Below are 55,525 nucleotides of genomic sequence, written 5' to 3'. Positions count from 1 at the left end.
CAGGGTCTCGGCCTGCCCCGCTTCCATTTTCAGGTCGCGCTCGATGCTGTACTGGCTGGTGGCCACCACACCCACCACGCAGGCGGCAAAGCCCAGGTGCGCAACCACCATACCCCAGTAGCTGGCCGGAGTGCGGCGCAGACCGCGGGCAAGGGTTGGCGCAGCGCGGAGCCGCAGCCACACATCCCGCCCCAGCCCCAGCAGCAGCCAGCCGGCCAGCACCAGCGCCAGCGCCACCCACAGGTTGTACTCCCCGTGCAGCAGCGGCAGCGTGAGGCCACAGGCCAGTGCGGCAATGGCCGGCAGCAACAGTTCCGCCTTCCAGCGCTGGGCGCTGTCACGCTTCCAGCGCGACACCGGGCCCAGCCCCATGAAGGGCACCAGAAGAGCCATTAACGGCACAAACACGGCATTGAAATAAGGAGGCCCCACTGAGTACTTGCCCTGCCCCAGGGCGTCCATCAGCAGCGGGAACAGGGTGCCGAACAGCACGGTGAGGGTGGCCACCAGGAACACAACGTTGTTCACCAGCAGCAGGGTTTCCCGCGACAGCCAGGCAAAGCTCACCCGGCTGTTCACCGCCGGTGCGCGCAGGGCGTAGAGCGTGAGCGAGCCGCCCACAACGATGGCCAGGAATACAAGAATGAACAGACCCCGCGCCGGGTCGGTGGCGAAGGCGTGTACCGAGGTCAGCACCCCGGAGCGCACCAGGAAGGTGCCGAGCAGGCTCAGGGAAAAAGCGAAGATGGCGAGCAGCACGGTCCAGCTCTTGAACAGGCCGCGCTTCTCGGTCACCGCCAGTGAGTGGATCAAAGCCGTACCGGCCAGCCAGGGCATGAAGGAGGCGTTCTCCACCGGGTCCCAGAACCACCAGCCGCCCCAGCCGAGTTCATAGTAGGCCCACCAGCTGCCGAGCATGATACCCAGGGTCAGGAAGGCCCAGGCGATGTTGGTCCAGGGTCGCGACCAGCGCGCCCATGACGCGTCCAGCCGCCCGCCCAGCAGGGCGGCGATGGCAAAGGCGAAGGCCACCGAGAAACCGACGTAGCCCATGTACAGCAGCGGCGGGTGAATGATCAGGCCCGGGTCCTGCAGTAGCGGATTGAGATCCTGGCCGTCCGCCGGAGTGCCGGGAATCAGGCGCGCAAAGGGGTTGGAGGTGAGCAGAGAAAAGGACAGGAAGCCCACCGCCACAAAGCCCATCACCGCCAGTACCCGCGACAGCACCAGCAGGGGCAATTGCCGGCTGAACGTGGCAACGGCCGCCGTCCACACCGCGAGGATCAGTATCCACAGTAGCAGGGAGCCCTCGTGGTTGCCCCACACCGCGGAGAATTTGTAGATGGCGGGCAACAGGCTGTTGGAGTTATTGGCCACCACTTCCACCGAGAAGTCATCCTGCAGGAAGGCCACCGCCAGGCAGGCAAAGCTGATGCCGGAAAACACCAGCAGCCCCATCGCCAGCCCCGGCGCCAGGGCCATGGCGCCGGTATTGCGCCGCCAGGCGCCCCACAGGGGCACGCTGGCCAGCAATACTGCCAGGCACAGGGCGACAATCAGTGCAAAGTGACCAAACTCCGGAATCATTCGCCCTGTCCTTTTGTCATGTTTGCACCCTTCATTTGCGCCTTGGATTTCTCCAGCGCCTCCGCCACTTCCGGCGGCATGTAATTCTCGTCGTGCTTGGCCAGCACTTCGGTGGCCTGCAGCACACCCTGATCATCCAGTACACCGGCGGCCACCGCACCCTGTCCCTCTCCGAAGAGGTCCGGCAGGATGCCCTCGTAGACAATCGGCACCCTGGCCTGATAGTCGGTCACCTCAAAACGAACGTGCAGGCTGTCTTCGCTGCGCTGCACACTGCCCTCCACCACCATGCCGCCGACGCGAATCGGCTGGCCGACGGGCGCCTTGCCCGCGGCCACTTCGGCGGGGGGAAAGAAGAGGTTGATATTGCCGCGCAGGGCGTAGGCCATCAGGCCCACTGCGGCGCTGGAGAACAGCACCACGCAGAGCACGATAATCAGGCGCTGCTTACGTACCGGATGCATGGCGACCCTCCCCTGCGGCGGTTTCGCGGCGGCGGATTTCGCCGGCCAGGTCGCGGCGTAGGCGACGCGAGCGCAGCACAGGCGACAGCAACAAGGTCAGCAGTACCACGGCAGTAATAGCATAGGCAGCCCAGACGAAGGGGCCGTGCCCCTCCATCGCCAGGGCGGCGTGCAGGGAATCGAAGTACATCAGGCTCCCACCAGTTTGCGCACCCAACCGGTGCGGGATTCGCGGCGCAGGATTTCCAGCCGCATATTCATCAACAGTGCACAGGTAAACAGCGCGTAGAAACTGCCGATCATCAGCAATAGCGGGTAGAGCATGCTCGGGTCGATGCTGGACTCACCGGTAAATTTGATCGAGGCCGGCTGGTGCAGGCTGTACCACCAGTCCACCGACTTGTAGATGATGGGAATATTCACCGTCCCCACCAGCGTCAGCACGGCACAGGCCTTGCCCGCCGCTTCTTTATTGTCGAATGCTTCGTACAGGGCGATCACCCCGAGATAGAGAAACAGCAGAATCAACATGGAGGTGATGCGCGCATCCCACACCCACCAGGTACCCCAGGTCGGCTTGCCCCAGATGGCGCCGGTCACCAGGGCGATGAAAGTCAGCGCCGCACCCACCGGGGCGCAGGCCTTCATCGCCACGTCAGCCATTTTCATTTTCCAGATCAGGCTGACGGCGCCGGCGATGGCCATCACATAGTAGCCGGCCAGGGCCACCACCGCGGCGGGCACATGAATATAGATGATGCGGTAGCTGTTGCCCTGGCGAAAATCCGGGGCGGTGTAAAACAGGCCCCATACGGCGCCGGCACACAACGCAATAAGCGTCAGGGGCAGCAACCAGCGCAGGATGCTGCCGGAAATGCGGTACAGCCAGGGCGGCGAGCCTAGTTTATGGAAGAAAGACCACATAACGGCGGCATTATACTCCGTGGCCAAAGGCCAACAACTGGGACCTGTCACTGTTCACAGGCAGGTCCTCTCAAGGGTGTCAGGCATCCACACTGATCCGCAGTGCCGCGCCAATTGCCAGTGGCGCCAGGGCAAGGGCCAGGCAGAGCATGGCGCCGAGGATAGCAAGATGTGGTGCAGCGGGCATACCACTAACCACCGCCTGTACCGCTGCACTGCCAAAAATCAGCACCGGCATGTAAAAGGGCAGGATCAACAGGGCGATCAGCATGCCGCCGCGATTCAGGCCCACAGTGAGGGCTGCGCCGATGCCCCCGACCAGGCTGAGTACGGCCGTGCCCAGCAACAAGCTGGCAATCAACACCGGTATGGCAGCCCCCGCCAGGCCCAGCATCACTGCAAACAGGGGCGATACCAGCGCCAGCAACAGGCCGGTCACCAGCCACTGGGCCAGCACATAGGCCAGCACCGATATGTAGAGCGGTTGCGGCGAGAGCAGCAACTGTTCCAGGCTGCCGTCTTCAAAGTCGCCGCGAAACAGATTGTCGGCTGTCAGCAGGTTGGCCAGCAGGGCGATGATCCACAGGATGCCGGGGGCAAAGCTGGCCAGCGCCGCCGGCACCGGGCCCAGCCCCAGGGGAAACAGGACCACCACCATGGCGAAGAACAGCAGGGGATTACCGATATCCACCGGCCGGCGCAGGGCCAGCACCAGTTGCCGGCGCAGCAGGCGGCCACTGAAGGCCAGCGTGCCCGGCGCGCTCACGGCTGCAACCCCGCGCTCAGGCTGAGCATGGCCACCTGATAGCTCACCGACAGGCTCTGGTGGGAGGTGAGCACCACCGCCCCGCCCTGTTGCGCGTGGCCTACCAGCAGGGCCTCCAGTTCCGCCACGCCGTCGCGGTCAATGGCCGTAAAAGGTTCGTCCAGTAACCACAGTGGCGCTGCGGACAAGTAGAGCCGCGCCAGGTTGACCCGTCGGTGCTGGCCGGCAGACAGAGCGTGGCTGGGCACATCCTCGTAACCGTAGAGCCCGACCCTGGCCAGCGCTTCATCGATCTGCTCGCGGCTGTAACTGCCCGCGCCGGAAATATGCCAGGCCAGGTTCTCGCGCGGGCTCAGCATTGCCTTTACGGCGCTGTGATGGCCCAGGTAGAGCAGTGGTGCGCAGCGCTCTACACTGCCGCTGAAACCGTAGCGAGACAGGCCGGCAAGGATACGCAGCAGGCTGGTTTTTCCGGCGCCATTGGCGCCCTCCACCTGCATCAGGTGGCCGGGTTCAACGGCAAAGGACAGATCGCGAAACAGCTCGCGGCCGCCGCGCTCCAGGCCCAGCCCCTGCGCGTGCAAGAGGGGGCCGGCGGCAAGCACAGCGCCGCTGCCGGAGGCGACCACTAGAGGTTGACGACCCGGATGCCGGGGAGGTGCAGGTCGCTGTCAACTTCGGCGCGCAGACTGGCGAAATCAAACAGCTCTCTGTCGGCCAGCTGCGAAGGCGCCACATTGCGAATGGCGCCAAAGATGGTTTCGGTGCGGCCCGGATACTGGCGCTCCCAGTCGGACAGCATCTGCTTGACCTGCTGCCGCTGCAGGTTCTCCTGGGAGCCGCAGAGATTACAGGGAATGATGGGAAAGGCCTTGTAGTCTGCGTAGGCCGCAAGGTCCTTCTCTTTACAGTAGGCCAGCGGACGGATCACCACGTTTTTGCCATCGTCGCTGAGCAGCTTGGGCGGCATGGCCTTGAGGGAACCCTGGAAGAACATGTTGAGGAACAGGGTCTCGACGATGTCGTCGCGGTGGTGACCGAGGGCGATCTTGTTGGCGCCGATGTCCTGGGCGAAACCGTAGAGGCTGCCGCGGCGCAGGCGCGAGCACAGGCCGCAGGTGGTTTTGCCCTCGGGCACCACCTCGCGCACGATGCTGTAGGTGTCCTTTTCCAGGATGTAGTAGGGAATCCCGAGCTGCTCCAGGTAGGCCGGCAGCACCTCCTCGGGAAAGCCGGGCTGCTTCTGGTCGAGGTTCACCGCCACCAGCTCGAATTTCACCGGCGCACTCTGCTGCAGGTTCATCAGCACATCGAGCATGCCGTAGGAGTCCTTGCCGCCGGACAGGCAGACCATCACCCGGTCGCCGTCCTCGATCATGTTGTAGTCGACAATCGCGTTGCCCACGTTGCGGCGCAGTCGCTTCTGCAGCTTGTTGAACTCGGTTTTTTCCTTGCGGGAAAGTTCGCGCATGTTGCTCGGTTTCATGTCATTGATTCGCGGCGCATTTTACAGGGGCCTGCTTGTTTTTTCATCCATTTCCCCGGACAATGTGCGCCCCGATTTCCCCCACTTACCACTCAACCGACTACTGAGGACGCCTCTCCATGAAAGCACCTGTTCGAGTCACCGTCACTGGCGCCGCGGGCCAGATCGGCTACGCCCTGCTGTTCCGCATCGCCTCCGGCTCCATGCTGGGCGACGACCAGCCCGTTATTCTGCAACTGCTGGACATCACCCCCGCCATGGAAGCCCTCGAAGGCGTGCGCATGGAACTCGATGACTGCGCCTTCCCCCTGCTGGCCGGCATCACCTGCTCCGACGACCCGAACGTAGCCTTCAAGGACGCCGACTACGCCCTGCTGGTAGGCGCCCGCCCCCGCGGCCCCGGCATGGAGCGCAAGGACCTGCTGGAAGCCAACGCCGCCATCTTCTCGGTACAGGGCAAGGCCATCAACGACAACGCCAGCAAGAACATCAAAGTGCTGGTGGTGGGCAACCCCGCCAACACCAACGCCCTGATCGCCCAGCGCAACGCGCCGGACATCGACCCGCGCAACTTCACCGCGATGACCCGTCTGGATCACAACCGCGCCATGACCCAGATCGCCCAGAAAACCGGCAAGACCGTCAACGACGTGACCAACATGACCATCTGGGGCAACCACAGCGCCACCCAGTACCCCGACCTGTTCAATGCCAAGGTCAGCGGCGAGAAAGCCATCGACCTGGTCGACCAGGCCTGGTACGAGAATGACTTCATCCCCACCGTGCAGCAGCGCGGCGCCGCCATCATCAAGGCCCGCGGTGCCTCTTCCGCTGCCTCCGCCGCCAACGCCGCCAGCGACCACATGCGCTCCTGGGCGCTGGGCACCGAGGGTGACGACTGGGTTTCCATGGGCGTTTACTCCGACGGTTCCTACGGCATCGCCGAGGGCCTGATCTACTCCTTCCCCTGCCGCTGCAGCAACGGCGAGTGGGAAATCGTCCAGGGCGTGGAAGTCGGCGAATTCAGCCAGGCCAAAATGAAGGCCACTGAAACCGAGCTGGCCGAAGAGCGCGACGCCGTTCAGCACCTGCTGCCCTGATGAGCGACGAGGGGGCCAACCGCAGCTACCACCACGGCAATCTGCGAGCAGAACTGCTCGACACCGCCGTGGCGCAGCTGCGGGAAAAGGGCGCGGAGGATCTCAGCCTGCGCGCCCTGGCACGCGCCATCGGCGTGTCCCAGACGGCCCCCTACCGCCACTTCGCCGACAAGGGCGAGCTTTTTGCCGCCATGGCCGCCCGCGGTTATCGCGGGCTGCTCACCAGCCTGAAACAGGCCGGCGACGTTTCCGGTGACTGCCCGGAAGAGCAGCTCGCCGCCTTCGCCCACGCCTATGTGGCCTACGCGGTGGAAAACCCGCAACTGTTCAAACTGATGTTCGGTCCCAGCACCCAGCCCGCGGTGCAATACCCGGAACTGCGCGAGGCCAGCCGTGCCACCTTCCTGCTGGTACAGAGCATTCTGCGCCACGGCATGGAGCGGGAAATTTTTGCCGAACAGGATCTCGCCTACCTCGCCAACGTGGCCTGGGCCGGCATCCACGGCCTGGCGACCCTGCGGGTCGACGTTCCCGACCTGTTCCAGCGCCACATCGACCTGCAGCGCCAGGTGGACCTGAGCGTCAGCACCTTTATCGCCGGTATCCGGCGGGAACCCGCCAGCAACTGACCCGGCCTGCTACAGCGTAATAAGACGTGCCGAGACCGCCTGCGGCTCCCCGCGCGGCAACAAATAGCGCCAGTACACCAGCCCCGACACCCTCCCCTCGGTCTGCAGCCAGTTCGGATGCCCCGGATCTTCATGGGCCAGCACAATGCGGAAGCTGCCATCCTCCTCATAGGCAAGCTGGTTGCGATTGAATGACACCTGGCGCCGGGTGTAGTCGTAGGTCTGCATGAAGCGGTTCCACAGCACGACGTTGGCGAAGCGGCAGTCCGGGAAACGGCCGCGAATCTCCAGCGCCTGGCCGGGCATTACGACATAGGGCGCCATGGCGTACCAGGCGCTGAGATTGCCGTAGCCGCTTTCGCTGCGCCACTGCCCCGGGGCGTTGAACTGGTTGGGCTGCATAGACACCCACGGAATGGCTGGCCGCCTGGCGGGGTCGGGAATGGCCAATGGCATCTGCCCGCGCACAAAATTGGCGACATTGCGCAGGGATTGCGCCACCTGGCTATCCCCTCCCCAGGGCGCCGGTGGAAGGGGATCAATCGCTTCTATCGCCAGTTCCTGCCGCGCGCCCAGATCGGCCATCACGCAGTGCGGCGTCTCGTAGTAGTGGCGCGTGGTGACCTGCCCTGCCTCGGCGGGCAGCGGCAGCCAGTTGCCGCTCGCCGGCTTTTCACCACCCAGGTGGATCTCGAAACTGCCGTCGGGATTTACCTGCAGCTTGCGATCATCCAGTTCGGCAATCGACGCCGTGGCCGCCCCGCCCTCCGCGCTACCCGCTTCAACCGTGAAGGAGGTAAAAGTGGCCGTCCCGATGTGGCCGCGAATACGGTAACGGCCGCCGCCGTGTACCGGAGCGAAGTAATAGAGTGCATCCGGATTGTCGCCCAGCAACTTGCGCCGCTGGGTGACATAGGGCACAAACACCGGCCGCGCCGGATCCGCCTCCAGCCAGAACTGCAGGCCGGTTTGCAGGATGTGGGCGAGCACCCGCTCTCCTTCGGCGACATCGTCGGGCCGGGTGATGCCGTAGGCGGGGCTGAGGAAGGTCGCCTCCAGTTCGGCCAGGGCCTGCAGCAGGTCCGCCATGGCGCCGCGACTGCGGCTGCCGCCATCGCTGGTACTGGCACTGGCAAGAGAGGCCCCCAACAGCGAGAGTCCGCCGATGGTGCCGGCGCCCTGCAGGAATTCACGTCTGTCCATCGGTTGCTCCTGTTATTGTTATGGTCGCCCCGTGACCGGGGACATGGACATTGGTGTAGCACAGCCCTTGACCGGGCAACCAGCGCCACCGCGGCACAACGGCGGGATAAGCCCGGCCATGCCAGTTTGCTGAACCAGACATCCCGCTTGTGGGCACCCGGGGCCGCGACTACACTCCATGGCAAGCCAACAGGCCCGCAACAGGGAGAACCCCCATGCAGCAGCGCATCTTCAAATTCACCGTACTGCTTATGGCCGTGCTGACCCTCAGCGGCTGCGGCTACAATCGCCTCACCGCCGGGGACGAACAGATCAAGGCCGCCTGGGCCGAGGTGCTGAATCAGTACCAGCGCCGCGCCGACCTGATTCCCAACCTGGTGCGCACCGTGGAAGCCTTCGCCAAACAGGAAAGAGACGTACTGACGGGTGTTACCGAAGCCAGGGCCAAGGCCGGCAGCATCCAGGTGTCGCCGGAGATGGTGAACGACCCCGCCGCCATGGAGCAATTCCAGCAGGCCCAGGGGCAGTTGAGCAGCGCCCTTTCGCGCCTGCTGGTTACCGTGGAGCGCTACCCCGAGCTCAAGTCCGACGCCAACTTCCGCGATTTGCAGGCCCAGCTGGAGGGTACCGAGAACCGCATTACCGTGGCCCGCAATCGCTATATTGACAGCGTACGCGAATACAACACCCTCGCCCGCTCCTTCCCCAGCAACCTGACCGCCATGCTCTTCGGCTTCGAGGTGAAGCCCTCCTTCACCGTTGAAAACGAGGCCGAACTCTCCCGCCCGCCCGAGGTGAAATTCGGCGACGATGGCTGAACTCCGCTTCGCCCCGTGCCTGCGCTGGGCCATTGCCCTCGCCCTGTTTCTTGGCGCGTGCGGGCTTGCGGCCCAGCCACTGCAGGCGGTGCCGAAGCTGGAGCAGCGGGTCAGCGACTTTACCGGCACACTCAATGCCGAGCAGCGCCAGACACTGGAGGCCCGGCTCGCCCAGTTGGAGAAAGACACCGGCAGTCAACTCGCCATCCTGGTGGTGGACAGTACCGCGCCGGAAGACATCGCCGCCTACAGCATACGGGTGGTGGACCAGTGGCAGCTGGGGCGGGAAAAATTTGATGACGGCGCCCTGCTGCTGATCGCCAGGCAGGACCGGCGCATGCGCATTGAGGTGGGCTACGGCCTGGAAGGCGCCATTACCGATGCCCAGGCGCGCCAGATCATCGACGAGATGATCGCACCCCACTTTCGCAACAACGATTATTTCGGCGGCATAAAAGCCGGCAGCCAGGCGCTGGAAACACTGATCCGGGGGGAGGAACTGCCGCCGCCGGCAAAGTCCCGGGGGCGCAGCAGCCAGGGCATCGACTGGGGCACCTTGCTGCCAGTCATCTTCGTAGTCGGCTGGATACTCACTGGCACCCTCCACTCCCTGCTCGGCCGAACCGGCGGCAGTATCGGCCTTGCGGCTATGACCGGCGGCCTGACCTGGGCCATCGCCGGCGCCATCGGCCTCGCATTCATCATTGCCATTGTCACCTTAGCAGTCGCCATGCTCGTACCGGGCGGCAATACCTGGTCCGACCGCGGCGGCTTCGGAGGGGGTTATGGTGGAGGCTTCGGTGGCGGAGGCTTCGGCGGTGGCGGAGGAGGATTCGGCGGTGGTGGCGGCGGTTTTGGAGGCGGCGGCGCCTCGGGGGGGTGGTAAATGAACAAGCGCTGGCTGCGCAACCTGCTCACTACCCGCTGGTCACTGCGCAGGCATTTCCCGAAGGCAGTGCTGGATAGCATCGAACAGGCCATCGCGGCATCCGAACGGCGCCACAGCGGGGAGCTGCGCTTTGCCGTGGAGTGCTCAATGGACCTCGCGAGCCTTGCGCGTGGGCATACAGCAAGGGAGCGCGCTATCGAAGCCTTCTCCCGACTCCACGTATGGGACACCGAAGCCAACAACGGCGTGTTGATTTACCTGCTGCTGTCGGAGAAGGACATTGAAATCGTCGCCGACCGGGGCTTTAACGGCAAGGTGAGCAGCGAGCAATGGCAGGCCATTTGTACCGGGATGGAGCAAGCGTTTGCAGAGGGCCGCTATCAGCAGGGCACCATTGCTGGGGTGGAAGCGGTTTGTGCGATTATTCGGGAGCATTTTCCGCCGGATGAGAGTGACCAGAATGAGCTTCCCAACAAGCCAGTGGTGCTATAGAAAATATTCGCTGAGATACTTATTAGCAGCAAACATTGTCTGGCGGCATACTAAGTGGAGTCAGGAGCGGGCGATCAGTTGGCTATATATGGAGAAATTCTGCTTCCGCCACAGAGCAGACAGCCCCCGCAGTATTATCTTGCCTGGCTATATGTGCAGTTCTAAATCGATCTGGCCTGATTTGTCAGTTGCTGGTCCGATGAGAAAAATACTGATGGCAGGTTTTCTACGATAGGCTTATGGATAAACTATCGTTTATGAGTGATATTCCTCTAAACTTCTGTGTGCACATAAGACTCCGAGGGGTCTTATGAACAATGGTTGCTTCTTTTAGACAACTCCAACCTGAACGCAAGGAGGCGTAACAGCATGATTTTCCTCAAGTTCTTCAAGCTATCCAGAAAAACCTACTGTGTGGCATAGGCGGAATTCTATTTATTAAACTGTTAGCTTAAAAGAAATGGGACCTATAACACTTTTTGACAAGTCGTTTCTTCAGTCACTCAGCCTGAATGAGTCGGTGTGGTTTGATCACTTTTTTCTCACGAATATCTGTCCGTTGTTTTACGTTGAAACACTAGCCGATTTAAGCAAATCCCCCCGATCAGGGAGAACAGCAGAAGATGAAGTACGAATAATTGCGGAAAAATTTCCAGAGATGCATGGAACGCCAAACGTGATGCATGTTACTGCCTGCATGGGAGAGCTTTTCGGTCATCGCACACCTATGACCGGGCAGATACTTGTAGCAGGAGGAAGGCCTGTAAAGGGTGGCGGGAGGTCGGGCGTTGTTTTCGAAGAATCTGCCGAATCCAAAGCCTTCTCGCGATGGCAGCATGGATCGTTTTGGGAGGTTGAACGACACTATGCATCCGGATGGAGAGAAATGGTTTCCAATCTCGATCTAAACGAGGTTGCGGGGCGATTCAGAACCCTAGGAGTTGATGGGAAATCCTGTAATACACTGGAGCAGGCCAAAAAACTTGCAGTAAGTATCGCTTCCGCACGGGAGAAGCCATTCGATCGAATGTACTTGGCGTTGTTGTTTCTAGGTGTTCAGCCTAAGCACCACAGAGAAATATTACAGCGTTGGAGTTTGCACAACTATCCCCCTCTCACTCGATACGCTCCTTACCTAGCGTATGTGTTCACGGTAGAGTTGTTTTTTCAGATAGCACTAGCCGCAAACTTAATCCCCTCAGAAAGGCCATCAAACCGGATCGATATCGGTTATCTGTTCTATCTTCCCTTTTCGATGATTTTCGTATCTTCCGACAAGCTGCATAAAAAATGTGCGCCATTATTTTTGCGCTCTAATCAGCAGTTTTTGTGGGGGCCAGATCTGAAAAAAGGTTTGAATGAGGTGAACACGCACTTCGAAGCACTACCTTCAGAAGAAAAAGGAAAAGGTATAACCACATTTGCCGGCAATCCCCCAAAAGAAAAAGAGTTCTATGTGTCCACCGTTTGGGATAAGCATCTACCGGGGTGGCGAGAGAAAGAAGAGGTTGATATATTGAATACAAATTTCAAGCACGATGAACTAGTCAAGCACCTAAACGATTTTACGAATGCCCCTTCTTTGACGGAGGAAGATGTTGATTTTGATATTTCTAACCCTGATGCCCTAGCCATGCAGAGAATGGTCAGAAAGAAGAAGGGTTCGTGGTATCAAGTCCCGAAACACATCGAAGAAAACGATGAAAGAACCAAAAGCAAAAAATAGGGCTAACAAGTGCATCCGTGGCGTTATGTGAAAAGGAGAGTTGAATAGTGATGTGCTGGATATCAAATAATGCACAAACAATTACAGCTATATCAGCCGTAGTTATTTCGCTTATTTCACTGTTTGTAGCAATACGAACGCTTTCTGCCCAAAAGAAACACAATAAACTATCAGTGAAACCAATCGCTCACTTTTCTAAAGGTGATTATGAAAATCACATATTTGTTAGGCTTAAAAACTATGGAATGGGCCCACTAATAATTACTAAATTTGAGATCTCAAAAGACAAAAGTTCATTCAAGCGGTTGATCGATTCATTTAATGGGGCGGCCTCAAAAATCACTTGGGAAACTTTCGCGGATGATATAGAAGGTAGGGTATTGGCACCGCAAAAAGAATTCACTCTGATTCAGGCGTCATTTACGTCTGACCAGGAAAACATCAGGCAAGCAATAAGGCAGTCTTTGGCTAAAACTACTTTAACTGTCGGATATAGATGCATATATGAAGAGGATCAACCACAAGTTCAAGAGAAACTAGAATGGTTTGCTCGGCACTAAATTCAAATAACAAGCGCATGTTTTCGGACTGGTTTTCTGCTGTGCTCCAAACCAACCCCTGCTTGAAGCGTTAGGCCAAAGGAGGAATATTTTGCTACAGAAGTTATCTGATAGATTTGATCAGCTCGTATCGGAGCTACCTGGAATCGAATCGACGATTCAGCGGCATCGTGGTGATTTTGGTGATTACACCGAAATGGATGACGAGAAGGCTCTAACGTGGAAGGTCAAAGCGAAGAATTTGTTAGTTGCTACCTGTGGTGAAGCATCTCAGCATTATCAAGAGTTTTCAAAGGCCGAAGAGCTGAAGTCTTATGAGTCCAGTTCTGACCCTTTTAAAAGGATGAAGGCAGTGTTTATAGCTGCGATGGATGATTATAAGGGTGGTTATTTGACATCCATTAAAAATCTTATTCAAGCCAACGTATTCGATAGTGAGCTGGAGCAGGCAGGTGAGCTTCTTTCGAGTGGGTATAAATTAGCAGCTGCGGTAATTGCAGGAGTGGTCTTGGAAACAGCGCTCAGAGATATTTGCACTAGAGAAAGCATTCCTACTGGAAAGCTCGATAAAATGAATTCAGATCTAGCTAAAGCCGGGATTTACAACAAGCTACAGCAAAAGCGAATTACTGCTTTGGCAGATATTCGTAATAGCGCAGCTCACGGAAAACCAGAAGAATTTACTGAATCAGATGTACAAAGCATGATTCGCGATATTGAACAATTTCTGGCAGTTCAGCTGGCCTAACAAGCGGCTGTTGTCGGGCGCCTACGCTTCGGCCCGGCCCGCAGAGCCGGGCGTTGAACGTCAGCTTTGAGGACGATTCGGAATGACAAACCAAACCTGGAAAGCGTTATATAACTAGATCCAAGTGCTGGTTAATAATGATATCTGTACCTTCAACCTTTAGCGGGAAATAGATTTCTAGATTGGTGTTGGAAAGGGGGTAACTAAGGACGGGATTCCTAAAATCCGCGTAGGCTTCGCATCCTAAACCATAAGCTGACCAGCGCATTCTAAAATCAAGCTCTGATGGCCGGCCATTTGGGGTGGGGATGTAAATGCGTTCTGAGCCACGCATGTAGACGCGATAGGGATCAAACTCATTGTTAGCTTCTGATAGCGCCATCGGTCTATGCTGATCACTGCAATCGCCTCCAGAATAACCAATATCAGCGTGATAGAAGCCCTGCGGGACAGGTGCATGCGCTACTTCAAGAACGGTAAGTACGTAGGGCGCTTCAAGACCCTCAAAATTGACCTGGATATCCCACGAAGTTCCGTATTCGTTAGTTCTGATAAAGCTCCCGATGACTCTGCCGTTGCTATCAATCACCCGTGGAGCATCGTTCGCTCGATACGTGATCCTGTATTCTCCTGGATAGACCTTTCGGAATATTGGCTCCAAGAAAAACTCTTTGTCTGATTCAAGGATATCTAGCAGAGCATCGTTTCCTGGGAAAGCTGTCGTCTTAAGCCTGCATGCTTCTGTAGAACCTCCACAAAATCGTTCTGGTGCCCGCCGCCATGTGGTGAACTCATAGCCAGGGGCAGGAACTGCTGTGAATCTTTCATCAAAAAAAACATCGTACACATCGATCACACACCGATGGCCATCAGCGCAGTCGTAGGCTCCTGACGCTGAAACAACACTTCCACCTTCCATGGGAAGGATTACAATCTTGCATCCCACTAATAAGGCTGCGCTGACCAAAGGCCACATGCGAAGAAGCTTCATACGATGATAGCAATGTCCCATTTCTAAAAGAGTTCTTCAGGTATCGTACATTAGCTACCTAGAAAATCCACTGATCAAGAGTGCAGAAAGTGGTTATGACTAACATACGATTGTCGCTGACCGCAAGCTTTTTGCCGGGACAGAGGGCAGATTTTGCGTTGATCAATAGTAATGAGGTAAGTTGGAACCGGTTCGCTCGAAACTAAATCTTCTGTACCACTTTCCTATGCGTCCCCATTCAGGTGAAGGGGTGGCTGTACGTTCTATCGACTAGTGAACGGCCCCCTACCTTCACAGCCGCTGACAGGAGAGAGTAGTACGAAAAGGTCCGCTATGAGGACCCTGGAGACCACTTCAAAAATCGATCGCACGTCTTCTCCTTGGTTTAGGGGCTGCCCGCTTCTAAACTCAAGGGTGCGGCCTTAAAGAGGTGATTCAGGCAGCTGCCGTGATAAATTCTCCGCAATCCTATTCAAGCGATCACAGCCAACAATGGTGAAAGCTCAATACAAAAATGCATAAAATATTCAAAATGCCCTTTTCCAAGGTATACCCATTGTATATCCAGAAGGCTGAACGAAAGAATCGCACAAAGCAGGAAGTCGATGGCATTATTCTCTGGCTTACCGGCTATGATGCTGCAGGACTGCGTCAACAAATAGAAGCGGAAAGCGATTTTGAAGCCTTCTTCTCTCAGGCGCCGGCGTTGCACCCCAACAGCTCACTCATCAAGGGAGTGGTGTGCGGGGTGCGGGTGGAAGAGATCGACGATCCGCTGATGCAGAAGATACGATACCTGGACAAGCTTATTGACGAGTTGGCGGAAGGTAGGGCAATGGATAAGATTCTGAGATAGCAGTAATACGTGCAAATAGAGCCAATGACCATTAGTTGAGTGCATAGGAAAGCTCTCACCTATGAGAGCCTAACCAAATTCATCAATCCAAGACCATTAACTTAATCGTAACCACCGCTATCACGAAAAATCCAACGTAGAAAAACACACTCCCAGGCGTAAGAGAAAAAAGAAACTTACCCATATCCTGAACATCAACTTCAGGATGAGCTTTATTTCCCGCTAACCTAAATGTGCTTACCCTGCCTTTTACAGCAATATACAAAGCAGCGACCAAGTAAAATGAAAGAAACAAAAACTGCACTTCCGAGTAAATAGTACTCCCAAGAAAAACCTGACGAAATAGAACGTAAGCGCCGCAAATAAAAACAAGAAAAGAAAGAACTCTACACACCGGACCTACGGTGATGTATTGCGGAATTTTCCGCTCTATTTTTTGGGTCTCCCTGTCCATGGCAAAATCCACTAAAATTTCAGTTTATATAGCCATGCCAGCAAATAGCATGGCTATATTTATTCACAATCAGATTATTAATGTGAATTTGAGTACTTGTTGGTAGTGTTGCTACCTCCGCCGGAGGTAAAACCTGTTCCCACCATCACTCCTCCACTGAAGGCCAAACCACCCGCCACCAGAGCCCCCAATGGGCCAAGAGTAGCAAACCCCAGTGCGGCCATACCAATTGAGGAACCTATCATCGTCGCCCCGGTATTGATCATTGCCAGATTGTACCCGCCAGACACATTCTCTACTTCATTCTCGCTGAGAGGTATCAAGCCATTTTCAAGTGTAGACTTTGAACTCTTCATGTCGAATTCCTTTTCGTGATTAGTCGATAGCTTTTTTTGAACTTTGCCAGCACAAATCGATTCCAAACTGCGTTGGACCTCGCTGGCCTTAGGCTGCTGTACCATGAAATCAAAATCCATACGGGACTGGAGAGCGATTTCACAATACAAGCCGGACTAATCGTTACTGATATTTACAACTGACTCCACTTCAAATCCAACCGCAACAAATCATCTACTTCATACCAATAAGAAAAGCAGAGCTAACTACAACTCCCGCAAAACCGCCAACGGCGGACTCGACACTACACCCCGACAGCTAAACACCCCCAGCGCACCAATCAGCAGTGTTCCGGAGGCAATGCCAATCGGCCACAGCCAGGGCGATGGCACGTAGCGCATGTCCAGCACCCAGGCCTGCAGCAGATAGACGGAGAATTCCGCCGCTACCGTTGCCAGTAGGCCTGCGAACAGGCCGAGGGCGGCGAACTCGATAGCCAGCCCGCCCAGTATCAAGCCGCGGCGGGCACCCAGGGCGCGCAGTATGGAGCTTTCGTACATGCGCGAATCCACGCTGGCGCGCACGCCGGCCACCAGCACCAGCGCGCCGGCCGCGAGAATCACGCCGAGCACCAGTTCGATGGCGGCGGAAACCTGGTCGACAATCCCCCTCACCTGCTCCACCACCACATCCATTTCAATCACGGTGACGGTCGGGAAGCGGCGGATGAAGGTGTTCAGGAAGGGCTTCTGCTCCGGCTCCAGGTGGAAGCTGGTCATGAAGGTCGCCGGGAAGGCCGCCAGTACTTTGGGTGGAAACACCATGAAAAAGTTCGGCCGGAAGGACTGCCAGTCCAGTTTGCGGATACTCGCCACCGTCGCTTCCAGCGGTTCGGAGCCAATCAGCAGACCAATGCGATCGCCAACCTTGACGTTCAGGCGCAGTGCGAACTCCTCCTCCAGCGATACCAGGGCTTCTTCGGTGCCCGCGGGCCACCACTGCCCCGCCACCAGTTCGTTGCCGGCGGGCACGGTGTCGGACCAGGTAAAGTTGGCGCCGCGCTGGTGGCGCTCGCCGGTGGCGTCATCGCGCGTGGGCAGAGGCTCAGCGTTCACCGACATCACCCGGCCGCGGATCATCGGGTAGATGGCCTCGCTGGGTACATCGCTGCTGCGCAGCATCTGCTCGATGTCCTGCACCTCATCCGGGGCGATATTGAGCATAAAGTGATTGGGGGCATCGGCGGGCAGTTGCGCCTGCCATTCGCGGATCAACGAGGTGCGCACCAGCACCAGTACCAGCAGCAACATGATGGCCATGGCAAAGATCACCACCTGCAGGGCGTTGGCAGTGCCGCGCCGCTGCAGGCCCGCCAGCGCCAGGCGCCAGATGCTGCCGGCGCTCATGCCCACCAGGCGACCGCCACGCAGCAGGGTAAGGGCAAGCCCCAGGCCCAGCACGCCGGTAACGCCCAGGCCCAGCAACAGCGCCCCGGTCAGGCGGATATCCCCGCTGTACCACCACATCAGGCCGGCAATGGCGACAAAACCCAGCAGGTAATCGCCCAGGGTGCGGCGGTTTTCACTGGGCATGTCCCGGCGCAGTACCCGCAGGGGGCTGGCCTGCCCGAGGCGGCGCAGGGGGGGCCAGGCAAAACACAGCAGGCAGGTGAAAGCGGTGGCGAACCCGATGGCGTAGGGTCGCGGGCCGGCCGGCCCCGGCGTCACCGGCAATTGATCGGCAAACAGCCCGAAAAAGACGGCCTGCAGGGCCCACCCCGCGGTGCAGCCAATGGCGGTGGCGACCAGCCCCAGCATGATCAGGCTGCTGCCGTACAGGCGATTGATCACCCGGGACTGGGCGCCCAGGCTCTTCATGATGGCCACGTAATCGGTGTGCCGCTCGCTGAAGCGGCGGGCGGCAAGTGCAATGGCCACTCCCGCCAGCACCACCGCCAGGCTGCCCGCCAGCAACAGGAAGCGCTCGGCCCGCGCCAGTGCCCGCCCCACGCCCGGCTGCCCCTGATCCACGTCCAGCAGGCGCTGGCCGTTTTCCAGTTGCGGTTCAAGCCAGCTGGTAAATGCCTCAACGCTCGCCGGCGCACCGGCATAGAGCTGTCGATACTCGACCCTGCTGCCCGGTTGCACGACACCAGTGGCGGGAATATCGCTGTAGTGCATCAGCACACGCGGACCAAAGCTGGACAGCCCCGCCGCCTGGTCCGGCTCGGTGCGGGTGGCTGCCTCCACCACAAATTCGGCCTCACCGATGCCGACCTTGTCACCCACCGTCACGTTGAGCAGCGCAAACAGGCGCGAATCCAGCCATACGGTGCCCGGCTGTGGCCCCCGGGTCGCCGTCTTCACCTCCCCGAAAGGCTCGCTGCTGTAGGTCAATTCACCGCGCAGCGGATAGTGGTCACTGGCCGCTTTTACCGACGCGAGAATCATCGCTTCCTCACCGGCGAAGATCATCGACGGGAAGGACAGTGTGGTGGCAGTGCGCAGGTCGCGCCGTCCCGCCTCTTCAACAAATTCCCCGGGCGCCTGCCGGGTACTGCTCAGAACGGCATCGGCCGCCAGAAAGCGGTGGCTTTCCTGCTCCAGGGCCGATTGCAGGCGTGTGGTAAAGGCGCTGATACCGGTCACCACAGCCACCGCCAGTACCAGCGCGGCCACCAGGATGCCCAACTCGCCGCCGCGCCAGTCCCGCGCCAGCATGCGTCTGGCTGTCATTGCCATATCAGGTCACCACCAGTTCGCCGGCCTCGAGCTGCAGGCGACGCTGGCAGCGCTCGGCCAGCTTGAGGTCGTGGGTGACCAGCACCAGGGTGGTGCCGTGCTCCTGGTTAAGCTGGAACAACAGTTCGATGATGTGTTCGCCGGTGCGGCTGTCGAGGTTGCCAGTCGGCTCATCGGCGAACAGGATTTCCGGGCGCGCGGCAAAAGCCCGGGCGATGGCCACCCGCTGCTGCTCGCCGCCAGAAAGCTGACGGGGATAATGGTCGAGACGCTGTGCCAGTTCCACCCGCTGCAGGAAGTGCTCTGCCTGGCTGAGGGCATCCTGCTGGCCCTTCAATTCCAGCGGCAGCATCACGTTCTCCAGCGCGGTCAGCGCCGGCAGCAACTGGAAGGACTGGAACACGAAGCCGACGTTCTCGGCGCGAAAGGCGGCACGGCCGTCTTCGTCGAGGGCGGAGAGATCAGTGCCACCAATCACCACCCGGCCCGTGGAGGGTTCGTCCAGTCCCGCCAGCAGTCCCAGCAGCGTGGACTTGCCGGAGCCGGAGGCACCGACAACCGCCACGGTCTCCCCCGACTTGATTTCGAGGTTGATCCCTTTCAGTATCTCCAGCTCGCGCCCACCCATGGGCACCGTTTTCTGAAGATTCTCGGCTCGTATCATGCGAACTCCCCTGGCGTCATTACCACTCATCCTGTTACGGAACAGCCTGCTGATCGGATGGCTGTGCCTGCTGCTGGCGCCGCTGGCAAAGGCTGAACCTCAAACCGAGCCCCCTGTGTTGATGGTGCTGGGGGATAGTATCAGCGCCGCCTATGGCATGTCTCTGCAACAGGGCTGGGTGAGCCTGCTGGGCGACGAACTGCAGCAGCGCGACCCGCCCTGGCAGGTGGTGAACGCCAGTATCAGCGGCGATACCACTGCCGGCGGCCTGCGCCGCCTGCCGGCGCTGCTGGAAGCGCACCAGCCGCAGCTGGTGATCATCGAACTGGGGGGCAACGACGGCCTGCGCGGTTACCCGGTCGGCAAATTGCAGAGCAATCTGGAACAGATGGCGCGGCTGGCGCGCGAGGCCGGCGCCAGGGTGCTGATCCTGCCGATGGAGATACCGCCCAACTACGGTGCGCGCTACACACAGTTGTTCCGCGAGAGCTTCGCAGCGGCGGCACGTGAAAGCGGCAGCACGCTCGGCCCCTTCCTGCTGGATGGCGTAGCGACCGACCCGGCGCTGATGCAGGACGACGGTATTCACCCCACCATCGAAGCCCAGCCGCAACTGCTGGACAACCTGCGCGACACGATTCTGGAGCTGCTGTGAACCACAAGACAACAAGCTGGGACGATCTGCGGGCGGCGGACCGCGCGACCCTCTGGCACCCCTATGCCTCTGCCACCCGCGCCGCTGATGTCTACCCCGTGGTGGGCGCCCGCGGCGTGCGCCTGCAGCTGGCCGACGGGCGCGAGCTGATCGACGGCATGGCCTCCTGGTGGTGCGCCATCCACGGTTACAACCACCCGGTGATGAACCGCGCGCTCAACGAACAGCTGGAGCAGATGTCCCACGTCATGTTCGGCGGCCTCACTCACCCGCCGGCGGTGAAGCTGGCTGGCATCCTGCTCGATCACACCCCCGACAGCCTCACGCGCGTATTTTTCAGCGATTCCGGCTCGGTGGCGGTGGAGGTGGCCCTGAAAATGGCCATCCAGTACTGGTACTCGGTAGGCCGACCGGAAAAACAGAAACTGGTGGCATTGCGCAACGGCTATCACGGCGACACCTTCGGCGCGATGGCGGTCTGCGACCCGGTCACCGGCATGCACCATCTGTTTGGCGACGTGCTGCCACAGCATTTCTTTGCACCCGCACCCGACTGCCCTGTCGATGGTCCCTGCAGTGACAGTGACATCAAGGCCATGGCCGACCTGCTGGCGGCGCACCACCGGGAGATTGCCGCCGTGATTGTCGAGCCGGTGGTACAGGGCGCCGGCGGCATGCGCTTCTATTCGCCGGACTACCTGGTCAAGCTGCGCGCGCTCTGCGACGCCTTCGACGTGCTGCTCATCTTCGACGAAATCGCCACCGGCTTCGGCCGCACCGGCAAGCTGTTCGCCCTCGAACACACCGGCATCGACCCCGACATACTCTGCCTGGGTAAGGCCCTCACCGGCGGCTACATGACGCTGGCGGCCACCCTCTGCAACCAGCGCATCGCGGAGGGTATCAGCGAGGGCGAGGCGGGAGCCTTTATGCACGGCCCCACCTTCATGGGCAATCCACTGGCCTGCAGCGCCGCCATCGCCAGTACCGAGTTGCTGCTGTCCCAGCCCTGGCAGCGCAGCGTCCAGCGTATCAATGCCGCCCTGGAAAGAGGCCTTGCTCCGGCGCGGGAACTGGCCGGCGTCGCCGATGTGCGCACCCTGGGCGCCATCGGCGTGATCGAAATGAAACAGCCGGTTGACATGCAGGTGGTCCAACCGATGTTCGTCGAGCGCGGTGTATGGGTACGGCCCTTTGGCAAACTGGTTTACGTGATGCCGCCCTTTGTCATGAGCGATGAGGACCTGGCGACGCTAACCGCTGCCATGGTGGAGGTCGTAACACAACTGTGACACGCGGTGGCGGGCGCCACCTTCAGTTACAGAATCTTCAGTTACAGAATCTTCAGTTACAGAATCTTCAGTTACAGAATCTTCAGTTACACAGAGAAGCCAGCTCGCCGCCGGTCAATTTCAGCAAATCCTGCGGCGCCAGCTGGATTTCCAGGCCGCGCTTGCCGGCACTGACGTAGATCTCGCGGAATGCCGCGGCGCTCTCGTCGACGAAAGTGCGCAGCGCCCGCTTCTGCCCCAGCGGACTGACGCCACCCAGCACATAGCCGCTACTGCGCTCGACCTTTTTACCCTCGGCCATCGCCGCCTTCTTGGCGCCGGCCGCGCGCGCGATCTTCTTCAGGTTAAGGGTCTGCTCCACCGGAATGATGGCAACCACCAACTCGATTCCCGCTTCCGCCACCAGGGTCTTGAACACCTGTTCCGGTGGCACGCCCATTTTCTCCGCGGCCTCCAGTCCGTAGGAAGCTGCGCTCGGGTCGTGCTGGTATTCATGGATGTGGAAGGCAATGCCCGCCTTGCGGGCGGCGTCGATGGCGGGTGTCATGGTGGGTGAAACTCGTCGTCAGTGGGCTTTGATTTTTTCCACGCCGCAGCGGCTGCAGCGATAGCGTGTCACCAGTTTGCCCTGTTTCACGTCAAACTGCCTGGCCTTGTCCACCACCCACTTGTGGTGGCCGTGCTTGCACAGGGTCTTGCCTTTGTGCTTTTCCTGCAGCGAAGGTTTCTTGAAGGGAAGGATATCGGCCATGGGATCACTGGGTATGCGGGGCAGCTACAACAAGGTGCGCTCGAGCGCTTTCTGCCAGCTGGCGAATCGCTGGCGCCGCCGGTGGGGCGTCATGCCGACACGAAACTCCTGTTCGGCCTGCCAGATTTTGCGAATTTCGCCGGTGCCGCTCCACAATCCCACGCCGAGCCCGGCCAGATAGCAGGCGCCGGCGACGGTGGTTTCAATCACCTGGGGGCGAATCAGCTTGCGACCCAGCACATTGGCCTGGATCTGCATCAGCAGGTTATTGGCGGCAGCGCCGCCGTCCACCCGCAGGGGCTTCATACGCTTGCCGAGGTCGCGCTCCATCGCCAGCAGGATGTCGGCATTTTGCAGAGCCATGGCGTCCAGCGTGGCGCGGGCGATATGGCCGCGCGTGGTGCCGCGGGTAAGGCCGCTCAGCATGCCGCGGGCATCCGGCGCCCAGTGCGGCGCGCCGAGGCCGGTCAGGGCGGGCACGAATTCCACGCCGCCGTGATCCTCCACCTCCCGGGCCAGGGCTTCAATCTCCGAGGCTTTGCGGATGATCTGCATCTGGTCACGCAGCCACTGCACCGCCGCACCGCAAACAAAAGCGCCGCCTTCCAGGGCGTACACCGGCTTGCCACCCTCACCCAGCTGCCAGGCCAGGGTGGTGAGCAGGCCGGAGCGAGACAGCAGCCTTTCGCTACCGGTGTTCATCAGGATGAAAGAGCCGGTGCCGAAGGTACATTTGGCATCACCGGCGGTAAAACAGGCCTGTCCGAACAGTGCCGCCTGCTGGTCACCCGCCACACCGGCAATAGGGATACCGTCGGGCAAACCCTTCACACCGCGGGTATGGGCGAGAACGGCACTGGAGGGCACCACTTGCGGCAGAATATCCTTGGGCACCTCAAACAGGTCCAGCAGCTCGCTGTCCCAGTCGCAGCGCTTCAGGTCCATTAGCGAAGTGCGCGAGGCATTGGACACGTCGGTCACGTGAGCCTTGCCACCGGAGAGCTGCCAGATCAGGTAACTATCGACGGTGCCTGCCGCGACCTTGCCGGCCCGCAGATTCTTCGCAATACCGCGGGTATTGTTGAGTAGCCAACGGAACTTGCTGGCGGAAAAGTAGGGGTCGAGCACCAGCCCGGCCTTGCGCCGCACCATTTTTTCGTGCCCCGCGGACTTTAAATTCTCGCAGAAATCGGTGGTGCGCCGGCACTGCCAGACAATGGCATTATTGAGGGCCTCGCCGCTGTCGCGATCCCACAGCAGCGCCGTTTCGCGCTGGTTGGTGATGCCGATGGCGACAATGTCGGACGCCTTGCAGACCCGCTTGCGCAGTACCGCACTGATGCCCTTCTGCACAGACTGCCAGATATCAGCGGGCGCATGTTCCACCCAGCCCGGCTGGGGGAAGTGCTGGGGAAATTCGTAATTGACGCTGGCGCGAATCCGCCCCCGGCCATCCATCAGGGCGACGGTTGAGCCGGTGGTTCCCTGATCGATGGCGAGGACGAAGTCAGTCATCAGGCGGCGTAGCCTTCAACGGCCTTGATTTCAAGGAAGTCTGCAAAGCCGTGGGCGCCCCACTCACGGCCGTTGCCGGACTGCTTGAAGCCGCCAAAGGGCACGTCGAAGCCGCCGGATGCGCCATTGATATGCACGTTGCCGGCACGGATGCGCGCGGCCACCTTGCGGGCGTGTTCGATATCACCGCTCTGCACGTAACCGGCCAGGCCGTAGGGCGTATCGTTGCCGATGCGGATGGCCTCTTCCTCGCTGTCGTAGGGAATCATCACCAGCACCGGACCGAAGATTTCCTCCCGGGCGATGGTCATCTCATTGTTGACGTTGGAGAACACGGTGGGGCGGATGAAATAGCCCTTGTCGATGCCCTCCGGACGGCCCGGCCCGCCGGCGACCAACTTGGCGCCCTCCTCGATACCTTTCTCGATCAGAGCCTGGATCTTGTTGAACTGCAGTTCGGACACGACAGGGCCCATGGTGGTGCCATCGGCCTGGGGGTCACCCACCACGACCGAGGCGGTCACCGCTTTGGCAATTTCCTCGGCCTGCTCCAGCTTGGCACGGGGCACCAGCATGCGCGAGGGTGCGTTACAGGACTGCCCGGTGTTGTTGTACATGTGCAGCACACCGCGAGTGACCGCCGCTTCGAGGTCGGCGTCGTCGAGAATGATGTTGGGCGACTTGCCGCCGAGTTCCTGGGCCACGCGCTTGACGGTGGGCGCGGCATTCTGGGCCACCAGGGTGCCGGCGCGGGTGGAGCCGGTGAAGGACATCATGTCGACATCGGGGTGCTGACTGAGTGCCGTGCCAACGCCGGGGCCGTCGCCGTTCACCAGGTTGAATACGCCGGCGGGCACACCCGCCTCGTCCATGATCTGGGTCCACACATAGGCGGACAGGGGCGCCACCTCGCTGGGCTTGAGAATCATGGTGCAACCCACAGCCAGGGCGGGGGCAACCTTGCAACCGATCTGGTTGACAGGCCAGTTCCAGGGAGTGATCAAACCGCAGACGCCGATGGGCTCCTTGAACACGCGGTGCGGACCGAGGTCCTCCTCAAAATCGAATTCCCTGAGCACGCGCAGGGCTTCCTGCAGGTGCCCGAAACCCGCCATGGCCTGGGCTTCCACCGCCAGCTTCTTGGGCGCGCCCATCTCTTCGCTGATGGCCGCCGCCACGTCGTTCAGGCGCTTTTCATAGACTGATACGCAGGACGCCAGCACATCGATACGATCCTGGCGAGTGCTGTAACCGTAGGTTTCAAATGCTTTGCGGGCGGCGGCAACGGCCAGATCCACATCGGCCTCGGAGCCGATGCTGATGACGCCGCAGGCTTCCTCAGTGGCGGGGTTGATCACTTCCAGGGTGCGCGGAGTCACCGGGTCGACCCACTGGCCATTGATATAGAACTGCGTGTACTGGTGCATGTTTTTCTCCGTTTAGGAATTTGCGGGTTTGCGGGTTTACGGATACAAGAAAGGCTCTAGTGTAGCACCGCCCCGGGGCCTGGCTACCACCCCAGGGGGTTATCGCCGCCGCGCCCGGCGGTAGGCCAGTGGCGACATGCCCGTCCACAGTTTGAACGCGCGGGAGAAGGCCGGTTCCGTCATTGCCAGGGATTGTGCCACCTCGCCGATGGGGCCGTTGCCCTCCAGCAACAGGGCCTCGGCGCGATCGCGGCGATACTGCTCCCGCAGGCGGCGAAAACTGCTGCCCTCGCGCTTTAACTGGCGGTGCAGGGTGCGGCTGCTCAGGTGCCACTGGCCGGACAGCTCCTCCAGACTGAGGTCGGCGGAGGCGTCCGCCAGCGCGCGCAGCACCCGGGCACTGACACTATCGGCAAAGATCTGCTTGACGAACCATTCATCGGGCAGGCGCTGCAGATAGCGGCGCAGGTCCCGCCGCGAGCGGATCACCGGTGCCCGTAGCCAGGCGCCGTCCACCTGGATGCTGCTCACGGCCTGTCCGTACTGCACCGGTCCGGGAAACATCAGGCGATACTCGGCTCGGTGGGCCGGGGCGGCAAATCGAAACGCAGTGCGCTGCAGGGGTATGCGCTCGCCGATCAGCCAGTTGCAGAAGCGGTGCCAGATCAGCAGCATGAACTCCTCCAGCAGGTGATCCGGGTCCGCAGCGGGTTCCGTCAGGCTGAGGGCCAGTTCACAGGGCCCCGACTCGCGCAGTTGCCAGCGCAGGGCCGGCGAGGTCAGATTGTAGAAGCGCACGGAGTAGCGCAGCGCCTCCCCCAGAGTGGCGCTGTCGACCATCTGCCGGGCCATCAGGGCAAAGGTGCCAAAGCGATGGGCGCCGGCGCCGAAGCCCATCAGTTCATCGTCCAGTTCCCGCCACACCATGCGCATCAGCGCGCCCAGCTGCACCGGGCTGATGCGCACCCTGCCCTCCTCCAGCAACTCGCGGTTCAGGCGCACCGCCTGCAGCAGCTGCGCTTCGGGCACCCCCAGCCGGGTGGCGCGGGACACCAGAACGCGCGCGAAATGGGTGGCGATACCGGGACGGTGAAGGTCGGCCAACGTTGTCATTTAATGGTAATTCCCCTGCGGCTGCCGGCGCTTTATACCGCAATTGCACAGGGAATGACCACTTGCTGTCGTCTACAATCAAAAATTGGCGGGTTGCGTCATTGTCTTGCCCCCCGCTTTTACTCACACTTTCGCCTCCCCCACGCCAGCGATGGAGCACAGCATGAACAACGAAGATTTGACCCTGTTTCGGGACATGGCCCGCCGCGCCTTCGAGCAGGAAGTCGCCCCCCATTTCGAGGAGTGGGAAGAGCAGCACATGGTGCCCCGGGAGCTGTGGAATACTCTCGGTGCGGCCGGCCTGCTGTGCCCCGACGTGGACGAGGCCTACGGCGGCGCGGGCACTTCGCCCCACGTCACTCTCGCCCTGATCGAAGAGCTGTCCGCCATGGGCTTCGGCGGCATCGCCACCGGCACCGGCATTCACTCCAACATTGTGGCGCCCTACATCAGCCGCCACGGCACCGAAGCCCAGAAGCAGCAGTGGCTGCCGAAGATGGTCAGCGGCGAAGCGGTGGGCGCGCTGGCCATGACAGAGCCCGGCGCCGGTTCCGACGTACAGGGCATCCGCACCACTGCCGTGCGCGACGGCGACGAGTGGGTCATCAACGGTTCCAAGATTTTCATCACCAACGGTATTCACGCCGACCTGGTGATCGTGGCCGCCCTCACCGATCCCGGCAAGGGCGCCAAGGGCACCAGCCTGTTCCTGGTGGATGCCAGCCTGCCGGGTTTCGAAAAGAGCAAGAAGATCGAGAAGATCGGCCAGCACACCTCGGATACTGCGCAGCTGTTTTTCCAGGACCTGCGCGTGCCGGCGGATGCCCTGCTGGGCGACGAGAACAAGGGCTTCGTCATCATGATGGAAGAGCTGCCGCGGGAGCGCCTCGGCATCGCCGCCCAGGCCATTTCCGCCGCCGAGGGCGCGCTGGCGCACACCATCGAGTATGTGAAGGAGCGCAAGGCTTTCGGCCAGAGCGTCAGCAGCTTTCAGAACACCCGCTTCAAGCTGGCCGACGTGCGCACCGAAATCGCCTTGAACCGCGCGCTCTACGAGCAGTGCGCCGACGAGTACAGCCGCGGCGAACTGACCGCCGACAAGGCCGCCATGCTGAAGCTGGCCGCCTGTGAAATGCAGTGCAAGACCATCGACGACTGCCTGCAGCTGTTCGGCGGCTACGGCTACACCACCGAGTACCCGATCTCCCGCTACTACACCGATGCCCGCATCCAGCGCATCTACGGCGGCACCTCCGAGATCATGCGCGAGCTGGTGGCGCGCTCCATTCTCGGCCGCTAAACGCCTGAATCGCCCGGCTCCCCGGAGCCGGGCGGCTTTCCCTGCCAGCAGCCGACATTCAAAGCGGCTTGACCAACTCCCCCACCAGCCCCAGCGCCACCAGCACACTGAAACCCAGCGTCACCGTCAGGCCGCACAGCAGCGTGGTCAAAATGATGATATTGGCCGCCAGGACGCTGTTGCCCCGGGCCGCGACAACCATCACGAAACTGGCCGCCGCCACCGGTGCCGCCAGTAACAGGAAGATCACGCCCAGAGCCTGCCCGCGAACCCCCATCAGCAAGGCCACCGCGACACCAATGGCCGGCCCCACGCACAGCCGCCAGCCCGCTGCCTCCCAGGTCGTGCGCCCGAGCCGGTGCAGGGTATTGAGCTGGATGGCGCCGCCGATGGCGACCAGTGTCAGTGGAATGAAGTAGCGCGAAATGGCGGAGGACACCTGCGGCACCAGAGCTGGCAGGGGCAGCGCCAGCAGGGACACTGCCACACCGAGGCCAATGCCGATCAGCAGCGGATTGCGCAGCATGCCCAGCAACATGGCCCGGGGCGAGCGCTGACCGCCGTGAGTGGCATTCAGCAGGGCGACAGCGAGCATGTTGTAAAGCGCCGTCATCACCGCCAGCGGCAGAGTCGCCAGGGCCAGGCCGGCTTCGCCGTAGGCCGCGTGACACAGGGCAATGCCAACAATGGCGAGGTTGGAGCGGTAGGAGGCCTGCACAAAAACGCCGGTGTCTCCGAGGGAGAAACCGCGCCAGCGGCAGTAGCACAGACTGGCAAACAGGGTGACGAAGGTCGCGACAACGCCGGCCGCCAGGTAGCGGGCATCGCCGAGGTGGCGGTAGTCCACCAGCGCCGCGCTGGCAAACAACAGCACCGGCAACGCCGCCATAAACGCAACACGGGAAATGGCGTCCACATGGCGCTGCTGAATGACGCCGACGCGGCGCAGCACCACCCCCAGCAGCACCCAGCCGAAGGTGGGGCCGCTGACGGACAGTGCCGTAACAATGAGTTTGAGTGTGTCGCTATCCGCCAAAAGCTGAGGGCTGCCCGCCGGGGAAAACCGCGATTATGCCAGTTCTCCCAGGGTCTCGCCGAGGGCGCCGAGCAGACTGTCGATCTCGGCCGTCTCGATCACAAAGGGCAGGCCCATCTGGATGGTGTCGCCGCCGTAGCGCACGTAAAAGCCTTTCTCCCACATCCGCATGGCAATCTCGAAGGGGCGGCGCGCCGGTTCCCCCGGGTATGCCTGCAGTTGCAGGGCGCCGGCAAAGCCGAAGTTGCGGATGTCGGTGACGTGGGGCGCGGCCTGCAGCTGGTGCAGCCCGGCTTCGAAATGGGGCGCCAGTTGCGCCACCCGCGCCGGCAGTTGCTCCTGTTCGAGAATGTCCAGCGCCGCAATACCGGCGGCGCAGGCCACGGGGTGGGCCGAGTAAGTGTAGCCGTGGGGGAACTCCAGCATATAGTCGGGGCCGCCCTGGGCCATAAAGGTCTGGTAGATATCGTCCTTCGCAATCACCGCTCCCATGGGGATGGCGCCGTTGGTGAGCTGCTTGGCCACGTTCATGATGTCCGGCACCACGCCGAAAGCCTCGGCCCCGGTCATGGCGCCGCAGCGACCGAAGCCGGTAATCACCTCGTCGAAGATCAGCAGGATGTCGTTGGCGTCGCAGATGTCCCGCAGGCGCTTGAGGTAGCCCGCCGGCGGCGGGATCACCCCGGCGGAGCCGGCCATGGGCTCCACGATCACCGCGGCGATGTTGGAGGCGTCGTGCAGGGCGATCAGTTCCAGCAGTTCGTCCGCCAGCTGCCAGCCGTTGGCGGGCATGCCGCGGGTGAACACGTTCTCGGCCAAAAGGGTGTGCGACAGGTGGTCGGCGTCCAGGCCCTGGCCGAACAGCTTGCGGTTGGCACCGATGCCGCCCACCGCAATGCCGCCAAAATTCACCCCGTGGTAGCCCTTGGCGCGGCCGATGAGCTTGGTTTTGGTGGGCTGCCCCTTCAGGCGCCAGTAGGCCCGCGCCATTTTCAGCGCGGTATCGGCGCACTCGGAACCGGAGTTGGTGAAGAACACGTAGTCCAGACCATCCGGGGTCAGGGTCTTGATGCGATTGGCCAGCTCAAAGGAACGCGGCTGGCCGAACTGGAAGGCCGGCGAGTAATCCAGTGTCTGCAATTGCCGGGTTACCGCTTCGGTAATCTCCGGCCGGTTGTGACCGGCACCGCAGCACCACAGGCCGGAGAGTCCGTCGAGGATGCGGCGGCCGCGATCGTCGATGTAGTAGCAACCTTCGGCGCCCACGATCATGCGCGGGTCGTCCTTGAACTGGCGATTGCCGGTATAGGGCATCCAGTGCGCTTCCAGCTGCGCACGGCTGAGGCGTTGGGAATCTGGCATTTGGGTCATGACCTGCTGTCCGGAGAATGTGGCTCGAATGATGCGGCCATTCTAGGGCCGCACTTATGTTTCATGGATTAATAGTTAAGAACACATAGGTTCGATAACATGAAACTTTATATGCGAGGCCTGCCCCATGAAAAAACGCGCCCTCCTGGGTACGGTGACCGACAACGACCTGCGTCTGCTGCGGGTATTTCGCGCCGTGGTCGCCTGCGGCGGCTTCGCGGCGGCCGAACTGGAGCTGAACATCAATCGCTCCACCATTTCCCGGCACATCAAGGATCTGGAAACCCGCCTCGGGGTCACCCTGTGCCGGCGCGGTCGCGGCGGCTTTTCCCTCACCGAGGAGGGCCAGCAGGTACATGCCAGCGCACTGAAAATGATGTCGGCGATGGAGGACTTCCAGCACGAGGTCAACGACCTGCACCGCGAGCTGACCGGCAACGTTACCCTCGCCCTGTTTGACAAGACCGCCTCCAACCCGGAGTGCCATATCGCCGCCGCCCTGGGCCGTTTCGATACCCTGGCACCGGAGGTACATCCGCGGGTACACGTGGAACCCATCAACGCCATCGAGCGCGGTGTGATCGAGGGGCGCTACCATATCGGCGTCATTCCCGAGCACCGCCCCTCCTCCAGCCTGCGCTACTTTCCCCTGTTCCGGGAACAGATGTACCTCTACTGCGGCAGCGCCCACCCGCTGTTTGCCCGGCGCGCCAGCAGCGAGGCGGTGCGCCGCAGCAAGTACGTCGGCATCGGCTACCACAGCCCCAACATGGAGGTGACCCGCCAGCTCGGCCAGCAGCGCCACGCCACCGCCTATGACCAGGAAGCCGTGGCCCACCTGGTGCTGTCCGGCGCCTACCTCGGCTACCTCCCCGCCCACTACGCCGCGCCCTTCGAGACCAGCGGCCTGATGCGCGCCCTGCTGCCGGGAACCTTCCAGTATGTGTGTGAGTTCAGCGCCATCCTGCGCGCGACACCCGCACCCAACCGGATTGTCAAAACCCTGCTCGACTGCCTGCTAGAGGCCCACGGCCAGCCTGACACCGAGTCGCTGAATTGGGTATGATGCCGCCTTTTACCGCAAGCCATAACACCCGCTAATTACAGGCCACATCATGACCAAACCCGTTCTCAACGCCGCCCTTGCCGGCACCTTGCTGCTGCTCGCCAGCACTGCCCAGGCCCACGCCCCCACCGACATTGCCGGAGGTTTCAACAGCGGCTTCCTGCACCCGCTGTTCGGCTGGGACCATGTAGCTGCCATGGTGGCTGTGGGTCTGTGGGGCGCCTTCCTCGGCCGGCCCGCCATCTGGCTGCTGCCGGTGGTGTTCCCACTGGTCATGGCCGTCGGCGGCGCTCTCGGCGTGGCCGGCATCGCCCTGCCGGGCGTGGAGATCGGCATCGCTGCCTCTGCACTGGTACTGGGGCTGATGGTCCTGCTGGCGGCGCGCCCGCCACTGCCGGTGGCCGCGGTACTGGTCGGCGTCTTCGCCATTTTCCACGGCCACGCCCACGGTACAGAACTGCCCCACGCAGCCAGTCCGCTGGCCTACAGCGTGGGCTTCGTGCTCTCCACCGGCTTGCTGCACCTGACCGGTATCGCCTTTGGCCTGCTCACCCACCTGCGCTTTGGCAACACCCTGGTACGCGCTGGCGGTGCTGTCATCGCAGTGGCCGGCGCCTGGTTCCTGTACCAGGCGCTCTGAGTGAATACGCGTTTGATCGCTGCTCGCTGGTGCCTGCCGGCGCTGCTGGCACTGCTGCCGCAACTGGCCCTGGCCCACAGTCCCATCGAAGGTATCGGGCGCTTCTACGGCGGCCTGCTACATCCGGTGCTGGTACTGCCACACGCCCTCGCCCTGCTCACCTTTGCCCTGCTGGTCGGTCAGTGTGGCGTCAGTGCCATGCGGCGGGCCTATCCGCCCTTTTTGCTGGCGCTGGCGGTGGGCCTGACACTGGCGGGCTTTGACATGACATTCGGCCTGCCGAGTGAACGCCTGCTGCTGTCCAGCGCGCTGCTGTGCGGTTTGCTGGTGGTGCTGCAATGGAAGTTACCACTACTGGCATTTACCGTGCTCGGCGCCATATTGGGTGCCGTGGTGGGACTGGATTCCGGGGTTGAGGCGGGCCTCAGCCGTCAGGAGACCTTCGCCGCCCTGCTGGGCTGCTGGCTGGGCGCGACCATTGGCCTGATTGTGATTGCCGGGGTCGTGGAGCTCGCGCGACGCCCCTGGCAAAAGGTGGCGATTCGGATTGTGGCATCCTGGGTGTGTGCCAGCACCCTGCTGGTGCTGGCACTGGCCCTGCGCTAGAGGGCCGGGGCGGGAAGCGGATCAGTCGCGATAGCCGGTAATGGCCTTGGCGGCCTGGTAGGCAAAGGTCATCGCCGGGCCGAGGGTTGAGCCCGGTCCGGGGTAACAGGGCAGCGTCGGCGCACTGCAGTTACCGATGGCGTACAGCCCCTCAATCACCGAACCGTCTTCACGCACGACCTGGGCGTCGGCATTGATCACCATGCCACCCTGGGTACCGAAATCGCCGGGATCGACCTTCATCGCGTAGTACGGTGCCGTATCCACAGGCCCCAGACAGGGGTTCGGCGAGAAACGCGGGTCGCCGTAGTAGCGGTCGTAGGCGGCGTCGCCGCGCTGGCACTCGAGGTCGACGCCGGTGCGGGCGTACTCGTTCATGTTGTCCACGGTTTTTTGCAGGCCATCCGGGTCGACGCCAATCTTGCGCGCCAGTTCCGGGATGGTGTCCGCCTTGGCAAAGAAGCCCTCTTCCTCGTAGCGCTTGGGCAGGGCCCAGTCCGGCCGGAATTTGCTGTTGTACAGGGGGCCTACAAAATAGCGCGCGCGGAAGTTGGCATCGAAGACCTGCCAGGCCGGATTGCAGGGGTTCTCGGCGCTGTGCTTCCTGAAGGTTTCCTGCTGGAAGGCCATGTAGTTCTGGGACTCGTTGCCGAAGCGCTCACCCGCCGGGTTGACCACGATGGAGCCCGGGTAGGATTTTTCCATAATCGACAGGCGCGGAATTTCTTCGCCAGGTACCGAGATGGTGTTGCACCACCAGGCCTCGTTGAGGCGGTGCATCTTCGCCCCCAGTCGGATGCCCTCGCGGATGGCGTCGCCGGTATTGTCCCGGGTGCCGGCACTCCAGCGGTGATCGGTGGGCTGGGGCAGGTACTGCTCGCGCATCTCCTGATTGTGCTCGAAACCGCCCGCGGCCAGGATCACCGCCTTGCGGGCCTGAATACGCAGCACCTGTCCGCCGCGATTCACCTCGATACCGAGCACCTTGCCGTTCTCGTCGATGACGCGGGTCATGGCGGTGTTCAGCCACAGCGGAATATCGCGGTCCTGCAGCGACGCGCGCAGGCGCGCCACCCCGGCACAGCCCGTAGCCAGACGGCGGTGGAATTTGTCCTTCAGACGCCAGGGAATGTCGATGAGGTAATCCAGCACCAGCTTGGCGGCGGTTTTCCACCAGCCCGGTTGCTGCCCGACCAGCAGGGCCGCCTCGACCTGGGTGATGCCGATCAGGCCACCGAGGTGCATCATGGGGTGGGTGCGACGCAGGCGCCGCCACTCCTCCCCCAGTTCATCGGCATTGAAGGGCTCCGGCTCCATGGAGCGGTGGCCTTCCCGCGCGCCTTCGAGATTGGTGTAGTAATCCGGGTAGTGCGCCAGTGACACATAGCGCACCTGGCTGCGCTGGTGAAGGAAGTCCACCATTTTGGGGCCGTTCTCGAGGAAGGCATCGAGCTGGTAGTCGGGCACCTCCTCCTCGGTGATCAGCTGGCGCAGATAGGTGCGGGCGTCGCTGGTGGAATCCTGCGCCCCCGCCTCCTGTGCATAGCGGTTGCAGGGAATCCAGACGCCACCACCGGAAATGGAGCTGGTGCCGCCGTAAAGGTGGGACTTTTCCACCACCAGGACATCCCGGCTACCCATCTCATAGCTGCACAGGGCTGCTGTCTGGCCACCGTTACCGGAGCCGACCACCACCACGTCAAAGCTGTAATCCCACTGTTGATCTGCGGACATGCACCACCTCATAAAAAGCAAGGCGCAATGGTAGCCCAGCCACCGGGGAAATCGGTGCCCCGCCTCCGGCGTAGCGTGCCGAAGTTCAATAAATTGGTCGGAGCATCAATGCTGGAATGAAAAGACGGACCGGCTTTCCACGGCGGATGGACTTGCCAGCCTTCACCGCACCTGACTAAGATGCTGTGCAGTGGCAATTCCGGTACCGCCACATCAGAACTGTACTGCCCCTGAACTACGATCCTGAACCCAGCACAACAACCAATCACAACAAGGATACGCAATATGCGCAAGCTGCTCCGTCATTCCCTGATCGCCGCCATCGGCCTCAGCGCCACCATTGCCGCCCCCCTCGCCATCTCTCACTTCGACGACAAGGAGCCGATGCAGTCTTCGCGGCAGTCCTACTTCGCGCTGGTGGCGGCCAGCTTTGGCCCGATCGGCGCCATGGTCAAGGGCGACATGCCCTGGGACGAGGCCGCGCTGAAGAGCTATGCCGGAGATCTTGAGAACCTTACCGAACTGAATGCCCTGCGCTTCTTCGCCGCCGGTTCCGAAAAGGGCACAACCCGTGCGAAGCCCGAAATCTGGAGCAACATGCAGGATTTCTCCGACAAATATGCGGCCCTGCAACAGGCCGCGGAGCAGCTGGAAGAAGTGGTGGATGACAGTGCCGGCGATCGCAAGGCGGTAGCCCAGGCCTTTGGCGAGGTGGGTCAGACCTGCAAGGCATGCCACGATGACTACAAGGCGAAGAACTACCTCTACTGAGCGGTAACTACCAGTAGCTGACCGGCGCCGGCACCAGGGCGAAAGCGGCCCACAGCAGACCGCCGAGCAGCACTACCACCACCGGCGCCCGCCACCAGGGCACCGGTGGCGCACTGCCCGCACGACCGACGGCACGGCCGCGAATCATGGCCTGGATCAGTCTGTCACCGCGCGCGAACTGGTAAAACAGTACCGATGCCAGGTGCAGGGCGATCATCCCCAGCAGCAGGTTGAAACAGACCTCGTGCACCACACCGAAGGCGTCCTGCCATTCACTGCTGACCAGGTGCCGCAGCGGGCCGTCGAACAGGATGTCGTCACCGTTGAACAGGCCACTGACTACCTGCGACAACAGAAGTACCAGCATCAGCAGCACCGACCAGCCCCCGAGGGGATTGTGACCCTCGCCAGCCGCAGCGTTACCGCGCAGGTAGGCAGCGACCGTTGCCGGGCCGCGGACAAAGCTGGCAAAGCGCGAGGCGCGGCTGCCCAGCCAGCCCCAGCACAGGCGGAACAGGAGGAGCAGCAACACGCTGTAGCCAATCCACCCGTGCCATTCCATGTGACCTTCCTCCGCCGTCCACCAGGCAGCCGGTATGGCCGCCACCAGCAGCCAGTGAAAGAGCCGGGTGGCCCAGTCCCACAGTGGGTAGGAGCTCTGATCAGGCATAACCGCAATCCTGGATGATAGTAACAGCTACACGCACCATGAACTGACCTACTGCGGCGCCTGCAGCAGATCCATCAGGGCCGTTACCGTCGCCTCGACACCCAGCGTCACCGCCGGCTCGGGTGTAATCTTGAACAGCGGTGAGTGATGCGACGGCACCGGTGCGCCGCCGGCCTCCTCGCGATCGAAGTCCGCCTGCGGGGTACCACCGATGGCGAAATAGGTGCTGGGAATAAAGGGATCGGTGGTGAAGAAGGGGAAATCCTCTGCCCCCATGCCCTTGCGCTTCTCCGGCTCTGCGATGCTGTCCGCGCCCAGCTTTTCCACCCACACGGCGCGCAGGCGCTGGGTCAGTTTGGCGTCGTTGATGGTGGGGGGCACCCACTCGTCAGAAACGATCACCTCTGGCAGCTTGTCTTCCGGCAGCCCGGCAACACGCCCCATGTTCTCCGCCACCCGCTTGATGCCATCGAGCAACAACTGGCGGGTTTCGAGGTCGTCGTTGCGCACCGTCAGCTGCAAGCGGGCCTCGTCGGAGATGATGTTGTGCTTGGTACCGGCGTGGAAGGACCCTACGGTAATCACCCCGCCAAAGCGTGGCGGCTTCTCGCGGCTGATCACGGTTTGCAGGGCCAGCACGATCTGGCTGCCGAGCACCACCGGGTCGACACCGCGGTGGGGGCTCGCGCCGTGGGCACCGACACCGTGGATGATGATGTCCACAGTATCCGCGCCGGAGTAGGGAGAATCCTCGGTGACACCGATCTTTCCGGTGGGCAGTTCCGAGGTCACGTGAAAGGCCAGGGCGTAATCGGGCTGGCCAAAGCGCTGCCAGAGATTGTCCTCCATCATCAGTTTGGCACCGCCGACCCGCTCCTCGGCGGGCTGGCCGATCAGCATTAGTGTGCCGGACCACTGGTCCTTGCGCGCCGCCATGGCGCGGGCGGTGCCCACCAGCGAGGTGATGTGCACATCGTGGCCGCAGGCGTGCATGACAAACACTTCGTTGCCGTCCCAGTCCACCTGTTTGGCACGGGAGGCATTCGGCAGGCCGGACTTCTCCTCCACCGGCAGGCCATCCATGTCGGCGCGCATCATCACCAGCGGGCCGGGGCCGTTCTCCATCATCGCCACAATGCCGGTGCCACCGACTCCCTCGGTCACTTTGAAGCCGGCCGCGCGCAGCTCTTTCGCCAGTCGCGCAGCAGTTTTTGTCTCCATGCCGGACAGTTCCGGGTTGCGGTGGAAATAGTCGAACAGGTCCCCGAGGTGGGCCTGGTAATCCGCCTGCACCGCCTTGCCGAGGTCTTCGGCATACGTCAGGGGTGTGGACAGGGCGATGCCGAGTGTGGCGGAGGCAAGCAGTTTGAAGGCTCGGGACATGGGCGCTTTCCTTGAGGTTTTTGACGTCAGCCGAGGAGGCTAACAGAGCCGGCGCAAAGCGCAAGCGCCGGCGGGGGCGCGCGCAGACAGGCCCCGTGCCAGTGCGTTAAAGTAGCGCCTTTTTCAGGATTTCACATGGTCACCGCCCCCCATCTCTGGTTGCGCGCCGAGCACCGGGCCAGCGAGCAGCGCAGTCCGCTTACCCCCGAGCACGCGGCAAAACTCGTGGCAGCGGGGATGCACGTGACGGTGGAGCAGTCAGGCCAGCGCTGTTTTCGGGATATCGACTACCAGGCCGCGGGCTGTCGACTGACGGCGCCGGGCTCCTGGCCGGTTGCACCCACCGACGCCTGTATTCTCGGCCTCAAGGAATTGCCCGACGACCACAGCCCCCTGCGTCACCGCCATATTTATTTCGCTCATGCCTATAAGCGGCAACCGGGGGCGACAGCCCTGCTGCAACGCTTCCTGCGCGGCGGCGGCCAGTTGCTGGATCTGGAGACGCTCTGCGACGACAGCGGTCGCCGCCTCGCGGCTTTCGGCTACTGGGCCGGCTACCTGGGGGCCGCCCTCGCGGTGATGAACTGGTTGGCACAGCAGGTACCGGACAATTGCGGGATGAGAGCCGTTGCCCCCTGGCACAGCAGTCGCGATCTGCTGGAAGAACTGTTGGCCATGCTGCAACCACTGCGCGGCCGGGCGCTACCGCACAGCCTTGTTATCGGCGCCGCCGGGCGCTGTGGCAGCGGCGCCCGCGCGCTGCTGGAGGCCCTGGCCCTGCCCTTCGATGGCTGGGATATCCCGGAGACACGCGACGGCGGGCCGTTCAGCGCCATTCTGGACTACGACCTGCTGATCAACTGCGTGCTGGTGCAGGAAGCGCTGCCCCCCTTCCTGACTGCCGATTTGCTGGCACAGCCCGCGCGTCGCCTGTCAGTCATCAGCGATGTCAGCTGCGATCCGGGCAGCCCCTACAATCCGCTGCCTGTCTACACCGCATGCACCGATTTCAGCCAGCCCAGCCAGCGGCTGCGCCCGGGCACGCCGGTGCTGGACCTGATCGCCATCGACAACCTGCCCTCCCTGCTGCCGATGGAGTCCAGTGCCGACTTCAGCAACCAGCTGCTGCCGGCCCTGCTACAATTGGCGGAATTTCCGGCCTCACCCTGGCAGGCCAACCTCGAACGTTTTCATCATCACACACGCGACCTGAAGGACGCCTGACATGCCCACCATTCACTGGCTCGGTGCCGGCCTATCCAGTGCCCCCGGTATCCGCCGCCTGGCCGCCGGCAACACCCCGCTGATTCTCTGGAACCGCACCGCCTCGCATGCCGCGGCTGTGGTGGCCGGCCTGTCTTCACCACCGGAAATCCGCACCCTGGACCTGGACGCGCTGGCTGCGGTCATCCGCAGAGGCGATGTACTGGTATCCATGCTGCCCGCCGACATGCACCTGCAGATCGCGCGGCTGGCGCTGGATAACGGGGCACACTTTGTATCGTCCTCCTACATCGCCCCCGAGATGCTGGCGCTGCACGACGAGGGACAGCAGCGGGGATTGTGCCTGGTCAATGAAGTGGGTCTCGACCCGGGCATTGACCACCTGCTGGCGCACCGCCTGCTGCACCAGTACCGGCCCCGACATCGCCCGGAGCACCGGCTGCGCTTTCGCTCCTGGTGTGGCGGCTTCCCCGCCCTGCCCAACGATTTCCGCTACAAGTTCAGCTGGTCACCGGTGGGCGTATTGCGCGCCCTGCGCGCACCCTCCCGCTGCCTCCAGAATGGCCGCGAAACCGTGGTGCAACGGCCCTGGCTGGGGCTCAGCCGCTATGACGCGGAGTTGCCCGCGGGGCGCGAGAGCTTCGAGGCCTACGCCAATCGCGACTCCCTGCCCTTTATCGCCCAGTACGGTTTCGACCCGTCCTGGCAAGTGGAGCAGTTCGTGCGCGGCACGCTGCGGCTGGATGGCTGGTCGGCTGCCTGGCAGCCCCTGTTCGAGGAATTGCAAAGCCTGGAAGGCGAAGCCGGCGAAACGCGGCTGCAGGAGATCGGCGCCGAGCTCTGGCACAACTACGCCTACGCCGAAGGCGAGGCCGACCGGGTTGTGCTCTGTGTGGAGCTGGAGGCACTGGAAGGTGGGCAGCCGGTGTGGCACGGCGGCCTGTGCATGGACGCCCGCGGCAATGAGAAAGGTTCCGCCATGGGGCGCCTGGTATCCCACACCGTCAGCCTGGCGGTGGACAGCGTGCTGGCCGGGGAGCTGGCGACCGGGGTCAGCGCCGCGCCCTCGGACCCGGCACTGATCGACGCCTGGTTTGCCGCCCTGTCTGAACTGGGTGACGAGGTGCACCCCTTGCCCGGAGCGCAACTCCAAACCTGAATCAGAATCCGGCTGTCGCCTCAGCCGAGGCGGTCTGCCATCGACAGGTCATAGCCCAGCTGATGCGCCCGTTCGCGGGCCTCAGCCCGTTCAGCCGCAGGGCGCGATGCCACCCACAGATTGGTGGAGCGGGTGCCGCTGCGACAGAAGGCCAGTACCGGACCGCCTTCGTCAAAGGCCGCGGCGACATCCTCCAGCGCGGCGCCGGGGAAGTTCATCGCTGTCACGGGCAGGAAGCGGTACTCCAGTCCCGCCGCTGCCGCCGCGGCGGCCATCTCCGCGCTGCTGGGCTGGCCGGGCACTTCGCCGTCCGGACGGTTGTTGAACACCACCCGGAAGCCGGCTTCGGCAATGGTCGGCATATCCAGCGGAGAGATCTGTTCCGAGGCGGCGACGCTGTCACTGAGACGAATAATTTTCATGGGAACTCCAGCACAAAAGTCAGGGGTTACTGCTTATACAGGGCTTCGAGTATCTGATCCACCGTGAAGGAAGCCGGGCGCTGTCGCGGCGGAAAGGCCTTCAGGGATTGCACAAATGCGCCTACAGCAACCTTGGCTTTCATCGCCTGAGGGCCAATTTTGTGATCCCACCAGTTGTTGTAGCCATTGGAATCGGTGTCCGCGCGCTCGAAGGGGTCGCGCCGCAGGTGAAACACCTTGGGAATACGCAGTGGAACGAAAGGATCGCGCCACACATCGAAGCGACTGGCGCGCTGCTCGGCAAATACCAGTTTCCAGTCGCCGATTCGCGCCGCAGTCAACTGGCCGTCGTCACTGAAGTAGAAAAACTCTTCCCGCGGCGTGTCTTCGCTGTTTCCAGTCAGATAGGGCAGGAAATTATAGCCATCCAGGTGGACTTTAAAGGACTTGTCACCGAAGCGCTTGCCCTTTTTCAGGTCGGCGACGACCTGATCCTGACCCGCCGCGGCCATCAGTGTGGGCACCCAGTCCAGATGTGACATCACCTGGTTGCTGATGCGACCGGCCGGAATACGCTGGGGCCAGCGCACCGCCGCCGGCACCCGGAAACCGCCTTCCCAGTTGGTATTCTTCTCACCGCGGAAGGGCGTGATGGCGGCATCCGGCCACATGTTGTAGTGGGGGCCGTTGTCTGTGGTGTAAAGCACAATGGTGTTGTCGGCAATGCCGAGTTTGTCGAGCTTGTCCAGCAACTGCCCGACGTGGCCATCGTGCTCCACCATGGCGTCGTTATAGAAACCCTGGCCGCTGACGCCAAGTGACTCGTCCTTGACGTGGGTGTAGTAGTGCATCCGGGTGGAGTTGAACCACACGAAGAAGGGCTTTTCGGCCTCGTTGGCGCGGTCGATAAAATCCAGTGACGCAGACAGGAACTCCTCGTCCACCGTTTCCATCCGCTGCTTGGTCAGCGGGCCGCTGTCCTCGATCCGGCCGTCGGCGTAGCTGTGAATCACCCCCCGGGGGCCAAAGCGCTTGCGGAAGGCCTCATCCTGGGGATAGTCGGGGTCTTCGGGATTTTCCTCGGCGTTAAGGTGGTAGAGGTTACCGAAAAATTCATCGAAGCCGTGGTTGGTCGGCAGAAACTCATCGCGGTCACCGAGGTGGTTCTTGCCGAACTGACCGCTGGTGTAACCCAGGGGGCGCAGCAGTTCCGCCAGGGTCGGGTCTTCCGGCTGAATACCCAGCTCTGCGCCGGGTATGCCTACCTTGGTGAGGCCGGTACGCAGCGGGTGCTGCCCGGTGATGAAGGCGGAGCGCCCTGCGGTACAGCTCTGCTCGCCGTAGTAGTCGGTGAAGATCGTGCCCTCGTTGGCGATACGGTCGATATTGGGGGTCTGGTAGCCCATCTGCCCCATGCTGTAGCGGCTGATATTCCAGATGCCGATATCGTCGCCGAAGATCACCAGAATATTCGGTTTGTCGGCAGCCAGTGCCAACTGGCAGCAAATCGCAAGCAGCAGGGCCGTGGCCACGCGGCCGATGCGGGTTGTCGGAAACATGCTTGTTATCCTTCTCGTCGTGGTTGTAGACACGCTGTCTGTGACTATAGCGCAAGCGCAGCGGGTGAGCTTACCGCTGCGCCAGAAGCCGCTCTGTAAAGCAGGCGACAATTACCTCAGAGCGCACCGATGCCGCTCAGGCCCTGCCAGAGCAGCCGCGCCCCCACCAGTGCCAGAAAAGCGCTGATAATACCGTAGTACAAGCGGGGCTCGGTACGCTCCACCAGGTAGCGCCCCAGCAGTACGCCGATCGGCGCCAGCGGCACCAGCACCAGGGAATAGAGGAGGTTCTCGCTGCTGAACTGGCCCAGCAGGTAATAGGGCACCAGCTTGACGGCGTTGACCGCTGCAAAAAACAGCCCGGCAGTGCCGGCAAACAGCAGCGGCGGCAACCCACGGGGCAAGAGATACATGGTCAGCGGCGGGCCACCAGCGTGAATACTGAAGCTGGTAAAGCCGGCCAGGCTGCCAAAGCCCGCGGCACTGACGGCATTGTGGGGGCGCGCCTTGCCGGCAGATCCGGACAGCAGGAAGTGGGCACCGAACACCAGCGCCACCACCCCTATCAGCACCCGCATCCAGTCATCGCTCATGCTGTCGGCGGTGAAATAACCGATCACTACACCGACCAGGGCCGCCGGCAACAACAGCTGCAGGGCGCGGCCGTCGTACTGGCCCCAGTAGCTTTTCACTACCACCGCATCCATCACCACCAGTATCGGCAGCAGGATGGCGGCGGCCTGGGTCGGCGACATCACCAGTGCCATCAGCGGCACCGACACCATGGCGATGGCGCCGCCAAAACCGCCCTTGGCAACACCGTAGAGCAATACCGCGGGAATGCTGACGAGGTAGAAAAGCGGCTCGTTCAGCAAGGGCGCATCAATCGACGAGGCCGAACTCGTCGCGCAGTACCGCGATGATTTCCGCCTTGGGATTGTCGGAAATCACCAGCTTTTCACCGGTGATGCGCTCGGCAATACCGACATAGGTGTCGGACACGGCCATCAGCACCTCGGTGGGCAGGGCATTGTCGCGGGCCAGCGCCTTGCGCTCTTCCATGCGATCCTTGTTCAGCAGGATGTCGCTGTCCGGGAAGTGGTTGAGCAGCAGCTGGCGGAAACCCTCTTTGGAATTTTCGACGATCTTGCCCTCGCGCCAGGCCGGACCGTCCCAGATACGGGAGGAGTCGGGCGTTCCGACCTCGTCCATATAGATCAGTTTTTCCTCGCCGGCAGCGTCGGTGACGTAGCCAAACTCGAACTTGGTATCGACGAAGATCTGGTCCAGCTTGGCCAGTTCGTCGCTGATCACATCAAAGCCCTCCTTCAGCAGGGTTTCGTAGCGATCGATGTCATCCGGCGTGGAGAAATTGAAAGCCGCGTAGTTGGCCTCTATGTCAGCACGGGTGATGTTCACATCATCCACCGCCGGCACACCCGGGATGCCCTCCAGAATGCCTTTGGTAGAGGGCGTGATCAGCAGCTCCGGCAGCTTCTGGTCGCGCTCGAGGCCGTCGGGGATGGCGATACCGCAGAACTCGCGCTCGCCCTTGGCGTAGGAACGCCACATGGAACCGGTGATGTACTGCCGGGCGATGGCCTCGATCATCACCGGGCGCGCCTTTTGCACAATCCACACCAGGGGGTGGGGAATCTCCAGGATGTGACTGTCGGCCAGGCCCTGCTCGCGGAACAGGCGGAACCAGTGATTGGAAATGGCGTTCAGGGCCGCGCCCTTGCCCGGGACACCGGCCATGCCGCCCTCGCCGTGCCAGATGCAGTCGAAGGCGGATATGCGATCGGAGATCACCATGATGGCCAGCGGCGCATCGGCGGCGACGTCGTAGCCGCGCTCGCGGACCAGTCGCGCGCTGTCCTCTGGCGTCAGCCAGTAGACCGAGCGCACCTTGCCGCTGTGGATGGGTTCCGCAGTGCGGATGGGAAGATCGTTGTTTACCGCCAATACCTTGTCTGCAAGACTCATTTGCCTGTCCTGATCTGTCGATTGCTGTTGGAGATAATCGCGGCGCCGGGACGCCGGACGCCGGACGCCGGACGCCGGAAAAGCGCGGATCATAGCAAAATCCTTGCCTCGAAGGCATCCCCGCCAGCGCCCGGGTTTGGCGCCTGCGCACCCTTCCTCTATCATTGGCAGCCCTCCGCCCTCGCGAGTCCCGTCGATGCCCCGCCTTTTCCGCACTGCAACCGCCTGCCTGCTCCTGCTGACCACCGTGCATGCCGGCGCCGCCTCACTGGCCGATTGCGCCCTGATTCGCGATGACACCCTGCGCCTGGGGTGCTACGACGCCCTGGCCCAGGACCAGGCCATGCAGTCCAAGCCCACGGAGAACGACGCCCCGGAGCAGGAACTGATCGTCGATGAAGGCCCCGGGCGCAAGGAACTGCTGGCGGGCGAGCGCCTGCGCCAGGAGGAGGCCATTGCCAACAATGCTTTCGTACTGACGCCCCACCGCCGCAACTACCTGCTGCCAGTCACCTACAACGCAAAACTCAATGAGGAAGCCTGGAACAGCCAGTACCCCGAAGACAACATGCAGGACGTCGAGGCCAAATTCCAGTTAAGTGTCAAAGCGCTACTGTGGGAAGACATCTTTGGTGAGCGCGGCAACCTGTGGGTCGGCTACACCCAGGAGAACTGGTGGCAGGTTTACAATGAGTCCTCCCCCTTCCGCGAGACCAACTACCAGCCGGAGCTGTTCCTGACCTTCGCCAATGACTGGGAAGTCCTCGGTTTCACCAACACCGTGCTCAGCCTCGGCATCAATCACCAATCCAACGGCCAGGGCGGCGACCTTTCGCGCAGTTGGAACCGTATCCTGGGCGGCGCCGTGTTCGAGCGGGAACGCATGACCCTGAGCGCCCGCGCCTGGTACCGCCTGCCAGAGGACGACGGGGACGACGACAACGCCGACATCCTTGAATACTACGGCTACGGCGACCTCACCGGCGTATGGAAGTACAAGCAGAACGAGTTTTCACTGATGTTGCGCAACAATCTGCGCGGCGGCGACGACAACAAGGGCGCCGCACAGCTGGAATGGAGCTTCCCCATCAGTCCGCGCTTCAAGGGTTACGTGCAGTATTTCTACGGCTACGGCGAGAGCCTGATCGACCAGGACCACCTGACCAATCGCATCGGCATCGGTTTTTCACTGACGGATCTTCTGTAGCTCGCGAAAAGGGCGGTAGGTCACCGGCTCGCGCAGGGCGGTATGGCGGTGCTCGCGCAGGTGCAGGGCAATGTCGACGCCCAGTTTGAGCAGAATCAGAATGACCAGCATGGACAGCGGCTCCCCCAGGGCCATGACACCAAACCCGCCGAAAAGCACCGTCAGGTGCAGAATCACAATCCGGCCATAGGGCGCAAACATCAAGACCTTGATGCCCAGCTGGTCGCGCTCCCGGGCCAGCAGGAAATTCATTACAAACGACACACCGTGGCTCAGCATCAGCCCGGCGAAAGCCAGCAGCCAGGCAGCGGGGGCGTGTTCAAGTACCTGTCGCACCACATCCACCAGCAATTGAATGAAGACCAGGAAGAAGGGCCATTGCTCGCCCCTGAAAAAATCCGCCTCGGGGTCGATCAGTATCTTCAGAATGAACAGGCCGTGTACCGCGCAGAACCCGCCGTAGTGCACGCTAAAAAAACAGGCAGAGAACAGGCCACCCAGGGGAGCGGTGATCAACATCTTCAGCACGGTGTAAAACCCGAGCACCAGATTCTCCGACCAGTACAGCACCAGCAGCGCGCCCACATCCCAATCCAGCAGCAAGACGCCGTACAGGGGTAACAGGTTCGCCAGTATCAGCAGCAACAGCGAAGCCTGGCGCCTCAGCCCCGCGTAAAGCGACTGGCTGTGGCCCGTCATATCTGTCATGGTCCCTCCCTGATACGCCTGCATGCGACCTGATTCCAGACGCGCAAAGGGCTAGAATAGCTCAGCCCCGCGCACCCACCAACGCGGGGTCGCCATTCATCCTGTAAAGCCAGAAGGTGCAAGCGTCCAACCATGAAAGCTGTAAACCCTCACCGCCACCTCCGGATACGTTCCCGGATGCTCTCCCTGACCTTGCTGCCCGGCCTGGTGGCCGTCAGTGGCCAGACCATGGCCAACACGGATGGCGAAGCGCTACGGACCGAGCAGGTGCTGGTCACCGCCACCCGCAGCCCCCGGGACGCCCTGCGCCTGCCCCTCAGTCACAGCAGTGTGGATGCCGACGCCATCGACCTTACCGGCGCTATCCATATCAATGAACTCATGCAGCGGGTCCCCGGCAGCTGGATCAGCCGCGGCAACGGCCAGGAGAGCCTCACCGCCCTGCGCTCGCCGGTACTCACCGGGGCCGGGGGCTGCGGCTCCTTCCTGATGGCCGCGGACAGCATCAGCCTGCGCGCCCCTGGCTTCTGCAACGTCAACCAGCTGTTCGACGCCAATACCGAACAGGCCGGCCGGGTGGAGGTCATCAAGGGTCCCGGCACCGCTCTCTATGGCACCAGCGCCATGCACGGGGTGATCAATGTGCTGTCCCCCACCCCGGCACAAATGCCGGAACAGAATCTGTCGCTGGAGGCCGGCCCCAATGACTACTATCGCGGCAGCTATCACTACAGCGGCACACAGGGCGGCCACGGCGTGGATCTGCGCATCAACGGCAGCACCGACGGTGGCTACCTCGACGACGCCGGTTACGACCAGCAGAAACTCAGCCTGCGCCACGACTACAGCGGCGCGGTATGGCAGTTCCAGAGTGTGCTGGAGGGCAGCAACCTGAACCAGGAGACCGCCGGCTTCATCAGCGGCTACAAGGTCTACGAGGACGATGACCTGCGCCGCGAAAACCCCAACCCCGAGGCCTACCGCGATGCCTGGTCCGTGCGCGCCTACAGCCAGGCCTCACGCGATTTGGGCGAAGGCATGACCCTGCAGATCACCCCCTACTACCGCAACAACCGCATGACCTTCCTGCAGCACTTCGTGCCCTGGCAACCGGTGGAGGACAACGGCCACGAGAGCCTCGGCCTGCGCGGCCTGCTGCAGGGTGACAGCGGCAACCTGACCTGGATGGCCGGCGCGGAAGCGGAGTTCACCGACGGCTGGCTGACGGAAATCCAGGACGGGGATTTCAGCCCCAACCAGCCCGCCGGGGTGCACTACGACTACCAGGTCGATGCCCTCACCGCCGCCCTCTTCACCCAGTTGAGCTGGCAGCTCGCCGAGCGCTGGACACTCGATGGCGGCCTGCGCTACGAGGACACCCGCTACGACTACGACAACCGGACCGGCGATGGCGACGCCTGCGCCCCCACCGCCTCCGCGTGCCGCTTCTTTCGCCCGGCGGACCGCAGCGACAGCTTCGAGGACGTGACAGTTAACGTTGGACTCGCCTTCGAATACCGCCCGCGGCAGGTGCTGTTCCTGCGCGCCGCCAATGGTTTCCGGGCACCGGAGACCAGCGAGCTCTATCGCCTGCAGGCCGGGCAACAGGTGGCGGACCTGGATTCAGAGCAGATCGACAATATCGAAGTGGGCCTGCGTGGTGATGTGGCGGGCGCGCTGAGCTACAGCCTGTCGCTCTACCACATGCGCAAGGAGGATGTGATTTTCCAGGACGCCGACCGCTTCAATGTCAGCGGCGCCCGCACCCGCCACCGCGGAGCGGAACTGTCGCTGGACTACCGCTTCCTGGAACAGTGGTACGCCGGACTGGACTTCAGCGTGGCCAAACACAGCTACGACAACAATCCACAACTGCTGGGCGTGGAAGAGAGTATTGCCGGCAACGACATCGACACCGCCCCGCGCCGCTTCGGCAGCGCCCGCCTCGGCTGGCAGGGGCAGCGCGCGCAGGCGGAGCTGGAGTGGGTCTACCTGGACAAGTACTACCTGGAGCCCACCAACAGCTTTGAGTACGACGGCCACCAGCTGTTGAACCTGCGCGGCTCCCTCGCCCTGGGGCAGGGTCTGTCCGCCACGCTGCGGGTCACCAACCTGCTGGACGAGGACTACGCCGAGCGCGCCGATGTCGGCTTTGGGGAGTATCGCTATTTCGTGGGCCAGCCGCGCAGCGTCTACCTGCAACTGGATTACCGCCTCGGCGGCTGACCCGCGAAAGGCTCAGGACATCGAACGGATGCCCACCGCCTCCCTGACCTGCGCCAGCAGGGGCGCGCTGTGGGCACGGGCCTTCTCGGCGCCGCGCTGAAGTACTGACTCGATATAGTCCGGATCATCCAGCAGGCGGTTGTATTCCTCCCGGGCCGCGGCCAGCTCGCCGTTCACCAGTTCGAACAACTGCTTCTTGGCCTCGCCCCAGGCGATGCCATTCTCGAACTCGCTGCGCATGCGCGCGGTTTCTTCCTCGCTGGCGAAGGCACTCCACACCTGGAACACAGTGGAATCATCCGGGTCCTTCGGCTCGCCGGGTTCCAGCAGGTTGGTCTTGATCTTGTTGATGTGCTTCTTGAGCTGTTTTTCCGGTAAAAACAGGGGGATGGTGTTGCCGTAGCTCTTGCTCATCTTGCGGCCGTCCAGGCCCTGCAGCACTGCCACGCTGTCATCAACCACTGCTTCGGGCAGGGTGAACATCTCCTTGTAGTTATGATTGAAGCGCTGTGCAATATCTCGCGCCATCTCAAGGTGCTGCGTTTGATCCCGGCCCACCGGCACCTTGTGCGCATTGAACATCAGGATGTCCGCCGCCATCAGGATCGGGTAGTTGAACAACCCCATGGTGATGCCGAAATCCGGGTCTTCACCGGCGCTCTCATTGTCCTGCACCGCCGCCTTGTAGGCGTGGGCGCGGTTCATCAGGCCCTTGGCCGTGTTGCAGGTGAGAATCCAGGTCAGCTCCGGTATTTCGCGGATATCGGACTGGCGATAGAACACCGCCTGGTCGATATCCAGCCCCAGGGCCAGCCAGGTGGCGGCGATCTCGCGGCTGGACTGGGCCACGTGATCCGGGTCCTGGCATTTGATCAGGGCATGGTAGTCCGCCAGAAAGAAGAAGGATTCGGTGCTGGTATCACGGGACGCGGCGATCGCCGGGCGAATGGCGCCGACGTAGTTGCCCAGGTGGGGCGTGCCGGTAGTGGTGATACCCGTGAGGACGCGCTGTTTGGCGGCTTGGCTCATGCGGCTGGCTCGGCTGTAAAAGGCGGCAATTCTAGCGGGATTCGCCGTCCCCGACCAGCGCACACAGGGCGCGGCGCCAGCGGGGAGCCAGCGCGTCGAGGGTGAAGCGCTGCACTGACGGTACCTGCGCCTCCCCCAGTTTCAGCGCGGCGGTAACGGCGACAACCCGGTCCGCGGCGGCAACAGCCTCTCTGTCGGGGTGATCGGTGCTGGACGCGTAGAGGTTCTGCGCCGGATAGAGTTCCGGATAGGCGAGACGCTGCGGCAGCACCGGCACACAGCCCCGCTCCACCGCCTCCATCACGGCCACCCCCTGAAATTCATGCAGGGCTGTGGCGAGGACAATATCCGCCTGCGCCAGCAGGTGCTGGTAGTCCTCCACCGCTGCCAGCCAGCCCATATGAACAAGACGGGGGCCCAGGTCGCGAGAGAGGCGTTTGAACACCTCGGGGGTTTGGCGAAACGCCTGGCCGACAATGGCCAGTTCGAAATCCAGCTCCCGCTCCACCAGCACATGCAGCAGGGCTTCCAGTCGCTCACCGCCCTTGTCGTACTCCTGGCGGCCGGGCCACAGCAGGCGCACCGGGCGCTGCGCCAGGTCGCCCTGCCCGCGCCAGGGGTTGAAGTCGGAACGGTCCTCTGCTCCGGGCAGCAGCGGCACCGGCAGCACCGCACTTTTCTGCGCCAGCAAATCCGCCGCTTCCCTGGGGGCATAGTCCGGCAGTTTTTTCAGTAACGCGGCGACACCGGCGATAAAGCTGTCCCGGTTCCATTGGCTGTTAAAGGCAAGGCCATCCGCCGCCAGGGCGCTGTAGAGACTGACCATCTGCGCCTCCAGCAGCCCGTGCCGGCCGCGACCGGGGGGATAGGCAAACTGGTTTTCGTGGAAATACAGCAGCGTGGGAATACCCGCCAATGCAGGGACCAGGCCCCGCAGGGTCGCCAGGTCCACCATGGAAGTGGCAATCAGCAGATCAGCGCCGGCCTCCAGCGTGTGACGTTCGCGCAGGGCCCAGTGCAGGGGATTGCCGCGCACACGCCAGCTGAAGTGGCGCGGCGGCAGGCTCAGGCAGGTCCACTGCCAGTCCGGACACATGGCCTCGAGCCCGCGCCGCCAGTAGCGGTGGCTGCCGGCGTCGTAGGCGGAGAGCAACAGTACCCGCAAGGGGGACTCAGTCGGCGACGGCGAACAGGGGGCCGGAGTGATTGTAGAAGCGGCGCAGAACCCGGCTCAGGTCCCAGGCGTCGCGACTGCCGGCCAGTTCGCGAATGGAGTGCATACCGAAGGTCGGCACACCGATATCGAGGGTGCGGATACCGGTGCCACCGGCGGTGATCGGGCCGATGGTGCTGCCACAGGCCATGTCGGTGCGCACCACAAAGGCCTGCACCGGCACGTCTTCGACGGCGGCCAGCAGCCGGTAGAGGCCGGCGGTCTCGCTGTTGGTGGCGTAGCGCTGGTTGGCATTGATCTTGATCACCGGCCCGGCGTTCAGTTTGGGGCCGTGATTGTCGTCGTGCCTGTCGGCGAAATTGGGGTGGATCCCGTGGGCGTTATCGGCCGAGATCATCATCGAGGAGTCAGTCAGCGCGGCGTAGCTGGCCTCGTCGCCACCGGCGATACGACGCAGCACCGAACGCAGCAGTGGCCCCTGGGCACCGGCGGTGGACAGGCTGCCCACTTCTTCGTGGTCGTTGCAGATCAGCAGGCTGCTCTGGCTGCCGTCGGCGGCCAGTAAAGCCTGCAGGCCGGTAAAACAGCTGAGCAGGTTGTCGAGGCGGGCGGAGGCGATGAACTCGCCGTTCAGGCCCACCGGTGCCGCCACCTGGGTGTCGTAGAAGGACAGCTCGTAGTCCAGCACCCGGTCCACATCGATCCCCGTGTGTTCGCTCCGCAACTGTCCGGCCAGCAGGCTGCGAAAGTCCGGTTTGTCGTCGCTTTGCAGCTGGGTGAGGATGGGCAGGATATCGGTCTGGGGGTTGACGCTGCGGTGCTGGTTGACCTCCCGGTCGAGGTGAATCGCCAGGCTGGGAATGAAGGCAATCGGGCGCTGGAAATTGACCAGCGCCGTCTGCATGACGCCGCTGGAATCGGCATAACTCACCCGGCCGGCGAGAGACAGGTCGCGATCGAACCAGGGGTTCAGCAGCACCCCGCCGTAGACCTCCACCCCGAGCTGGTAGTAACCCTGGCGCACCTTCTCGGGCTGGGGTTTCACCATCAGGCAGGGGCTGTCGGTGTGCGCGCCGACCATGCGCATGCCCTGCCCGGGCCCGGCCTCACTGCCGACGACAAAAGCGACCAGGGAGCTGTCGTTGCGGGTCAGGTAGTATTTGCCGCCGGCGGCCAGCTGCCAGTTGCGGGCTTCCTGCAGGCGCTGGAAGCCCGCTTCCTGCAGCATGGAGGCCATTGCCTGAACGGCGTGAAAGGGAGTGACGGCAGCGGCGAGGAACTCGCACAGCGTCTGATTGAAGGTGTCGCAACTTGCCTGGGACATGACTACCTGACCTGGGGTTGACGGGGCCGGCAGCCCCGGAAAAGCCCGCTAGGGTAGTCGGCAGCCCCTAGCGGCGCAAGTCGTTGATCGCGGCCTTGAGTAGACCCTTCTGCACCGCGGCGCTCCACTGGCCATCGCCTGCCGCCGCAGCCACGCCGAGGCCGGAGACCAGGCAGTGCAGGGTACGCCAGGCATTGAGTGGCGACACGCCTTTCTTCAGTTCCTTTTTCTGGGCCTGGCGCAGCATGCGCATTGCCACCGCCTGACGCCCGGCCTGGCGCTCCGCCAGTACCTCGGCAACGGCATCCGACTGCCCGGCCAGGGTGACAAAGGCCAGCCGTACCCGCCACTCGTCAACCAGTTCGTCGGTCACCGGCAACTGCGCCATCAAGCGGGCCTGCAGCGATGTCAGTCCACCGGGACCGTCATCTTCCGCCGGCAGGCGCGCATCACAGCGGTTTTCAATATAGTTGAGAGCCGCCAGCAGCAGTTCCTGCTTGTCCGCGAAATAGTGCTGCACCATCCCCTTGGTACACCCGTGACGGGCCGCCACGGTTCGCAGTGTTGTGTGTTCAAGTCCGGACTCAGCCACCACCTGTGCGACCGTCGCCGATAACAGTGAACGCTGTTCTTCGTGATCCACAATCTTGGGCATCGCCTGGGTCCTCCAATGGGTCACCCTCGCTGGTCTGATTGAGTGTAGCAAAGGCTAAAAATGTTGCCCGGAAGATTTTTTCTAGGCCACCCAGATGGCATATAGAAGCGCAGCGAGGGCGACGCGGTAGTAGACGAAAGGCATCAATCCGATGCGATCGAGCAGGCGCAGGAACAGGCCGATACAGGCGTAGGCGGTAATACCTGCCACCAGGGCGGCAAAAACCAGCGCGTTCCAGTCGACGGGGCCGCCGCGCTCGATCAGATCAAGCACCTTGAGCAGGCCGGCACCGCCGATCACCGGTATAGAAAGAAGGAATGAGAACCGTGCCGCGTCATGCCGGGACAGGCCCAGCATCAGGGCCGCAGTGATGGTTACCCCGGAACGCGACACCCCCGGTATCAAAGCCAGGGCCTGGGCCAGGCCCACGGCAATGGCGATACCCCAGCTCAAGGTCGCCCCGCCACCACCGCGGCGGTCGGCAAGCCCGAGCAGCAGCCCGAACACCAGGGTCGTAGTGGCGATAACCGGCAGACTGCGCAAACTGGACTCGATGAAGTCGTCCCCGGCAAAGCCGAAAGCCACCGCCGGCAGCGTCGCCACCGCCAGCTGGGCGACCAGGCGTCGCTGTTCCGGGGCGTCGGCACGGCCGTTACCGAGGCAGGCCGCCGCCATCTCGAAGAGGTCGCGCCGATAGAACAGTACCACCGCCGCGAGGGTACCGACATGCACAGCCACATCGAAGGCCAGCCCCTGGTCCGGCCAGCCGAAAACCAGTGAGGGAATTACCAGATGGGCGGAGCTGGAGATGGGCAGAAACTCGGTGAGCCCCTGCAGCAATGCCAGGATTGCAGCCTGGGTGTAATCAATCATGCGGGTTTGCCCTGTTCAGACAGCTTTTTCCAGGAGATCTCATCGCGGACATAAACCGGGCACACCGCTTCGGCGGATTGCACCTGCCCCCGGGCCAGCTTCGCCAGCGCCACCGGGAACTGATCGCGGGCCCGGGGCAGCAGATCGGCGTAGCAATGACTCAGGCGCGAGCGCAATTCACTCGGCAGGGCCGCGAGGTGATTGAGGCCGCTACCCACTGCGACCATCGCGCCCTGCCCCGCCGCTGCCATTGCCCCGGGTTTGCACACCGCTGCAACGTCCAGGGCGACAAGTTCTGCCCCGTCGACCCGGAAACGGCACCAGTAGAGTTCACCGATCTGGGCATCGAGAGTACTGAGGATCGTGTCACCGCTGCTGACCAGCCCCTCCCGCAGGGCCGCATGGGCCTGGGCCTCCAGGGTCGAAACCGGTACTGCTGGTAAACGGTTGGCAAAACACAGACCCTGCACAGCGCTGGCACAGACGCGCAATCCGGTGAATGAACCCGGGCCTTCCCCGTAACAGATGGCATCGATACCCTGCTCGCGCAAACGACCACTGGGCAGCAACTCAGCCAACATGCCAAACAGGCGCTGACTGTGCTGGCGGGGGATGATTTCGTGACATTCGCTGATTTCACCCTGATGCAACAGGGCGACGGAGCAAGCGTCAGTGGATGTGTCGATTGCGAGCAGATTCGCCATACGTGGTCGTGGTCAGATGGTCCCGGGGCGGGTGCCGGCCCGTTGCCCGACACAGTGAATTCTGGAATTATCCCACAGGCTCCGGAACTGACGGAAGACAAGAAGAGGCTGAACACTGAATACATTGAACCCAGAAGCCCGGCGCATCACCGGCCTGATCCTCGCCGGAGGCGCAGGGCGCCGTGTGGGCGGCCGCGACAAGGGCGCCCTGAGCTGGCAGGGCCGCCCCCTTGTGGAGCATGTCGCCAGCCGTTTGCGGCCACAGGTCGGCGAACTGTGGATCAGCTATAACCGCAACGCCCACCTTTACGCCACACTCGGCGATCGCCTGTTCAAGGACCACCTCCCGGGCTTTGAAGGCCCTCTGGCAGGTGTCGCCGCGGCAGGCAGCGCTGTCAGCAGTGAATTCCTGCTGCTCAGCGCCTGCGATACCCCCGCCCTACCCACCGACCTGGCCCGCCGCCTGCTTGGGCCGATGGGCGATGCCCGGATGCAACTCGCGGTGGCATTTGACGGAGAACGGGAACAGTACCTGGCGGCGCTGTTGCGCAGCGAGAGTTTGACCTCCCTGCAATCCTATCTGCAGCGCGGCGAGCGCTCCGTACGCGGCTGGTATGCCACGCTGCGTCGGGAGCGCGTGGATTTTTCGGACTGCGCACAGGCCTTTCGCAATATCAATCATCTCGAACAGGCCTGAATCACAGCGCCGCTAAACGAAAACCGCCGGCACATTGGCCGGCGGTCGTAGCTCAACGATTGAACCCCTTCAGGATTTCTTCGCGGCCTTTTTGGGGGCAGCCTTTTTAGCTGCTGCTTTTTTGGGAGCTGCCTTGCGCTTGGGGGCCGCCTTGCGAACTGCGGCCTTTTTCTTCGCCGGAGCCTTGCGCGCCGCTGCCTTGCGCTTGGGCGCTGCCTTCTTCGCGGCGGCTTTCTTGCGCTTGGGTTTGGCGGCAGCTTTTTTCTGCGCGGCTTTCAGTTTGGCGGAAGCTTTCTTCTCAAGCGCCTTAAGCTCACGTTCGAGCTTTTTCTCCAGCGCTGTGATCTTCTTCCCATCCGCACGAGCGCGCGTTTTGCTCCAGGTGGCCGCGTACTTGGCCAGCGCCTTCGCTTTCTCGATTTCTGTCTTCGCAGCCAGCTCGGCCTTTTTCGCCAGCAACTTTTCCTTCAGTGCCAGGCGGGCCGCCTTCAGCTTGGCGTCATCTGCCGCTTCACTGGCCCGCTTGCGCGCCGTTGCAATGCGCTCGCGAACTGCCTTTACTCTGGCGGAAGCTTTGGAGGATGCCAGCGCAGCACTCTTCGATGCCCGCTTGTCAGCCTTTGCCTTGGCAGCCGCTACACGCTTGCGAGCTTCCGCCAGTTTTTTCTGCTCCGTTTCCAGACCCTTTTGCAACTTATCCAGCGCATCGTTAGCACGTTTCAAAGCCGGTGTTTCAGCAGGCTTGGCTGCTGCCTTCCTGCGGGGGGCTTTCCTGGCCACGGCTTTCTTCGCCGGTGCCTTACGGGAAGCTGCCTTCTTCTTAGCGGTTGCCATGTCGCAAATCTCCACGGTTGTGATACGGGTGACGCCTGCACAAAATAACAACAATCACATTGGCGCACAACAAATTGAATCGTCGTTATAGCCTGTAAATAAACGGGTTTCCCGCGCTAAGGAACTCCTACTAACGGGAGAATTTCGCGAACGCCTGCACTCAGAAATTTTTTTTCGACGCAGGAAAACACTGCAAAACAAGTAGTTTTATAAGATTCGAAATTCACAACCCGGAAGGAATGCACATCGCGGCCGCTGTATAGATTCACGAAACCACAGCCTGATTCGCACCAATCGTGATGAAAATATTTTTATGCATTATTGCAGTTTTCAGACGAGCTGAGCGCGCATGAACGATCCTGTGCGTTGATCAATCACATCGGCAGAGATGCACAAGAGGTCGCATTGCCGAAGAGCAGCGCACCCGACTTGCCGTGCAATACACAGATTTGAAATTGAATGTCGCGACTGCTGGTGACTCGACAGGCAAGTACATGCCAGCCGGGCGAAAGCGAATTCGCGCTTTGCAATGCGCTTCAGCACTCCGTAGATGCCACTCGGTATGTTGTGCAGCGTTTACAGTAGATGGATACAGCGAGATCGGCGGCCTGATCAGGCGCTCCGATTTCAGATGTCGGAAACCAAACAGGCAGCCTCCGGAGCGTCCGCGGTCAGCGGTTCGTCTGACGGCCTATAAAAAAACCCCCGAACCTTTCGGTTCGAGGGTTTGTTTGGTGGAGCTAACGGCCGGGGTCGCGTCCGAGATCGAACCGCACGCGGTTCGATGTGCCATAAAAAAACCTCCGAACCTTTCGGATCGGAGGTTTTGATTGGTGGAGCTAACGGCCGGGGTCGCGTCCGACATCGAACCGCACGCGGTTCGATGTACCATAAAAAAACCCCCGAACCTTTCGGATCGGAGGTTTTGATTGGTGGAGCTAACGGCCGGGGTCGCGTCCGACATCGAGCCGCACGCGGTT

General features: G+C 61.9%; 56 protein-coding genes (1 of these 56 cut by a window edge). 21 read left to right on the top strand and 35 right to left on the bottom strand.

Annotated features, from left to right (window positions below; all coding sequences use genetic code 11):
* The 7 genes from FVW59_RS12010 to ttcA all read right to left on the bottom strand — a co-directional run.
* Positions 1-1,587, bottom strand: partial view of a heme lyase CcmF/NrfE family subunit gene (locus FVW59_RS12010; RefSeq protein WP_148064592.1) — the 5' portion only. It extends 396 nt beyond the left edge of the window; 1,587 of the gene's 1,983 nt are visible here — the first part of the coding sequence; the start codon lies at positions 1,585-1,587; its stop codon lies beyond the left edge, outside the window.
* Positions 1,584-2,051, bottom strand: coding sequence for a cytochrome c maturation protein CcmE (gene ccmE / locus FVW59_RS12005; RefSeq protein ID WP_148064591.1), 468 nt, complete (start codon positions 2,049-2,051; stop codon positions 1,584-1,586). The genes FVW59_RS12010 and ccmE overlap by 4 nt, the downstream gene beginning before the upstream one ends.
* On the bottom strand, positions 2,035-2,241 hold the full coding sequence (gene ccmD, locus FVW59_RS12000) for a heme exporter protein CcmD (RefSeq protein WP_148064590.1): 207 nt from the start codon (positions 2,239-2,241) through the stop codon (positions 2,035-2,037). The genes ccmE and ccmD overlap by 17 nt, the downstream gene beginning before the upstream one ends.
* Complete coding sequence (locus tag FVW59_RS11995; RefSeq protein WP_148064589.1) at positions 2,241-2,975, bottom strand: heme ABC transporter permease; 735 nt, start codon at positions 2,973-2,975, stop codon at positions 2,241-2,243. Before FVW59_RS11995 ends, ccmD begins: the two co-directional genes overlap by 1 nt.
* A gap of 79 nt (positions 2,976-3,054) precedes the next feature.
* Positions 3,055-3,741 carry a heme exporter protein CcmB gene (gene ccmB / locus FVW59_RS11990; RefSeq protein ID WP_148064588.1) on the bottom strand — a complete coding sequence of 229 codons (687 nt, stop codon included), beginning with the start codon at positions 3,739-3,741 and terminating at the stop codon, positions 3,055-3,057.
* Positions 3,738-4,346: a cytochrome c biogenesis heme-transporting ATPase CcmA gene (gene ccmA / locus FVW59_RS11985; protein WP_148064587.1), complete on the bottom strand. Its 609-nt coding sequence runs from the start codon at positions 4,344-4,346 to the stop codon at positions 3,738-3,740. The genes ccmB and ccmA overlap by 4 nt, the downstream gene beginning before the upstream one ends.
* Positions 4,347-4,369: 23 nt before the next feature.
* Positions 4,370-5,227, bottom strand: coding sequence for a tRNA 2-thiocytidine(32) synthetase TtcA (gene ttcA / locus FVW59_RS11980; protein WP_425468405.1), 858 nt, complete (start codon positions 5,225-5,227; stop codon positions 4,370-4,372).
* A gap of 119 nt (positions 5,228-5,346) precedes the next feature.
* On the opposite strand from ttcA, the gene FVW59_RS11975 reads away from it, so the two are divergent.
* On the top strand, positions 5,347-6,327 hold the full coding sequence (locus FVW59_RS11975; protein ID WP_148064586.1) for a malate dehydrogenase: 981 nt from the start codon (positions 5,347-5,349) through the stop codon (positions 6,325-6,327).
* Positions 6,327-6,956, top strand: a complete 630-nt coding sequence (locus FVW59_RS11970; protein ID WP_148064585.1) for a TetR/AcrR family transcriptional regulator — start codon at positions 6,327-6,329, stop codon at positions 6,954-6,956. Before FVW59_RS11975 ends, FVW59_RS11970 begins: the two co-directional genes overlap by 1 nt.
* A 9-nt stretch (positions 6,957-6,965) precedes the next feature.
* On the opposite strand, the gene FVW59_RS11965 is transcribed toward FVW59_RS11970, so the two are convergent.
* Positions 6,966-8,159 (bottom strand): DUF1214 domain-containing protein, encoded by a 1,194-nt coding sequence (locus FVW59_RS11965; protein ID WP_148064584.1) that lies wholly within the window; start codon positions 8,157-8,159, stop codon positions 6,966-6,968.
* Positions 8,160-8,374: 215 nt separating this feature from the next.
* On the opposite strand from FVW59_RS11965, the gene FVW59_RS11960 reads away from it, so the two are divergent.
* The 6 genes from FVW59_RS11960 to FVW59_RS11935 all read left to right on the top strand — a co-directional run bounded on the left by FVW59_RS11960 (position 8,375) and on the right by FVW59_RS11935 (position 13,392).
* Positions 8,375-8,977 carry a LemA family protein gene (locus FVW59_RS11960; RefSeq protein ID WP_148064583.1) on the top strand — a complete coding sequence of 201 codons (603 nt, stop codon included), beginning with the start codon at positions 8,375-8,377 and terminating at the stop codon, positions 8,975-8,977.
* Entirely contained in the window at positions 8,970-9,863 is an 894-nt protein-coding gene (locus FVW59_RS11955; RefSeq protein ID WP_148064582.1) for a TPM domain-containing protein, read from the top strand. Before FVW59_RS11960 ends, FVW59_RS11955 begins: the two co-directional genes overlap by 8 nt.
* Complete coding sequence (locus FVW59_RS11950) at positions 9,864-10,358, top strand: TPM domain-containing protein (RefSeq protein WP_148064581.1); 495 nt, start codon at positions 9,864-9,866, stop codon at positions 10,356-10,358. It begins immediately after the preceding gene.
* Positions 10,359-10,878: 520 nt separating this feature from the next.
* Complete coding sequence (locus FVW59_RS11945) at positions 10,879-12,084, top strand: hypothetical protein (protein ID WP_148064580.1); 1,206 nt, start codon at positions 10,879-10,881, stop codon at positions 12,082-12,084.
* Between the two features lie 47 nt (positions 12,085-12,131).
* Positions 12,132-12,644 (top strand): hypothetical protein, encoded by a 513-nt coding sequence (locus tag FVW59_RS11940; protein WP_148064579.1) that lies wholly within the window; start codon positions 12,132-12,134, stop codon positions 12,642-12,644.
* A 91-nt stretch (positions 12,645-12,735) separates the two neighbouring features.
* The gene (locus FVW59_RS11935) at positions 12,736-13,392 is read left to right on the top strand and encodes a DUF4145 domain-containing protein (protein WP_148064578.1); all 657 of its coding nucleotides are present in this window, start codon (positions 12,736-12,738) and stop codon (positions 13,390-13,392) included.
* Between the two features lie 106 nt (positions 13,393-13,498).
* Here the strand turns inward: FVW59_RS11935 and FVW59_RS11930 are convergent, their stop codons facing one another.
* Entirely contained in the window at positions 13,499-14,383 is an 885-nt protein-coding gene (locus tag FVW59_RS11930) for a hypothetical protein (RefSeq protein WP_148064577.1), read from the bottom strand.
* A 514-nt stretch (positions 14,384-14,897) separates the two neighbouring features.
* Here FVW59_RS11930 and FVW59_RS11925 point away from each other — a divergent pair.
* Positions 14,898-15,239, top strand: coding sequence for a DUF2200 domain-containing protein (locus tag FVW59_RS11925; RefSeq protein WP_148064576.1), 342 nt, complete (start codon positions 14,898-14,900; stop codon positions 15,237-15,239).
* Positions 15,240-15,321: 82 nt separating this feature from the next.
* Here FVW59_RS11925 and FVW59_RS11920 read toward each other — a convergent pair whose 3' ends face one another.
* The 4 genes from FVW59_RS11920 to FVW59_RS11905 form a co-directional block, all read right to left on the bottom strand.
* Entirely contained in the window at positions 15,322-15,693 is a 372-nt protein-coding gene (locus FVW59_RS11920; protein ID WP_148064575.1) for a hypothetical protein, read from the bottom strand.
* 77 nt (positions 15,694-15,770) lie between these two features.
* On the bottom strand, positions 15,771-16,169 hold the full coding sequence (locus FVW59_RS11915) for a hypothetical protein (protein WP_148064574.1): 399 nt from the start codon (positions 16,167-16,169) through the stop codon (positions 15,771-15,773).
* A gap of 126 nt (positions 16,170-16,295) precedes the next feature.
* Positions 16,296-18,764: an ABC transporter permease gene (locus FVW59_RS11910; protein WP_246139721.1), complete on the bottom strand. Its 2,469-nt coding sequence runs from the start codon at positions 18,762-18,764 to the stop codon at positions 16,296-16,298.
* 7 nt (positions 18,765-18,771) lie between these two features.
* Positions 18,772-19,434 (bottom strand): ABC transporter ATP-binding protein, encoded by a 663-nt coding sequence (locus tag FVW59_RS11905; RefSeq protein ID WP_148064573.1) that lies wholly within the window; start codon positions 19,432-19,434, stop codon positions 18,772-18,774.
* On the opposite strand from FVW59_RS11905, the gene FVW59_RS11900 reads away from it, so the two are divergent.
* Both FVW59_RS11900 and bioA read left to right on the top strand, forming a co-directional pair.
* Positions 19,433-20,089: an arylesterase gene (locus tag FVW59_RS11900; protein WP_148064572.1), complete on the top strand. Its 657-nt coding sequence runs from the start codon at positions 19,433-19,435 to the stop codon at positions 20,087-20,089. The two genes, FVW59_RS11905 and FVW59_RS11900, sit on opposite strands and share 2 nt — an antisense overlap.
* Positions 20,086-21,381 (top strand): adenosylmethionine--8-amino-7-oxononanoate transaminase, encoded by a 1,296-nt coding sequence (bioA, locus tag FVW59_RS11895; RefSeq protein WP_148064571.1) that lies wholly within the window; start codon positions 20,086-20,088, stop codon positions 21,379-21,381. Before FVW59_RS11900 ends, bioA begins: the two co-directional genes overlap by 4 nt.
* An 82-nt stretch (positions 21,382-21,463) precedes the next feature.
* Here the strand turns inward: bioA and ybaK are convergent, their stop codons facing one another.
* The 5 genes from ybaK to FVW59_RS11870 all read right to left on the bottom strand — a co-directional run bounded on the left by ybaK (position 21,464) and on the right by FVW59_RS11870 (position 26,187).
* A complete protein-coding gene (gene ybaK, locus FVW59_RS11890; protein ID WP_148064570.1) occupies positions 21,464-21,928 on the bottom strand; it encodes a Cys-tRNA(Pro) deacylase in 465 nt (154 codons plus the stop codon).
* A gap of 18 nt (positions 21,929-21,946) precedes the next feature.
* Positions 21,947-22,132, bottom strand: a complete 186-nt coding sequence (locus FVW59_RS11885) for a hypothetical protein (RefSeq protein ID WP_148064569.1) — start codon at positions 22,130-22,132, stop codon at positions 21,947-21,949.
* 24 nt (positions 22,133-22,156) lie between these two features.
* On the bottom strand, positions 22,157-23,647 hold the full coding sequence (gene glpK, locus FVW59_RS11880; protein WP_148064568.1) for a glycerol kinase GlpK: 1,491 nt from the start codon (positions 23,645-23,647) through the stop codon (positions 22,157-22,159).
* The gene (locus tag FVW59_RS11875; RefSeq protein ID WP_148064567.1) at positions 23,647-25,074 is read right to left on the bottom strand and encodes an aldehyde dehydrogenase family protein; all 1,428 of its coding nucleotides are present in this window, start codon (positions 25,072-25,074) and stop codon (positions 23,647-23,649) included. Before FVW59_RS11875 ends, glpK begins: the two co-directional genes overlap by 1 nt.
* 99 nt (positions 25,075-25,173) lie before the next feature.
* The gene (locus FVW59_RS11870; protein WP_148064566.1) at positions 25,174-26,187 is read right to left on the bottom strand and encodes an AraC family transcriptional regulator; all 1,014 of its coding nucleotides are present in this window, start codon (positions 26,185-26,187) and stop codon (positions 25,174-25,176) included.
* A 163-nt stretch (positions 26,188-26,350) separates the two neighbouring features.
* On the opposite strand from FVW59_RS11870, the gene FVW59_RS11865 reads away from it, so the two are divergent.
* Positions 26,351-27,487, top strand: coding sequence for an acyl-CoA dehydrogenase family protein (locus FVW59_RS11865; RefSeq protein ID WP_246139720.1), 1,137 nt, complete (start codon positions 26,351-26,353; stop codon positions 27,485-27,487).
* 58 nt (positions 27,488-27,545) lie between these two features.
* Here FVW59_RS11865 and FVW59_RS11860 read toward each other — a convergent pair whose 3' ends face one another.
* Both FVW59_RS11860 and aptA read right to left on the bottom strand, forming a co-directional pair.
* Positions 27,546-28,523: an AEC family transporter gene (locus FVW59_RS11860; RefSeq protein WP_148064564.1), complete on the bottom strand. Its 978-nt coding sequence runs from the start codon at positions 28,521-28,523 to the stop codon at positions 27,546-27,548.
* 33 nt (positions 28,524-28,556) lie between these two features.
* On the bottom strand, positions 28,557-29,885 hold the full coding sequence (gene aptA, locus FVW59_RS11855) for an omega-aminotransferase AptA (protein WP_425468404.1): 1,329 nt from the start codon (positions 29,883-29,885) through the stop codon (positions 28,557-28,559).
* Positions 29,886-30,021: 136 nt separating this feature from the next.
* On the opposite strand from aptA, the gene FVW59_RS11850 reads away from it, so the two are divergent.
* The 3 genes from FVW59_RS11850 to FVW59_RS11840 are packed head-to-tail and all read left to right on the top strand — an operon-like array spanning position 30,022 to position 32,206.
* Positions 30,022-30,960, top strand: coding sequence for a LysR family transcriptional regulator (locus FVW59_RS11850; protein ID WP_148064562.1), 939 nt, complete (start codon positions 30,022-30,024; stop codon positions 30,958-30,960).
* 49 nt (positions 30,961-31,009) lie between these two features.
* Entirely contained in the window at positions 31,010-31,600 is a 591-nt protein-coding gene (locus tag FVW59_RS11845; RefSeq protein WP_148064561.1) for a HupE/UreJ family protein, read from the top strand.
* On the top strand, positions 31,601-32,206 hold the full coding sequence (locus FVW59_RS11840) for a HupE/UreJ family protein (RefSeq protein ID WP_148064560.1): 606 nt from the start codon (positions 31,601-31,603) through the stop codon (positions 32,204-32,206).
* 21 nt (positions 32,207-32,227) lie between these two features.
* Here the strand turns inward: FVW59_RS11840 and FVW59_RS11835 are convergent, their stop codons facing one another.
* Positions 32,228-33,940 (bottom strand): FAD-binding protein, encoded by a 1,713-nt coding sequence (locus FVW59_RS11835; protein ID WP_148064559.1) that lies wholly within the window; start codon positions 33,938-33,940, stop codon positions 32,228-32,230.
* Positions 33,941-34,225: 285 nt separating this feature from the next.
* On the opposite strand from FVW59_RS11835, the gene FVW59_RS11830 reads away from it, so the two are divergent.
* Entirely contained in the window at positions 34,226-34,711 is a 486-nt protein-coding gene (locus FVW59_RS11830) for a c-type cytochrome (RefSeq protein WP_148064558.1), read from the top strand.
* A 7-nt stretch (positions 34,712-34,718) separates the two neighbouring features.
* Here FVW59_RS11830 and FVW59_RS11825 read toward each other — a convergent pair whose 3' ends face one another.
* Positions 34,719-35,381 carry a cytochrome b/b6 domain-containing protein gene (locus FVW59_RS11825; RefSeq protein WP_148064557.1) on the bottom strand — a complete coding sequence of 221 codons (663 nt, stop codon included), beginning with the start codon at positions 35,379-35,381 and terminating at the stop codon, positions 34,719-34,721.
* Positions 35,382-35,429: 48 nt separating this feature from the next.
* Entirely contained in the window at positions 35,430-36,764 is a 1,335-nt protein-coding gene (locus FVW59_RS11820; RefSeq protein WP_148064556.1) for an amidohydrolase, read from the bottom strand.
* Between the two features lie 135 nt (positions 36,765-36,899).
* Between FVW59_RS11820 and FVW59_RS11815 the strand changes: the two genes are divergently transcribed.
* Both FVW59_RS11815 and FVW59_RS11810 read left to right on the top strand, forming a co-directional pair.
* Positions 36,900-37,988 (top strand): saccharopine dehydrogenase, encoded by a 1,089-nt coding sequence (locus tag FVW59_RS11815; protein WP_148064555.1) that lies wholly within the window; start codon positions 36,900-36,902, stop codon positions 37,986-37,988.
* Between the two features lies 1 nt (position 37,989).
* The gene (locus tag FVW59_RS11810; RefSeq protein ID WP_148064554.1) at positions 37,990-39,147 is read left to right on the top strand and encodes a saccharopine dehydrogenase family protein; all 1,158 of its coding nucleotides are present in this window, start codon (positions 37,990-37,992) and stop codon (positions 39,145-39,147) included.
* A 20-nt stretch (positions 39,148-39,167) separates the two neighbouring features.
* On the opposite strand, the gene FVW59_RS11805 is transcribed toward FVW59_RS11810, so the two are convergent.
* The 4 genes from FVW59_RS11805 to FVW59_RS11790 form a co-directional block, all read right to left on the bottom strand.
* Positions 39,168-39,569: a protein tyrosine phosphatase family protein gene (locus FVW59_RS11805; protein ID WP_148064553.1), complete on the bottom strand. Its 402-nt coding sequence runs from the start codon at positions 39,567-39,569 to the stop codon at positions 39,168-39,170.
* 26 nt (positions 39,570-39,595) lie between these two features.
* Positions 39,596-41,128 (bottom strand): arylsulfatase, encoded by a 1,533-nt coding sequence (locus tag FVW59_RS11800; protein ID WP_148064552.1) that lies wholly within the window; start codon positions 41,126-41,128, stop codon positions 39,596-39,598.
* A 116-nt stretch (positions 41,129-41,244) separates the two neighbouring features.
* Complete coding sequence (locus FVW59_RS11795) at positions 41,245-42,003, bottom strand: sulfite exporter TauE/SafE family protein (protein ID WP_148064551.1); 759 nt, start codon at positions 42,001-42,003, stop codon at positions 41,245-41,247.
* Positions 42,004-42,010: 7 nt separating this feature from the next.
* Positions 42,011-43,114 (bottom strand): phosphoribosylaminoimidazolesuccinocarboxamide synthase, encoded by a 1,104-nt coding sequence (locus tag FVW59_RS11790; RefSeq protein WP_148064550.1) that lies wholly within the window; start codon positions 43,112-43,114, stop codon positions 42,011-42,013.
* Between the two features lie 196 nt (positions 43,115-43,310).
* On the opposite strand from FVW59_RS11790, the gene FVW59_RS11785 reads away from it, so the two are divergent.
* Positions 43,311-44,321 (top strand): phospholipase A, encoded by a 1,011-nt coding sequence (locus FVW59_RS11785; RefSeq protein WP_148064549.1) that lies wholly within the window; start codon positions 43,311-43,313, stop codon positions 44,319-44,321.
* Here FVW59_RS11785 and FVW59_RS11780 read toward each other — a convergent pair.
* Entirely contained in the window at positions 44,301-45,029 is a 729-nt protein-coding gene (locus FVW59_RS11780) for a DUF6498-containing protein (protein ID WP_148064548.1), read from the bottom strand. The genes FVW59_RS11785 and FVW59_RS11780 overlap by 21 nt on opposite strands.
* A 177-nt stretch (positions 45,030-45,206) precedes the next feature.
* Between FVW59_RS11780 and FVW59_RS11775 the strand changes: the two genes are divergently transcribed.
* Positions 45,207-47,255, top strand: a complete 2,049-nt coding sequence (locus tag FVW59_RS11775) for a TonB-dependent receptor (RefSeq protein WP_246139719.1) — start codon at positions 45,207-45,209, stop codon at positions 47,253-47,255.
* 12 nt (positions 47,256-47,267) lie between these two features.
* Here the strand turns inward: FVW59_RS11775 and trpS are convergent, their stop codons facing one another.
* The 6 genes from trpS to tsaB form a co-directional block, all read right to left on the bottom strand.
* Entirely contained in the window at positions 47,268-48,284 is a 1,017-nt protein-coding gene (gene trpS, locus FVW59_RS11770) for a tryptophan--tRNA ligase (RefSeq protein ID WP_148064547.1), read from the bottom strand.
* A 31-nt stretch (positions 48,285-48,315) separates the two neighbouring features.
* Complete coding sequence (locus tag FVW59_RS11765; RefSeq protein WP_148064546.1) at positions 48,316-49,449, bottom strand: tRNA-queuosine alpha-mannosyltransferase domain-containing protein; 1,134 nt, start codon at positions 49,447-49,449, stop codon at positions 48,316-48,318.
* A gap of 7 nt (positions 49,450-49,456) precedes the next feature.
* Positions 49,457-50,782 carry a M18 family aminopeptidase gene (locus tag FVW59_RS11760; protein WP_148064545.1) on the bottom strand — a complete coding sequence of 442 codons (1,326 nt, stop codon included), beginning with the start codon at positions 50,780-50,782 and terminating at the stop codon, positions 49,457-49,459.
* A 67-nt stretch (positions 50,783-50,849) separates the two neighbouring features.
* Positions 50,850-51,437 carry a TetR/AcrR family transcriptional regulator gene (locus FVW59_RS11755; RefSeq protein ID WP_148064544.1) on the bottom strand — a complete coding sequence of 196 codons (588 nt, stop codon included), beginning with the start codon at positions 51,435-51,437 and terminating at the stop codon, positions 50,850-50,852.
* Positions 51,438-51,518: 81 nt separating this feature from the next.
* The gene (locus FVW59_RS11750; RefSeq protein WP_148064846.1) at positions 51,519-52,307 is read right to left on the bottom strand and encodes an undecaprenyl-diphosphate phosphatase; all 789 of its coding nucleotides are present in this window, start codon (positions 52,305-52,307) and stop codon (positions 51,519-51,521) included.
* Entirely contained in the window at positions 52,307-53,014 is a 708-nt protein-coding gene (tsaB, locus tag FVW59_RS11745; protein WP_148064543.1) for a tRNA (adenosine(37)-N6)-threonylcarbamoyltransferase complex dimerization subunit type 1 TsaB, read from the bottom strand. Before tsaB ends, FVW59_RS11750 begins: the two co-directional genes overlap by 1 nt.
* A gap of 124 nt (positions 53,015-53,138) precedes the next feature.
* Between tsaB and mobA the strand changes: the two genes are divergently transcribed.
* Complete coding sequence (gene mobA, locus FVW59_RS11740) at positions 53,139-53,711, top strand: molybdenum cofactor guanylyltransferase MobA (RefSeq protein WP_222711499.1); 573 nt, start codon at positions 53,139-53,141, stop codon at positions 53,709-53,711.
* A 69-nt stretch (positions 53,712-53,780) separates the two neighbouring features.
* Here mobA and FVW59_RS11735 read toward each other — a convergent pair whose 3' ends face one another.
* Positions 53,781-54,545: a hypothetical protein gene (locus FVW59_RS11735; protein WP_148064542.1), complete on the bottom strand. Its 765-nt coding sequence runs from the start codon at positions 54,543-54,545 to the stop codon at positions 53,781-53,783.
* Between the last annotated feature and the right edge of the window lie 980 nt (positions 54,546-55,525).

The organism is Parahaliea aestuarii, from assembly GCF_008064635.1.
In the GTDB taxonomy this organism is placed as follows: domain Bacteria; phylum Pseudomonadota; class Gammaproteobacteria; order Pseudomonadales; family Halieaceae; genus Parahaliea; species Parahaliea aestuarii.
Note: the sequence above shows the minus strand (reverse complement) of the source record. Positions and strands in the feature narration are given on the sequence as shown.

What these genes read in the sequence shown, in the direction of transcription:
- FVW59_RS11775 (WP_246139719.1), top strand. Translation starts at nt 45,207, where the DNA reads ATGCTCTCCCTGACCTTGCTGCCCGGCCTGGTGGCCGTCAGTGGCCAG.
- FVW59_RS11970 (WP_148064585.1), top strand. Translation starts at nt 6,327, where the DNA reads ATGAGCGACGAGGGGGCCAACCGCAGCTACCACCACGGCAATCTGCGA.
- ybaK (WP_148064570.1), bottom strand. Translation starts at nt 21,928, where the DNA reads ATGACACCCGCCATCGACGCCGCCCGCAAGGCGGGCATTGCCTTCCAC.
- FVW59_RS11785 (WP_148064549.1), top strand. Translation starts at nt 43,311, where the DNA reads ATGCCCCGCCTTTTCCGCACTGCAACCGCCTGCCTGCTCCTGCTGACC.
- FVW59_RS11810 (WP_148064554.1), top strand. Translation starts at nt 37,990, where the DNA reads ATGCCCACCATTCACTGGCTCGGTGCCGGCCTATCCAGTGCCCCCGGT.
- FVW59_RS11910 (WP_246139721.1), bottom strand. Translation starts at nt 18,764, where the DNA reads ATGACAGCCAGACGCATGCTGGCGCGGGACTGGCGCGGCGGCGAGTTG.
- glpK (WP_148064568.1), bottom strand. Translation starts at nt 23,647, where the DNA reads ATGACTGACTTCGTCCTCGCCATCGATCAGGGAACCACCGGCTCAACC.
- FVW59_RS11755 (WP_148064544.1), bottom strand. Translation starts at nt 51,437, where the DNA reads ATGCCCAAGATTGTGGATCACGAAGAACAGCGTTCACTGTTATCGGCG.
- FVW59_RS11875 (WP_148064567.1), bottom strand. Translation starts at nt 25,074, where the DNA reads ATGCACCAGTACACGCAGTTCTATATCAATGGCCAGTGGGTCGACCCG.
- trpS (WP_148064547.1), bottom strand. Translation starts at nt 48,284, where the DNA reads ATGAGCCAAGCCGCCAAACAGCGCGTCCTCACGGGTATCACCACTACC.
- FVW59_RS11870 (WP_148064566.1), bottom strand. Translation starts at nt 26,187, where the DNA reads ATGACAACGTTGGCCGACCTTCACCGTCCCGGTATCGCCACCCATTTC.
- FVW59_RS11850 (WP_148064562.1), top strand. Translation starts at nt 30,022, where the DNA reads ATGAAAAAACGCGCCCTCCTGGGTACGGTGACCGACAACGACCTGCGT.
- FVW59_RS11950 (WP_148064581.1), top strand. Translation starts at nt 9,864, where the DNA reads ATGAACAAGCGCTGGCTGCGCAACCTGCTCACTACCCGCTGGTCACTG.
- FVW59_RS11885 (WP_148064569.1), bottom strand. Translation starts at nt 22,132, where the DNA reads ATGGCCGATATCCTTCCCTTCAAGAAACCTTCGCTGCAGGAAAAGCAC.
- FVW59_RS11815 (WP_148064555.1), top strand. Translation starts at nt 36,900, where the DNA reads ATGGTCACCGCCCCCCATCTCTGGTTGCGCGCCGAGCACCGGGCCAGC.
- FVW59_RS11760 (WP_148064545.1), bottom strand. Translation starts at nt 50,782, where the DNA reads ATGTCCCAGGCAAGTTGCGACACCTTCAATCAGACGCTGTGCGAGTTC.
- FVW59_RS11735 (WP_148064542.1), bottom strand. Translation starts at nt 54,545, where the DNA reads ATGGCAACCGCTAAGAAGAAGGCAGCTTCCCGTAAGGCACCGGCGAAG.
- FVW59_RS11825 (WP_148064557.1), bottom strand. Translation starts at nt 35,381, where the DNA reads ATGCCTGATCAGAGCTCCTACCCACTGTGGGACTGGGCCACCCGGCTC.
- ccmD (WP_148064590.1), bottom strand. Translation starts at nt 2,241, where the DNA reads ATGTACTTCGATTCCCTGCACGCCGCCCTGGCGATGGAGGGGCACGGC.
- FVW59_RS11995 (WP_148064589.1), bottom strand. Translation starts at nt 2,975, where the DNA reads ATGTGGTCTTTCTTCCATAAACTAGGCTCGCCGCCCTGGCTGTACCGC.
- FVW59_RS11845 (WP_148064561.1), top strand. Translation starts at nt 31,010, where the DNA reads ATGACCAAACCCGTTCTCAACGCCGCCCTTGCCGGCACCTTGCTGCTG.
- FVW59_RS11780 (WP_148064548.1), bottom strand. Translation starts at nt 45,029, where the DNA reads ATGACAGATATGACGGGCCACAGCCAGTCGCTTTACGCGGGGCTGAGG.
- FVW59_RS11930 (WP_148064577.1), bottom strand. Translation starts at nt 14,383, where the DNA reads ATGAAGCTTCTTCGCATGTGGCCTTTGGTCAGCGCAGCCTTATTAGTG.
- FVW59_RS11830 (WP_148064558.1), top strand. Translation starts at nt 34,226, where the DNA reads ATGCGCAAGCTGCTCCGTCATTCCCTGATCGCCGCCATCGGCCTCAGC.
- FVW59_RS11865 (WP_246139720.1), top strand. Translation starts at nt 26,351, where the DNA reads ATGAACAACGAAGATTTGACCCTGTTTCGGGACATGGCCCGCCGCGCC.
- FVW59_RS11965 (WP_148064584.1), bottom strand. Translation starts at nt 8,159, where the DNA reads ATGGACAGACGTGAATTCCTGCAGGGCGCCGGCACCATCGGCGGACTC.
- tsaB (WP_148064543.1), bottom strand. Translation starts at nt 53,014, where the DNA reads ATGGCGAATCTGCTCGCAATCGACACATCCACTGACGCTTGCTCCGTC.
- FVW59_RS11905 (WP_148064573.1), bottom strand. Translation starts at nt 19,434, where the DNA reads ATGATACGAGCCGAGAATCTTCAGAAAACGGTGCCCATGGGTGGGCGC.
- ccmE (WP_148064591.1), bottom strand. Translation starts at nt 2,051, where the DNA reads ATGCATCCGGTACGTAAGCAGCGCCTGATTATCGTGCTCTGCGTGGTG.
- FVW59_RS11960 (WP_148064583.1), top strand. Translation starts at nt 8,375, where the DNA reads ATGCAGCAGCGCATCTTCAAATTCACCGTACTGCTTATGGCCGTGCTG.
- FVW59_RS11790 (WP_148064550.1), bottom strand. Translation starts at nt 43,114, where the DNA reads ATGAGTCTTGCAGACAAGGTATTGGCGGTAAACAACGATCTTCCCATC.
- aptA (WP_425468404.1), bottom strand. Translation starts at nt 29,885, where the DNA reads ATGCCAGATTCCCAACGCCTCAGCCGTGCGCAGCTGGAAGCGCACTGG.
- FVW59_RS11955 (WP_148064582.1), top strand. Translation starts at nt 8,970, where the DNA reads ATGGCTGAACTCCGCTTCGCCCCGTGCCTGCGCTGGGCCATTGCCCTC.
- FVW59_RS11805 (WP_148064553.1), bottom strand. Translation starts at nt 39,569, where the DNA reads ATGAAAATTATTCGTCTCAGTGACAGCGTCGCCGCCTCGGAACAGATC.
- FVW59_RS11975 (WP_148064586.1), top strand. Translation starts at nt 5,347, where the DNA reads ATGAAAGCACCTGTTCGAGTCACCGTCACTGGCGCCGCGGGCCAGATC.
- FVW59_RS11920 (WP_148064575.1), bottom strand. Translation starts at nt 15,693, where the DNA reads ATGGACAGGGAGACCCAAAAAATAGAGCGGAAAATTCCGCAATACATC.
- FVW59_RS11915 (WP_148064574.1), bottom strand. Translation starts at nt 16,169, where the DNA reads ATGGATTTTGATTTCATGGTACAGCAGCCTAAGGCCAGCGAGGTCCAA.
- ttcA (WP_425468405.1), bottom strand. Translation starts at nt 5,227, where the DNA reads ATGAAACCGAGCAACATGCGCGAACTTTCCCGCAAGGAAAAAACCGAG.
- FVW59_RS11820 (WP_148064556.1), bottom strand. Translation starts at nt 36,764, where the DNA reads ATGTCCCGAGCCTTCAAACTGCTTGCCTCCGCCACACTCGGCATCGCC.
- FVW59_RS11925 (WP_148064576.1), top strand. Translation starts at nt 14,898, where the DNA reads ATGCATAAAATATTCAAAATGCCCTTTTCCAAGGTATACCCATTGTAT.
- FVW59_RS11900 (WP_148064572.1), top strand. Translation starts at nt 19,433, where the DNA reads ATGCGAACTCCCCTGGCGTCATTACCACTCATCCTGTTACGGAACAGC.
- FVW59_RS11835 (WP_148064559.1), bottom strand. Translation starts at nt 33,940, where the DNA reads ATGTCCGCAGATCAACAGTGGGATTACAGCTTTGACGTGGTGGTGGTC.
- FVW59_RS11800 (WP_148064552.1), bottom strand. Translation starts at nt 41,128, where the DNA reads ATGTTTCCGACAACCCGCATCGGCCGCGTGGCCACGGCCCTGCTGCTT.